The organism is Mycobacterium sp. NGS34 (genome assembly GCF_059812845.1).
The window spans coordinates 336180-391460 of sequence record NZ_JCALDM010000003.1 but is presented as its reverse complement, the minus strand read 5'-3'; the positions used below and the strand labels follow the sequence as shown (position 1 = coordinate 391460).

Genomic DNA, 55281 nt, shown 5'->3' with positions numbered 1-55281 from the left:
GGCCTCGGGCCTCCATCGCGAGGAAGCGCTTGGTCCGCTTGATGGTCAGCCGCCCGACCAGCGCGCCGAGGACACCCCGCTGGTCGAGTTCCTGGCGCACCAGGGTGCGCCCGCCGGGCAGGGCGGTGACGTAGTGGCGAGCCGTCACCTGCACGCCGGGAGAGCGGGTCACCCACGTCCAGGAGGCGCCCGGTTCGATCTCGGCGACCTTCCAGATCAGCTTCTGCAGGCCCGGTTGCTTGATCGCGAACCGCCTGCCCACGGCCAGAGTCGATCCGTCCCGCCCGGCCAGGGAGGTCACCGACGCGGTCCACTCGGGCCATCGCTCTACGTCGCTGAAGACGTCCCATACGACCTGCGGCGTCGCGTCGATCTCGATGCTGTCTTCGGTAAACATGTACCAGATGGTACATCTAAATTTGGGCTTTGCCTACGCCCCTAGGCGACGCGGGCGTTGAGGTGCTTGAGGGCCGCCTCGGCGCCGTTCCAGCCGGGGATGCCGGTCACGCCCGGGCCGGGGTGCGTGCACTGGCCGCACAGGAACAGCCCGTCGACCGGGGTGGCGAACTTGTCGGCGCCCTCGACGACGCGGCCGGTCCACAGCTGGTTGGGCTGCAGCAGGCCGTGCGAGTAGTCGCCGGCGTGCGCGCTGAAGGTGCTGCCGAAATAGCGGTTGGAGAACACCACGCGATTGGTGACGGAGTCGGCGAACCCGGGCGCGAAGTTGTCGAAGATTCGCACGCAGGTGTCGGCGTATTGCTCCTTCCAGCTACGGTTTTCGTCGGCGTCCAGCCCGGTGGGGAAGTAGGGGGTGAAGATGGTCGCGCTGTGCTTGCCGGCCGGCGCCAACGACGAGTCGACCATGCTGGGGATGTACAGGTAGGTGGGCGGCGCGTCGGGAAGCTGCCCCTTGCGGTACTGCTCCCATGCGTCGCTGATGTACTCCGGGGACGGCGCGTACGCGACGGTGGGACACCAGTGGCCGTTGTCGTGCATGTACGGCTGCAGGCGCTCGATCCATTGGGGCGCTTGGTCAATCGTGAGATGCGCCTGGATGTATCCCAGGTTGAAGTTGATCTCTTTGATCTTGCGGATGTAGTCGGGCGGAAAGTTCTGCGCGCCGGCCAGATTCACGAACGTGGTGTAGGGGTCGAGCGAGGACAGCACCACGTCGGCCGAAATCGTTGTGCCGTCCCGCAATTGGACCCCGGTGGCGCGTCCGTCGGTGACCAGGATGTCCTTGACGTGCTGTTTCATCTGCACCTCGGCGCCCAGCGATTCGGCGCGCCGGCACAGCGCCGCGCTCAGGGCGCCGATGCCCCCGCGCGGCATGATGTATTCGACGTTGCCGCCGCCAATCAGGTAGTGGTACAAGGTCGATGCGTTCGAGCCGGGGGTCCAGGGACCGCCGTCGAACGCGTCGATCGACATCGCCGCCAGCGAGCCCTGGATGCAGCGGGCCTGGTCGGGCGCCAGAAAGCGCCGGACCGTGTCCATCGTGCTGCCGTACCACATCTGGGCGAAGTCGTGGCGGTCTTCGGGCGTGGGCTGGGAGGCGATCACCTCGATGATGTCCAGCGGCGGGCCGAACGCCGAATCGACGAAATACGGTGCGAACCGGCCGATGTGGGCGAACAGGGACCCCAACGCGGTCGCGGTGTCGGCGCCGTGGTCGTCGAGCAGGTGGCGCGCCATGCGCTCGAGGTCGTTGTACATCACGAACGGGGTGTCGGCGGCGTCGCCGAACGTGCACGTCGACGTCCACTGATCCATCAGCTCGAAGCCCCACTTGGTCAGCTCGAGCCGCTCGGTCATCTCCTGGCGCCAGATCAGCACGGCCCAGGCGCCGACGCTGTGCTTGTACCCGTCGAAGAGTTCGCGGGTGGCGGCCATCCCGCCGAGGAAGTGCGCCCGTTCCAGGACAAGCACTTTCGCGCCGCCCTTCGCCAGCACGTTCGCGGCGACCAGACCGTTGTGGCCGGCCCCGATGATGATCGCGTCGTAGTCCGACATGCCGGCTCCTTCGGTGGTGATCCGTCGACAGAAGGCACAATGTCACATATGACATATTTGCGTCAATGGTGACATTTGGTGTCTGCTTATCGCGTGGAATCTCGTAGCCAGCGCACCCGCCAGGCGCTGCAACAGGCGGCGATGAAGCGCTTCGTCGCCGACGGCGTGCACCAAACCAGCGTCTCGGACATCGCCGCCGACGTCGGGGTCACCGAGCGCACCTTCTATCGGCACTTCCCGTCCAAGCACGCGGTGATCTTCGCCGACTACGACATCGGCTTCGAATGGTTCGCCCGCGCGCTGGCGTTGCGCCCACACGGCGAACCCATCACGGCGTCGGTGCGAAAAGCGGTGGACGCGTTCCCTTTTGACTTCGCGATGGTCCGCGAGGCGGCTACCATCCGGTCGCGCGACCTCGACCAGGACATCATCACCACGCACATTCGCCGGATGCGCGATCAGGTGGCCGACGAAATCGCCCGCTTCATCCACGAACGATCGGCGCCCACCGCCGACGGCGCGATGATCGCCGACATCGCCGCCCACAGCCTGGCGACCGCCGTCTTCGCGTCGCTCGAGGCCTGGATGGCCGGCGGCGGTGAGGACATCGACGAACTCAGTCGCCTCACCGACATCGCGCTGCGCACCCTCGAGGACGGGTTGACACACACCTTGCGAGAGGTCGGGTTGGACTGACGCCGCGACACGCAAACACAAGTTGTTGTGTTCCACCGCCTTGTCGGACCCCAGGGGTAGTGTTTGTGACCTAGGCATCGAAGGCAAAACCGGCTGGTGAAGAAGGGTTCTGGTGACGAACATGAAGCTGATTGACCGGACCTCGGCGATCAACTGGAACCGGGTGCAAGACGACAAGGACGCCGAGGTCTGGGAGCGGGTGACCGGAAATTTCTGGTTGCCCGAGAAGGTGCCGGTGTCCAACGACCTGCCGTCATGGGGGACGCTGACCGACAGTGAAAAGCAGCTGACGATGCGGGTGTTCACGGGGCTGACGCTGCTGGACACCGTTCAGAGCACGGTCGGCGCGGTCAGCATGATTCCGGATGCACTGACGCCGCACGAGGAGGCCGTCCTCACCAACTTCGCGTTCATGGAGTCCGTGCACGCCAAGAGCTACAGCTCGATCTTCTCCACGCTGTGCTCGACCACCGAGATCGACGACGCCTTCCGCTGGTCGGAGGAGAACGTCAACCTGCAGCGCAAAGCCCAGATCGTGATCGACTACTACCGGGGCGACGACCCGCTCAAGCGCAAGGTGGCCTCGGTGCTGCTGGAAAGCTTCCTCTTCTATTCCGGTTTCTACCTGCCGATGTACTGGTCGAGCCGGGCCAAGCTGACCAACACCGCGGACCTGATCCGGCTGATCATCCGCGACGAGGCCGTGCACGGCTACTACATCGGCTACAAGTTCCAGCGTGGCCTGGCCTTGGCCGACGACGCCAGGCGCGCCGACATCAAGGACTACACGTACGAGCTGCTCTTCGAGCTCTACGACAACGAGGTGGAATACACGCAGGACCTCTACGACGAGGTCGGGCTGACCGAGGACGTCAAAAAGTTCATCCGGTACAACGCCAACAAGGCGCTGATGAACCTCGGGTACGAGGCGATGTTCCCGCGCGACGAGACCGACGTGAACCCGGCGATCCTGTCGGCGCTGTCACCCAACGCCGACGAGAACCATGACTTCTTCTCCGGGTCGGGTTCGTCGTATGTGATCGGCAAGGCCGTCGTCACCGAGGACGAGGACTGGGACTTCTAGACAGTTCGACGTCGCCCGCTCACCGCGCCACACTGATGCCATGGACGTGACGCGACGGCGATTTCTCGCCGGGGCAAGCGCGGGCGTGCTGTCGATCGTCACGATTGGTGCCTTCGCGCAGGGTACGTCGTCGGCGTCGCCCGATACCGGCTTCGCCGTGACCCACAGCGACGCCGAGTGGCAAAGACTGCTGACCCCGGCCCAATACAACGTGTTGCGTAACGCGGGCACCGAGGCTCCGTTCACCAGCCCACTCGACGACGAACACCGTCGCGGCGTGTATGGCTGCGCGGGCTGCGGGCTGCACCTCTTCTCCTCGGACACGAAGTTCGACAGCGGCACCGGTTGGCCGAGCTTCTGGAAGGCCCTGGACAACGCCGTGCTGCAACGCCCGGACGCCAGCCTGGGCGTGACGCGCACCGAAGTGCTCTGCAGCCAATGCGGCGGCCACCTCGGCCACGTGTTCAACGACGGACCGCAGCCGACCGGCCTCCGGTACTGCATGAACGGCGTCGCCCTGACCTTCCAGGCCCTTTGAGCCGAGCGGCTCGGCGTTGCAGGCGGGCAGGATGAACAGCGTGAGCAGTGACGACCCCGTGGGTGCGGCGGACTTCCGTCGCGCGTTGGCGCTGATTCAGCACGGCGAGCGCGGCGACGAGGCGGGCATGCGCGTCATCGTCGACGATGAAGTCATCCCGGCCGGCCGGCTGCCGCAGCTGATCCGCGCCACCATCTCGATCCTGTGGCAACTGGTGGCTCAGCTGTGCGAACCGGACGAAGTAGCCGAGATCGGCGACATGCTGACCGCGGCGGCTACCGTCGACGACATCGATCTCGACCGCGACAACCGGCTCGTGGCGAGGATTGCCATGGCACAGCATGCGGAAGATCGAGGCGCCGAGGATGAGGTGCTCCGCGACGCGGACACGGCGCCCGACGGTCTGGTACGCCTCGCGCTCACCGCCGCCGGCGTGGTCTCCGCGATGCTGCCTGTGTTGCGCACCGCCGATGGCCGGAAGTTGCTCAACAACTTGGCAATGCAAGCCTCGCGCGACGAGAACGGCGGATGAGCAGGCCCGGGAGCGGCACGAGGTTCCTGCGCCAGATGTTCGGGTTGATGAACGGCGCATGAATAGTGGGTCCGGTGCGAGGCCCCGCAGGCGCGCCAACGTGAGACTTATTAGGTGACTTCAACCCACGCGAACCACAAGCACGCCAAGTTTCTCAAGTCAGTGATCCGTTGGCTGGACGTCGGCTACCCCCAGGGCGTCCCCGGGCCGGACCAGGTGGCCTTGTTCGCCCTGCTCAGGAGCACACCGCTGACCCAGGATCAGCTCGAAGAAGTGGTGCACAACGTCATCGCGAAGCACCGCGCCGAAGGCGACGGGCCGATCAGCAAGGACGAGATCTCCGAGTTCATCACCCAGACCACCCACCACGACCCCGGCCGCGAGAACATCATCCGCGTGGCCGCCACGCTGGCCGCCGCCGGCTGGCCGCTGGCCGGGATCGACGTCAGCGCGGTTATTCCCGGCGACGAGCACGGCGAAGCCGCCGAGGAGATCGCGTGCCGGCGTGACGATGTGGCGGAGGGCGTCTCCTAACCCCTACAGGGTCGAGATGTCGATGACGAAGCGGTAGCGCACGTCGCTGGCGAGCACCCGCTCGTAGGCCTCGTTGACGTAGTCGGCCTCGATGACCTCGATCTCGGGCGTCACTTCGTGCGCGGCGCAGAAGTCCAGCATCTCCTGCGTCTCGGCGATCCCGCCGATGTTGGAGCCGGACAGGCTGCGCCGCGCCAGCGCCAGCGGGAAGGCGTGCACCTGCATGGGGTGCTCGGGGATGCCGAGCTCGACCAGGGTGCCGTCGACGTCGAGCAGGCTCATGTAGTCGTCGAGCGGCAGGTTCGCCGACACGGTGTTCAGGATCAGGTCGAAGCTGCCGCGCAGCTTCTTGAAGGTGTCCGGGTCGGCCGTCGCGTAGTAGTTGCTGGCGCCCAGGCGCAGGCCGTCTTCCATCTTCTTCAGCGACTGGGACAGCACGCTGACCTCGGCGCCCATCGCGGCGCCGAGCTTGACGCCCATGTGCCCCAGGCCGCCCAGGCCGACGATCGCCAGCCGCGTGTCCGGCCCGGCCTTCCAGTGCCGCAGCGGGGAGAACAGCGTGATGCCGGCGCACAGCAGGGGCGCCGCCTTGTCCAGCGGCAGCGAGTCGGGGATGCGCAGGACGAAGTTTTCGTCGACGACGATCGCCTGGCTGTACCCGCCCTGCGTCGGCGTGCCGTCCTTGTCGGTGGAGTTGTAGGTGAAGGTCGCGCCCGGCTTGCAGTACTGCTCGAGCCCGGCCTTGCAGCTGCTGCACTGACCGCAGGAGTTCACCATGCAGCCGACGCCGACGTGGTCGCCCGCCTTGTACTTGGTGACCTCGCCGCCCACCTCGGTCACGACGCCGGCGATCTCGTGGCCGACGACCACGGGGTAATTCGGTTGGCCCCATTCGCCTTTGGCGGTGTGGATGTCCGAGTGGCAGATCCCGGCGTACTTGATGTCGATGACGACGTCGTGCGGGCCGGGGTCGCGACGTTCGATGGTGGTCTTGGTCAGTGGTTCGGTCGCCGAGGTGGCGGCGTACGCCGAAACTGTGCTCATGAATTTCCCTCTTTGCTTTCGGTGCGTCCTACAGAAGTTTAGCTAAGGTAATATTTCCGGGCCACTTGGCTAGTTGATCGGGGCGTTGAGCAGGCGCAGGTCGTCGACGATGCCACGGGCCGCGATGGGGCCCTCGCCGGTTTGCCACACCTCGTCGTTGACGACGTAGACCCGGTTGTCGTGATTGGCCGACAGCTTGCGCCATGGATTGCTGTCCAGCACGGTGGCGGCGCGATCCGCGGCGGCCGGGGTGGCGCACGACAGGTAGACGACGTCGGCGTCCGCGGCGGAGAGGTCCGGGTTTTTCGCGAGGTCGGCGTCCGTGGCGCCGATCTCGACGTAGGGCTTGTCGGTGAACCGCTGGGCGGCCGGCCGGTCCACCCCGACGGCGCCGAGCACGCTGGCGGGGAAGTTGTTGGCCCCGTACACCCGGATGGTGGTGGCGGTCAGCTGCACGATCGACGCCTGGAAGTGGGACGCGTCGTGCGCCGCGCCGATCTGGGTGGCCCGCTGCGTGAAGCCGGTGATCAGCGCGTCGGCGGCGGCGCCGCGCGCGGTGGCGGCGCCGACGCCACGCAGGTTGTCCTCCCAGGCCGCGCCCGGCGCCGCCGTGAACACGGTCGGGGCGATGGCTGCGAGCTGCGGGTACAGCTTGGGGGTCAGGCCCTGCGACCCCAGAATCAGGTCGGGATGGGCCGCGGCGATGCCGCCGAGGTCGGGATTGCTGCGCGTCCCGACGGCGGGCAGGCCGTGCACCGCACCGCCCAGATACGAGGGCTGGCCCGACGACCCGTCCGGGAGCGCGGCGGCGACCACCCGCGATTGCAGGCCGAGCGCGCACAGGGCGTCGAGCTGGTCACCGGAGAGCACCACGATGCGCCGCGCCTCCGCGGGGACGGTGACCGTGTCGGGGGTGAGGCCCGCGGCGTTGCGGGCCTGCCGGGTGGGCGGGCCGGGATCGGCCGCGGCGGCGTCGCGCGCGCACGACTCGTCGGGCTTGCGATCGTTTCCCAGCACCCCGGCCCCCGCGATCTGGGTGGTCGGCGTGACCAGCGATCGGGTCGACGCGTTGGTGCCGGAGCCGCCGGAACCGCATCCGCCGCAGGCCAGGACGGCCACGGCCAGAACGGCTGCGGCCGTGATCGATCGCCTTCCCAGCACGGGTCCGACGCTAACATCCGGCGAGTTCGGAACCTTTTACGACAGTTTGTAGGACTGCCCCTGACGGGCGGTTCTTCGGGGGCTAAGATTCGGAGTCAATACTGGGTTCGGGCCCTGTCCGACGATGTTTGGAGGAGCTGTTGACAGCCGAAGCCCCGCCGTTGGGAGAACTCGAGGCCGTCCGTCCGTACCCGGCCCGGACGGGTCCCAAAGGGAGCCTTGTCTACAAGCTGATCACCACCACCGATCACAAGATGATCGGCATCATGTACTGCGTCGCCTGCTTCATCTTCTTTTTCCTGGGCGGGTTCCTGGCGCTGCTGATGCGCACCGAGCTGGCGACGCCGGGCCTGCAGTTCTTCTCGAACGAGCAGTTCAACCAGCTGTTCACCATGCACGGCACGATCATGCTGCTGTTCTATGCCACCCCGATCGTGTTCGGCTTCGCCAACCTGGTGCTGCCCCTGCAGATCGGCGCGCCGGACGTCGCCTTCCCGCGGCTGAACGCGTTTTCGTTCTGGCTGTTCCTGTTCGGCGCTCTGATCGCGACCGCCGGGTTCATCACCCCGGGCGGCGCGGCTGACTTCGGCTGGACCGCCTACACCCCGCTGTCGGACGCGATCCATTCGCCCGGCGCCGGCGGTGACCTGTGGATCATGGGCCTCGCGGTCGCCGGCCTGGGCACCATCCTGGGCGCGGTCAACATGATCACCACGGTGGTGTGCATGCGCGCACCGGGGATGACGATGTTCCGGATGCCGATCATGACCTGGAACATCCTGGTGACGTCGATCCTGGTGCTGATCGCCTTCCCGTTGCTGACGGCGGCGCTGTTCGGACTGGCCGCCGATCGTCACCTGGGTGCGCACGTCTACGACCCGGCCAACGGCGGTGTCATCTTGTGGCAGCACCTGTTCTGGTTCTTCGGCCACCCCGAGGTTTACATCATCGCCTTGCCGTTCTTCGGCATCGTCAGCGAGATCATTCCGGTGTTCTCCCGCAAGCCGATCTTCGGCTACACCACTCTGGTGTACGCGACGCTGTCGATCGCGGCGCTGTCGGTCGCGGTGTGGGCGCACCACATGTTCGCCACCGGAGCCGTTCTGCTGCCGTTCTTTTCGTTCATGACGTATCTCATCGCGGTGCCGACGGGGATCAAGTTCTTCAACTGGGTCGGCACGATGTGGAAGGGGCAGTTGACCTTCGAGACGCCGATGCTGTTCTCGATGGGCTTCATGGTCACCTTCCTGCTGGGTGGCCTGACGGGCGTCCTGCTGGCCAGCCCGCCGCTGGACTTCCACGTCAGCGACAGCTACTTCGTGGTCGCGCACTTCCACTACGTGCTGTTCGGCACCATCGTGTTCTCCACCTTCGCCGGCATCTATTTCTGGTTCCCGAAGATGACCGGCCGGCTGCTGGACGAGCGGCTGGGCAAGTTGCACTTCTGGCTGACGTTCATCGGCTTCCACACCACGTTCCTGGTGCAGCACTGGCTGGGCGACGCGGGCATGCCACGCCGTTACGCCGACTACCTGCCCACCGACGGCTTCACGACGCTCAACGTGGTCTCGACGATCGGTGCCTTCATCCTGGGCGCGTCGATGTTCCCGTTCGTGTGGAACGTGTTCAAGAGCTGGCGCTACGGCGAGGTCGTCACCGTCGACGACCCGTGGGGCTACGGCAACTCGCTGGAGTGGGCGACCAGCTGCCCGCCGCCGCGGCACAACTTCACCGAGCTGCCCCGGATCCGTTCGGAGCGCCCGGCATTCGAGCTGCACTACCCGCACATGGTGGAACGGCTGCGCGCCGAGGCGCACGTGGGCCGGCACGCCACGGCGCTGGAGTCGCCGAAGGGATTCGGCCCACGCACCGAAGCGGATCGCTCCACTGCTGAGCAGTAGCGGCGGCAGCCGGGAGTGAACTCACCACTCAAGGTGTCGGTGCTGATCACCGTCACCGGCGTGGATCAGCCCGGCGTGACGTCGGCGCTGTTCGAGGTGTTGTCGCGGCACGGGGTCGAGCTGCTCAACGTCGAACAGGTGGTGATCCGCGGGCGCCTGACGCTCGGGGTCCTGCTGTGTTGCCCGCCCGAGGTTGCCGACGGCCCGGCGCTGCGCCATGACGTCGAATCCGCCGTCCGTGCAAAGGGTCTCGACGTCAGCATCGAACCCAGCGAAGACGTGCCGATTATCCGGGATCCCTCGACTCACACCATCTTCGTGCTCGGCCGGCCGATCACGGCCCGGGCGTTCGGGGCGGTGGCCCGCGAGGCGGCGGCGCTGGGCGTCAACATCGACCTCATTCGCGGTGTGTCCGACTATCCGGTGACCGGCCTGGAGTTGCGGGTGTCGGTGCCCGCCGGCGCCGACGGGGCGCTGCGCAACACGCTGTCGCGGGTGGCCGGTGACGAGCGCGTCGACATCGCGGTCGAGGGCTACAGCCTGGAACGGCGTGCCAAGCGGCTCATCGTCTTCGACGTCGACTCGACGCTGGTTCAGGGTGAGGTCATCGAGATGCTGGCGGCGCGGGCGGGCGCGCAGGGCGCCGTCGCCGCGATCACCGAGGCGGCGATGCGCGGCGAGCTCGACTTCGCGGAGTCGCTCGAGCAGCGGGTGGCGACCCTGAAAGGCCTGCCCGCCACGGTGATCGACGAGGTCGCCGCCCAGCTGGAGCTGATGCCCGGGGCCCGCACGACGCTGCGCACGTTGCGGCGCTTGGGTTTTCGCTGCGGTGTGGTCTCCGGCGGGTTCCGGCGGATCATCGAGCCGCTGGCGGAGGAGCTGGCGCTGGACTACGTCGCCGCCAACGAGCTGGAGATCGTCGACGGGACCCTCACCGGCCGGGTCGTCGGACCGATCATCGACCGCGCCGGTAAGGCGGAGGCGCTGCGGGAGTTCGCGGCGCGGGACGGCGTTCCGATGGAGCAGACCGTCGCCGTCGGCGACGGCGCCAACGACATCGACATGCTGGCCGCGGCCGGGCTCGGTGTTGCGTTCAACGCGAAGCCGGCGCTGCGCGAGGTGGCCGACGCGTCGCTGAGCCACCCCTACCTGGACACCGTGCTGTTCCTGCTGGGCGTGACCCGCAGCGAGATCGAGGCCGCCGACGCGGTCGACGGCCAGCTGCGCCGGGTGGAGATCCCGCCGGACTAGTGGCGATCGGGGTACGGCACGATGGGCGGGTGCCCGAGAACGGAAGTGAGGGTGGAGCCGACCAGGCTAGTGAGGCAGCCGACCCCGATCTGCTGATCGACTTCAGAAACGTGTCGCTGCAGCGCGGTGGACGCACCCTGGTCGGGCCGCTGGATTGGGCCGTGGAGCTCGACGAGCGCTGGGTGATCATCGGGCCCAACGGCGCCGGCAAGACGTCGTTGCTGCGTATCGCCGCCGCGAGCGAGCACCCGTCGTCGGGCGTGGCGTTCGTGCTCGGGGAGCGGCTGGGCCGGGTCGACGTGTCGGAGCTGCGGTCGCGCATCGGGCTCAGCTCGTCGGCGCTGGCGCAGCGGATCCCCACCGACGAAATGGTGCGCGACCTCGTCGTCTCGGCGGGTTATGCGGTGTTGGGTCGATGGCGGGAGCGCTACGAGGATGTCGACTACCGCCGGGCGATCGACATGCTGGAAAGCCTTGGCGCCGAGCACCTTGCGGACCGCACCTACGGCACGCTGTCGGAGGGGGAGCGCAAGCGGGTGCTGATCGCCCGCGCCCTGATGACCGACCCGGAGTTGCTGCTGCTCGACGAGCCCGCCGCCGGCCTGGACCTGGGCGGCCGCGAGGAGCTGGTGGCCCGGCTGGCCGACCTGGCCGCGGACCCCGACGCACCCGCGCTGGTGCTGGTCACCCACCACGTGGAGGAGGTGCCACCCGGCTTCAGCCACTGCATGCTGCTGTCGGAGGCCAAGGTGGTCGCCGCGGGCCTGCTGTCCGACGTGCTGACCGGCGAGAACCTGTCCGCGGCGTTCGGCCAGTCGATCGCCCTGGACGTCGTCGACGGGCGCTATTTCGCCCGACGAGTTCGCACCCGCGCGGCCCACCGGAGGCTCTCATGAGTGAACGCCCTGAACCCCTGCCGACGCGCCCGGCGGCCACCGTGATGCTGATCCGCGACGCACCCGGCGGCGTGAAGGTCTTTCTGATGCGCCGCCATTCCAAGATGGAGTTCGCCCCGGGCGTGATCGTGTTCCCGGGCGGCGGCGTCGACGACCGCGACCGCAACGCCAACATCGCGTGGGCCGGCCCGCCGCCCGAGTGGTGGGCGCAGCGGTTCGGCATCGAGACCGAACTGGCCGAGGCGCTGGTGTGCGCGGCGGCCCGGGAGACCTTCGAGGAGTCCGGCGTGTTGTTCGCCGGACCGGCCGACGATCCGGACAGCATCGTCAGGGACGCCTCGGTCTACGCCGACGCCCGCCGCGCGCTGGACGAGCGGACGCTGTCGTTCGCCGACTTCCTGCGGACCGAAAACCTGGTGCTGCGCTCCGACCTGCTCCGGCCGTGGGCCAACTGGGTCACCCCGGAAGCCGAGCGCACCCGCCGCTACGACACCTACTTCTTCGTGGCCTCCCTCCCCGAGGGGCAACGGGCCGACGGCCAGAACACCGAATCCGACCGTTCGGGCTGGGCGCTGCCGCGGGACGCCATCGACGACTTCGAGGCCGGCCGGAACATCCTGCTCCCGCCGACCTGGACCCAGCTGGACTCGCTGGCCGGCCGCAGCGTCGCCGACGTGCTGGCCGTCGAACGCCAGATCGTGACCGTGCAGCCGTTGCTCGAAAAGCGGGGCGACAATTGGGTCTTCGAGTTCTTCGACTCCGACCGCTACCACCGGGCGCGCGAATCGGGCGGGGCCATGGAGTGGCCGCTTTGAGGGAGTTCGTCAGCGTCGTGGTCAGCGACGGGTCGCGCGACGCCGGCCTGGCCATGCTGCTGCTGTCGCGGCCTCCCACCAACGCGATGACGCGGCAGGTCTACCGCGAGATCGTGTCCGCGGCCGACGAGCTGGGGCGTCGCGACGACGTCGCCGCCGTGATCCTGTTCGGCGGCCACGAAATCTTCTCCGCCGGCGACGACGCGCCCGAGCTCGAGACGCTGACCGCGGGCGAGGCCGATGCCGCGGACCGGGTGCGTCGTGCGGCCGTCGACGCCGTCGCGGCGATCCCCAAGCCGACCGTCGCCGCGATCACCGGGTACGCGCTGGGCGCCGGCCTCGCGCTGGCCCTGGCCGCCGACTGGCGGGTCAGCGGCGACAACGTCAAGTTCGGCGCCACCGAGATCCTTGCCGGCCGGGTCCCCGGCGGCGGGGCGATGGCCCGGCTGGCGCGCGTCACCGGCGCGAGCCGGGCCAAGGAACTGGTGTTCAGCGGGCGCTTCTTCGACGCCGAGGAGGCCCTGGAGCTGGGCCTGATCGACGAGATGGTGGCCCCCGACGACGTCTACGACGGGGCGGCGGCGTGGGCCCGCCGCTTCCTCGACGGGCCGGCCCAGGCGCTGGCCGCCGCCAAGGCCGGAATCAACGCCGTTTTCGATCGGCCACCGGGCGCCGATTAGGCTGCCCTGCATGACGACGAGTACCGAGACCCCCGGCGACGCCGTTCCCAACCCGCATGCCACCGCCGAGCAGGTGGAGGCGGCGCGGCACGACAGCAAGCTGGCCCAGGTGCTCTACCACGACTGGGAGGCGGAGAACTACGACGAGAAGTGGTCGATCTCCTACGACCAGCGCTGCGTCGAGTACGCCCGGGACTGCTTCGACGCCACCGTGCCCGACCAGGTGCTTCGGGAATTGCCCTACGATCGGGCGCTCGAATTGGGTTGCGGGACGGGCTTTTTCCTGCTCAACCTGATCCAGTCCGGGGTCGCGCGGCGCGGATCGGTGACCGACCTGTCGCCCGGCATGGTCAAGGTCGCCACCCGCAACGGCCAATCGCTGGGTCTGGACATCGACGGCCGGGTCGCCGACGCCGAGGGCATCCCGTACGAGGACAACACCTTCGACCTGGTGGTCGGCCACGCGGTGCTGCACCACATCCCCGATGTCGAGCTGTCGCTGCGCGAGGTGGTCCGGGTGCTGCGCCCGGGCGGCCGGTTCGTTTTCGCCGGGGAGCCGAGCAACGCCGGGGAGGTGTATGCGCGCGCCCTCTCGACCCTGACCTGGCGGGTCGTCACCAACGTCACCCGGCTGCCTGGCCTGGGCGGTTGGCGGCGCCCGCAGGCCGAGCTGGACGAGTCGTCGCGCGCGGCGGCGCTGGAGGCCCTGGTCGACCTGCACACCTTCGCGCCGGCAGACCTGGAGCGGATGGCGGAGGGCGCCGGCGCGATCGACGTCCGGACCGCCACCGTCGAGTTCACCGCCGCGATGCTGGGCTGGCCGCTGCGCACGTTCGAATGCGCCGTCCCGCCGGGGCGGCTGGGCTGGGGTTGGGCGAAATTCGCGTTCAACGGCTGGAAGACGCTGAGCTGGGTGGACGCCAACGTGTGGCGGCGTGTGGTGCCGAAGGGCTGGTTCTACAACGTGATGGTCACCGGGGTCAAACCCTCCTGAGCGCCGGGCTGGCCTTCGGCGCCGACGACGTCGCCTACCTGCGGTCGGAACCGGGTGCCGCGGCGCTGGCCGCCGTCGCCGAATTCGAGCTGACCGACGCGACGCGGGTCGCGGACGTCGCGGCCGCGCGCGCCCGGTTCGGGGATCGGGCGCCGGTGCTGGTGGAGACGACGCTGCTGCGCCGCCGCGCCACCGAGAAGCTGGGCGAGCTGGAGGTCTCCGGCTGGTTGTTCACCGACGAGGCGCTGCAGCAGGCCACCGCCGCTCCGGTGGCCATGCACCGGGCCGGGCGGCTCGTCGGCCGTGTCGTGCACGACGCGACCTGTTCGATCGGCACCGAGCTGGCCGCGCTGCGCCGCGCCGGTGTGCGGGCGGTGGGCAGCGACATCGACGCGGTGCGCCTGGCGATGGCGCGCCACAACCTGGGCGCGGCGGCCGGCCTGTGCCGCGCCGACGCGCTGCACCCGGTGACCCGCGACGCGGTGGTCCTCGTCGACCCGGCGCGCCGCCTCGGGGGGCGGCGGCGGTTGCGCATCGATGACTACGCGCCCGCCCTGGGCCGGGTGCTGGACACCTACCCCGACCGCGACATCGTCGTAAAGTGCGCTCCCGGAATCGATTTCGATGAACTGCGCCGCCTCGGTTTCGACGGCGAGATCGAGGTGACGTCGTATCACGGGTCGGTCCGGGAAGCGTGCCTGTGGTCGGCCGGGCTGTCGGGACCGGGGGTGCGCCGCCGGGCGAGCGTCCTCGATCGGGGGGAACAGATCACCGACGCCGAGCCGGACGAGTGCCCGGTGGCCGCGCCCGGGCGGTGGATCGTCGACCCCGACGGGGCGGTGGTGCGGGCCGGCCTGGTGCGCCACTACGGCGCCCGGCACGGGCTGTGGCAACTCGACCCCGACATCGCCTACCTCTCCGGGGATCGGCTGCCGGCGGGGGTGCGGGGCTTCGAGGTGCTCGAGCAGGTCGCGTTCGACGAGCGCCGGCTGCGGCAGGCCCTGGCGGCGCTGGGCTGCGGGGCGCTCGAGATCCTGGTCCGCGGTGTGCGCGTCGACCCCGACGCGCTGCGGCGGCGGCTGCGGCCGCGCGGCGACCGGCCGCTGTCGGTGGTCGTCACCCGCATCGGCTCCGGGGCCGCCGGTCGCGCGACGGCCTTCGTGTGCCGGGCGTCCCGATAGCGCCCGGTAGGCTGGCTGCGGTCACACCTGGTAGGCGCCCCGCCCTTAATCCGCGAGGACAGTTCACGATGCGTTACCTGATAGCGGCCGCGGCGCTGGCTGCCGCGGTCATGTTGGGCTGGCCGGCGGCCCCTCGGGCGGTGTCAGAGCCGGCGTCGTGCGCCAGCCTGGGCGGCACCGTCGAGGCCGGGCAGCTGTGCCAGGTGCGCGCCACCGGCCCCAGCTACATGCTCACCATGACGTTCCCCGCCGACTACCCCGACGAGCAGGCGTTGGCCGACTACATCACGCAGAACCGGGACGGGTTCGTCAACGTCGCGCAGGGATCCGGGACGCGCGACCAGCCCTACCAGATGGAGGCCACCACCGAGCAACACACGGCCGGCCAGCCGCCCCACAACACCCGCAGCGTGGTGCTGAAGTTCTTCCAGGACCTGGGCGGCTCCCGGCCGACCACCTGGTACAAGGCGTTCAACTACAACCTCGGGACCAAACAGCCCATCACCTTCGACAACCTGTTCGCGCCCGGCCCCCCGCCGCTGGACAGCATCTTCCCGATCGTTCAGCGCGACCTGAACCGGCAAAACCCGCTGGGCGCAGCGATATTGCCGTCGACCGGGCTCGACGCGTCGCACTATCAGAACTTCGCGATCACCGACGACCAACTGATCTTCTATTTCGCCCCGGGCGAGATGCTGCCGGCGTTCGGCGGCCCGACCCAGGCGCAGGTGCCCCGCAGCGCCATCCCGCCGCTGGCGATCTAGCCGGACTCACACCGGGCCGGCCAGCGACTCCATCGCCGCCGCGCCGATCGTCAGCCCGACCTGCAGCACACACCCGATGAGCGGGACGAAAAAGGCCGTTCGGCGCCTCATCAGCAGGAACACCGCGACCGCGATGTCGGCGACCAGGACGGCGGCGCCGCCCCAAATGCCCAGCATCATGGCGCGGTCGATCCAGGCGGGATCGCCGCACTTCACGGACCCGCACGGGTCGGTGCCCATGACGAACAGGCCGAGCAACACCACCGTCGCCGCCAGCAGGAATCCGTGGACGATCAGCAGGACGACGGTCGCGGCGACGTCCGCGGGGCGGCTGCGCGCGCTCATGCCGGCCCGAAACCGTAGACCTGGCCGTCGCTGGTGGCGGCGACCACCCGGCGATCGTTGCCGACCGACACCCCGACGGGATACCCGGTGGCCGCCGGGAGCGGGTAGCTGCCCAGCGTGTGCCCGTTGCCCGGGTCGAAGACCAGCACCGACATCCCGGGCGCGCCGTCCGCGGGTGGGCCGCCGACGACGGCGTACCCGGCGCCACCGCCGGCCAGGCTCGACGACGACAGCGGGGTGACGTCGTCGCGGCGCCAGACCGCGTCGGCGTGGTCGCCGGCGTCCTTGAACGCCGCGAGCCGCGTGTCGGGGCCGCCGCCGGACACGATCAGCCCCTGCGGGGTGACCGCGGGCGGCGTCTGCGCCAAAAAGCCGAGCGGCGCAGACCATTTCGGCTTCCCGTCGGCGGCGTGCAGGGCCCACAGCCGTTGGTCGCGGCCGTTGACGTAGACGGTCGACCCGTCGGCGGACAGCACCGGGCTGGCGATGACACCGGCGCCGACGGCGTCGCTGGTCCAGTCCCGGGTGATCAGCGGCGTCTGGCCGGGGTGGTACTTCAGCCCGATCAGCGCGGCGGTCGGAGCGCCCGGCTGCCAGACACCCACCACCGCGGTCCCGTTGACCGGTGAGAAGGCCGGCGCCGCCGCGACCGGGCAGCCCGGCCGGGCGGGCGCGCAATCGGCCAGCCCGCGCGTCGCGTCGGTGGGGTCGACGCCCTCCACCAGATCGAGCGGGCTGCCGACCACCTCGCCGCGGTGCGAGTCGAAAACCAGCACCTGCCCCAGGTGCGTGGTGACCAGCAGCTGGCCGTGCCCCAAAAACCTTGGGGTGGTGGGCATCCCGATCACCGGCTGGCGCCACCGCGTCCACTGGGTCACCGGAAACGAGAAGAACGTGCCCGGCTGGCCGACGTACAGGTTGTCGAAGCCGTCGAACAACGGGCCCGCGAAGCCGCCGCCCTGGACCAGCCGCACACACCAGCGCTGGCGGCCGTTGTCGTTGGCCTCCCACTCCATCAGCGAACACCCGGCCGGGGTCTGCGCGTTGAGCGCGAGATAGCTGCGCGCGCTCAGCGCCGCGCCGGAGCCCAGGCTGCCCTTGACCGACCGGGTCCACTGCAGCGACAGCTTGGTGGCCCCGCCGGTCGCGGTGTAGCTGCTGTTGGCGGCGTCGCCGTATTGCGCCGGCCAGCCCTGCGCGGCCGAGGAATCGACCCACGAGTCGGTGTTGCCGCAGCCGGCGAGCCCGACCGCGAGCGCGGCCGCCAGCGCGGCGCACGAGCCGCGCCGAAGCCCACGCAGGAGATGTCGGGCAAGCACCTCGGGTTTCCAGATCCTTCTACGCGGGGGCGACGGTCGAGTCCAGGTGAGAGTAACGCGCGCTCGCTCCGATAGGCTTTCCGGCCATGACGAGCATGTGGAATGCTCCGCTTCACCGCCGCTGGCGTGGATCGAACCTGCGGGACCCTCGCCAGGCGAAGTTCCTCACGCTGGCCTCGCTGAAGTGGGTGCTGGCCAACCGCGCCTACACCCCGTGGTACCTGGTGCGCTACTGGCGGCTGCTGAAGTTCAAGCTGGCCAACCCGCACATCATCACCCGCGGGATGGTGTTCCTGGGCAAGGGCGTGGAGATCCACGCGACGCCGGAACTCTCCGAGCTGGAGATCGGCCGCTGGGTGCACATCGGGGACAAGAACACCATCCGCGCGCACGAGGGCTCGCTGCGGTTCGGCGACAAGGTGGTGCTCGGCCGCGACAACGTCATCAACACCTACCTCGACATCGAGCTCGGCGATTCGGTGCTGATGGCCGACTGGTGCTACATCTGCGATTTCGACCACCGCATGGACGACATCAACCTGCCGATCAAGGATCAGGGCATCGTCAAGTCCCCGGTCCGGATCGGGCCGGACACCTGGGTCGGGGTCAAGGTGACCGTGCTGCGCGGCACGTCGATCGGGCGCGGCTGCGTGCTGGGGTCGCACGCGGTGGTGCGCGGCGTCGTGCCCGACTACTCGATCGCGGTCGGCGCGCCGGCCAAGGTGGTCAAGAACCGGCAGCTGTCCTGGGAGAGTTCGGCCGCGCAGCGCGCCGAGCTGGCCGCCGCGCTGGCCGACATCGAACGCAAGAAGGCGGCCCGCTAGTTATTCGGGCCTATTCGGGGTGGTCGTCGACCTTGTAGTCGAAGCTGACGTCGCCGGCGTCGACGCTGGTGACGGTCACGGCGATGCCGTACTTCTGCCCGCCGTCGGTGAGCTCGCAGCGCAGCGTCGCGCCCTCGACGCCCTTGAGGTTGTCCGGGCACGTCACCGAATCGGGCTTGCGGCCCACCTGCTGGGTGAGCTTGTTGCTGAGGATCTTGGCGACCTGGTTCTTGTCGACCGTCTCGACCATGTCGAACTTGACGTCGTTGCCGTTGACGCTGGTCACGGTCACGTTGACGTTGAAGGTCTGGTCCTTGACCTTCATCGTGCAGTTAAGCTGCGCCCCCACCGCGGCCGGCAGGTCGTTCGGGCAGTCCACCGATTCGGGCTTGTTGCCGGCGGCGTCGGTCAGCTTGGAGGTGATCTGGTTGGCGACGTCGCCCTTGCTCACCGCGTGCTTCGACGAGACCGAACACGAACAGGCGCCGGCGCCGGCCATCAGCCCCGCGGCAGCACCCGCAACCAACAACGTCCGAACGACCGAGCGAGCCATAGCGCCTCCCGTGGGCGAGATCGACGAGAACTGTGAGTCGGCTGATAATTGCATGCCAACCAGCTTCGGGTCCAAGGAATCGCTCAGATGCTCCGGTAGCGCCGCAGCGCCTCGGCGCGCTCGGCGCCGTGGTCGACGATCGGCGCCGGGTATCCGTGGGGCCGTTCGCCTTTCCTCAGGTGCGCGTCGTCGACCGCGCGCAATTCGGGGACCCAGCGCCGGACGTAGTCGCCCGCCGGATCGAACTTCTCGCCCTGCTTGGTGGGGTTGAAGACCCGGAAGTACGGCGCGGCATCGGTGCCCGACCCGGCGCACCACTGCCAGCCGTGCTGATTGTTGGCCATGTCGCCGTCGACGAGCTGATCCAGGAACCATTCCGCGCCCCACTGCCACGGCAGATGCAGGTCCTTGACCAGAAACGACGCGACGATCATCCGCACCCGGTTGTGCATGAAGCCGGTCTCGCGAAGCTGACGCATCCCGGCGTCGACGAAGGGAAATCCGGTCTCACCGGCCTTCCAGGCCTCGAAGCGCCGCCTGGCGTCGGGCCCCGTGTCGGTCGGGATGTCGTCGAACCGGCTGTTCCAGTTGCACCACGCGCTGGCCGGCCGGTGGTACAGCACGTCGGCGTAGAAGTCGCGAAATGCCAACTCCCGCAAAAAGGCTTGCGCCCCGGCGCCACGGCGGTCGAGGTCGGCAGCCATGGTGCGGGGATGGATGCAGCCGAACTTCAGGTGCGCCGACATCCGGCTGGTGTTCGCCAGGTCCGGCCGGTCGCGGTCGCGGCTGTAGCGCTGTAAGCCGTTGTCCGCGAATGACTTCCACGCCGTGTGCGCCGCGCCCTCACCGGCCGCCACGTCGAGCGCGGCGCCGGGGTCGGGGATCTCGCACCGCCCGATCCCCACCCGCGCCGGATCGAGCCAGCGCGCGGAGTCGGCGCTCGATTTCACCGGCGCCCGCCAGCCGACCTCGCGCCACTGGCGCAGAAACGGCGTGAACACCTGATACGGGGAGCCGTCGGCCTTCGTGACGCGGCCGGGTGACACCAGGTACGGCGACCCCGTTGCCACCAGCGGCACGGAATCCAGTGCCGCGCCCACCCGTTCGTCGCGGCGCCTTCCGTACGGCGCGAAGTCCTGCGAGACGTGCACCGACGACGCGCCGATTTCCTTGGCAATGCGCGGGATCAGCGTCTCGGGCCGCCCGCGGGCCACCAGCAGCCGACCGTCGAGGTCGTCGCGCAGCCCGCGCAGCGAGTCGCCCAGGAATTGCAGCCGGCGCGTGCCCGACGAGGCCTCCAGCCGCGGATCGAGGACGAAACAGGCGAGCACCTCCGCGCCGTTCTCGGCGGCGGCGGCCAGGGCGGGGTGGTCGCGCAACCGCAGGTCTCGGCGAAACCACAACAGCATCTGCATGATTCAGCGGTTGAGCCGCCAGACTCCGGTGGCCAGGACGGTGGCGAAGGCGCACCACAGCGCGTAGGGGGACAGCGCCAGGCCGGCCTTCGGGTCGGCCTGCGCGGCGCGGCGCGCGAGGTCGGCGCTGCTCACCGTCAGCGCCGCGGCGCCGAGCGCCGAGGCGCCGAGCTTGTGATAGCGGAAGAACAGCCAGCTCCAGCCGGCGTTCAGCGCCAGATTTACGCCGAGCGCCGCGGCGTAGCGGCGGGCCTGGTCGTCTTGTCCGGTGGCGCGGAACCGGTCGATGGCCACCGCGGACGTCGCCGCGATGTCGCCGTAGAGCGTGGTCCAGACGAGGGGGAACGCGATGCCGGGCGGCTGGTAGGGCGGCTTGCGGAGCCGGGAGTACCAGGCGGGGACGCGCTTTGGGCTGGCGATGCTTCCGGTGCCGGCGGCCACCGCGACGGCGACGGTGGTCGCGGCCAGAATCGAGGGTTTCACGCTCTGCTTCCTTCCGGTTGGGTGGGATCGGTGGGCCACCAGATGCGGTCGCCGATGAGGGCGAACAGCGCGGGTATGACCAAAGAGCGCACGACGAAAGTGTCGAGCAGGATCCCGAGGCCCACGATGATGCCCAGCTGCGTCAGGACGATCAAGGGCAGGATCCCCAGCACGCAGAAGACGGCCGCCAAGACGATGCCCGCGCTGGTGATGACGCCTCCGGTGGCCGAAACCGCGCGCACCATGCCATCACGCGCGCCGTGGCGGGCGGCCTCCTCGCGGGCGCGGGTGACCAGGAAGATGGTGTAGTCCACGCCGAGGGCCGCCAGAAAAAGGAACGCGAACAGCGGGGTGCTGTTGTCCAGCGCGGGGAATCCGAAGACATGCGCGCTGGCCCAGCCGCCGAGGCCCAGCGCGGCCAGCGCGCCGAGAATCGTTGCGGCGAGCAGGATCGGCGGTGCGGCGGCCGAGCGCAGCAGCACGTACAGGACGGTCAGGATCACCGCCAGAATCGCCGGGATCAGAACGAGCCGATCGTGCGCGGCGGCGTCGCGAACGTCGAGCGCCTGCGCGTCGGCGCCCCCGACCAGCGCGGCGGGGGCGACGGCCCTGGTCGAATCCCGCAGCGCGGCCACCGTTTTGAACGCCGCAGCGGACGACGGCGGGGCGCCGATCACGACGGACCACTTGGTGAGCCCGGTCGTCGACCGGCCCGCCTCGGTCGCCGAGACCACGCCCGGCGTGGCACCGATCGCCCGCTGCACCTGGGCCGACTGGGCGGTGGGGGCGACAACCAGCGTGGCATTGGCCGCGCCGGCCGGGAAATGCGCCGCCACAACGTCATAACCGGCCACGGAATCCGCCCGGACCCGGAACTGTTCGGTCTGCGACAGGCCGATTCGGGTCCCCAGCAAGCCGGTGGCCAGGACCGCCAGGAGCGCGATCGAGACCGCCGCCACGACGGCCGGGCGCCGGGCCACCCGTTCGGCGATCGTGTGCCAGGGACCGGATTCGACCGCGCCGGCATCACCGGCGCTCGGGATGAAGGGCCAAAACAGGCGCCGCCCGCACAGCGCCAGCACCGGCGGCAAGACCACCAGGACCGACGCCGCCGCGACTACCAGCCCGCATGCCCCCAGGGCACCCAGGCTGCGCGTGCTCGGAGTCGAGGCGAACAACAGGATCAGCAGCGCCAGCACCACGGTGGCGTTGCTCGCGACGATCACCGGTCCGGCTCGCCGCACCGCCCGGCGCAGCGCGTCGCGATGCGTGCCGTCGCGCGAAAGTTCCTGGCGGTAGCGCGAAATGAGCAGTAGCGCGTAGTTGGTGCCCGCGCCGAACACCAGCACGCTGGTGATGCCGGAGGTCGCGCCGTCGAAGCTCAGCCCGGTCAGCGACGCCACCGCCGTGCCCACCGCCGCGGCGACCCGGTCGGCGAACCCGATAACCAGCAGCGGTGCCAGCCACAGCACCGGCGAGCGGTAGGTGGCGATCAGCAGCAGCGCCACCACGGAGGCCGTCACCGCCAGCAGGGCGACGTTGGCGTCGGTGAACGCGTTGGCGATGTCCGCGCCAAAGGCCGGCCCCCCAGTGACGTGGGCCCGCAGGTCCGTGGGCAGGCCGGCGTGGGCGGCCGCGCGCAGGCCGGCGACCGCGTCATTGAGTTCCAGACCCGACAGGTCGGCGCACACGGAGACCACGCCGATGGCCGCTTTACCGTCGCCCGAGACCGTCACCGGTGCCGGGACGGCGTCGTGGTTGAGCGCGAGCATCCGGTCGCGGGCCGCTTGGGCGGCGCCGACGTCCGCCGGGTCCAGAGCCGCGCCGTCGGCGCGGCTGACCACGACGATCAGCGGAGCCCGGTCGCCGCCGGGGAACTGGCGGACCAGGGCGTCGACCTTGGCTGAATCGGAGGCCGGGGGCACCGACAGCGGCGCTCGGCCGGCCGCCGCGTTTCCGCCGATGAACACGATGAGACCAATACCCAACAGCAGCGCGCCGAATCCGGGCAGCCACGAACGCCGGCCCGTCACGGCAGCGGCGACAGCGTCCCAGCCCACGACGACAATTATTTCAGTCGCTTAACCATTAATCAAATTAACAATCTGGGTTTGGCGCGGTATGCTGCGATTCTGATGGAAGCCACCACCGACCGTGTTCGGCTCGAGGCGCTGATCGCGGCCGACGCGCGCGCCCTGACCGCCGAGTCCGACCAAATGGGTCGGGTCTTCGCCGCGGCGCATCGGTTGGGCACCAGCGACTTTCGCGCCCTGCTGCACATCCTGGTGGCCGAAACGGCCGGCGCTCCGCTGACATCGGGGGAGTTACGTCAGAAGATGGGCCTGTCCGCGGCGGCGATCACCTATCTCGTCGAGCGGATGATCAACTCCGGCCACATCCGGCGCGACACCCACGCCGAGGACCGGCGAAAGGTCATTCTGCGCTACTCGGATCCCGGGTTGGACACCGCGCGCTCGTTCTTTAACCCGCTGGGGGTGCACACCCGCGCCGCGCTCGACGAGTTGCCCGACGCGGATCTGGCCGCCGCGCATCGGGTCTTCGCGGCACTGATCAGCGCAATGCGCCACTTTCAGGGCGAATTGGGCTCGCCCCGTTGAAGGTTCGCCGGTGCCATCTCGCCAGCGGTTCGGGCGCCCACCAGTTCAGGCCGCCGAGCACGTGCATGAACGCCGGCACCAGCAGCATCCGCACCAGCGTCGCGTCCACCAGGACGGCAATGGTCAGGCCCAGCCCGAACATGCGCATGAAGGACACCCCCGCGGAGATCAGGGCCGCGAACGAGATCGACATCAGCAGCGCCGCGGCGGTGATCACCCTGCCGGTCCGGGCGATGCCGAGCGCGATGCTCTCGTCGTTGTCCGCGCGTGTTCGGCCCGAGTCGAGCCAGTACTCGCGGATCCGGGAAAGCAGGAAGACCTCGTAGTCCATCGACAGGCCGAACGCGATGCACAACATCAGCACCGGGACGTTCGCGGCCAGCGTGCCCGTCGGCGTGGTGCCCGCCGCGCCCAGGTGGCCGTCCTGGAAGATCCACACCAGGGCGCCGAACGCGGCGGTCAGCGAGACCATGTTGAGCAGTACCGCCTTGATCGGGAGCAGCACGCTGCCGGTGAGCAGGAACAGCAGCACCAGCGTCACGACCGCGATGAAACCGAACACGATCGGCAGGCGGTTCGTAATGCCGTTCACGCAATCACGATTCGTTTGTGCCATGCCGGTGAACTGCGCCGGTCGGTGTCCCGGCGGCGCGATCTCGTGCAGGCGGGCCAATTGCGCCTCCGACGCCCGGCCGTAGAGGGGGACGGTGCTGTCAACGGTCAAATAGGCGCTGCCGGCCGACATTCCGGCCGCGGCCGATGGCGGGCCCTGGGGCTGACCGGCGACGAGGGTGCCGGTCGGCGCGGAGACCGCCGCCACGTCGGCGACGAGGGACAACCGCATGGCGTAGTCGTCCAGGTCCGCGGTTGTTAGGCCGGCGGTTTCGGGGAGGACGACCTTGATCTCGGACGCCGTGCGGAAGTCGCTGCGGATCCGGTCGCCCACCGCCCGCGCCGACGATGACGTCGGCAGTACCCGGTCGTCGGGATAGCCCCACCTGACGCCGAGGAAGGGTGCGCCCAGCGCGAGCAGGACGGCGGTGACCGTCAATCCCACCGGGATCGCCTGCCGTATCACCACTTTCGCCGCGCGGTACCAGAAGCTGGCCTCCAGCGTCCGCCCCGGCGGTGCGGGGCGCCGGAAGAGCCTGCGGCCCAGGGCCCACATGTCGAGGGCGTCGAGCCGGTTTCCGAGCAACGCGATCGCGGCCGGCGCGACGACCGCCGCCGCCAACGCGGCGAACCCCACCACCGCCGTCCCGGCATAGGCGAAGGACTTGAGGAAGTACATCGGAAAGAGCGCGGTCGCGGCCAGCGCCAGGGCCACCGTGATCGCCGAGAACATCACGGTTCGGCCGGCGGTCGTCAGGGTCTTCATCAGCGCCTCGTCTGGTCCGGCGCCGGCGGCCAGTTCGTCGCGATACCGGCTGATGATCAGCAGGCTGTAGTCGACGGCCAGGGCGAATCCCAATGCCACCGTGACGTTGAGGGCGAAGATCGACACGTTGGTGATCGATGCGATCACCCGCAACACGGCGAGCGAACCCAGGATCGCGACTCCGCCGACCGCCACGGGCAATGCCGCCGCGAGCAACCCGCCGAAGACCCACACCAGCGCGACGAAACTCAGCGGTATCGCGATCACTTCCATCCGCAGCAGGTCCTTCTCGGTCTGCCGGTTGATCTGTTCGTAGACCAGCGCCGACCCTCCCGCTTGCACCGTGACGCCCTGATGGTCGTGCGCGTACCGCTCCGCCAACTCCTGGGCATGCCCGGGCGCGCTGTTCTCGTCGCCCTTGAGCGCGACGAGAATCATCGCGGTCTTTCCGTCGGCGCTGAATAGGCCGGGGGTGGCCTGCGCGCCCCAGGGTGAGATCACCTGCGCCACGAAAGGCGATTGGGAAAGCTGCCGGGCGATTTCGGTGCCGACGGCTTGTGCGGGCCCAACTCTGGCGCCGTCCGCCGAATTCACCAGCAGCACCAAATCCATGCCACCCTGATTGAACTTCTCGGCCAGCGTCGCGGCGGCGCGAGCCGATTCGGATGCCGGGTCGAGAAATCCCCCGGCGGACAGCCTGGTCGCGACGGGTATGCCGAAAACGGCTGCGGCGATCATGAACAGCGCGGTGACTGCGACGACGCGTCGTGGCGCGGCGACGGCGAGTCGGGCCATTCTCGCTAGCATGTACCGCCCTTAGGGTGATCCGCGGCTGGTGGTGTGGGCCGGCGCCCCGGTTCCGAGATTATGTTAAGATTCTTAAACATTCAAGTACTTAACTAAATGTGAGAAATCCGTTAGGCTCCCTGCTGGTGGGGTACCACCTAACGACACATGGCAGAAAGAGGTGAGGGGCGTGCTCGGGTCGATGGGAGCGGTGCTCGCCGAGGTAATCGATGCGGCCGGCACGGTGGTGGGCTACCGGCACGGCACCAAGGAGCCGGCCTACCGTGCGGAGCAGCTGACCCGGGACGTCGAGATCCGGCACTACGGCGCCAGGATCGCCGCGGAGACGACCGTCGTGGCGGACGAAGAGGCCGCCCGCTATACCGGGTTTCGCCGGCTCGCCGGTTACATCTTCGGTGGCAACGGCGTCCGGGAGAAGATCGCGATGACCGCCCCGGTGGCCCAGGAGGCGGCGGGCGACCGCAAATGGGTGATCCGTTTTTTCATGCCCGCCGAGAAGACGCTGGACTCGTTGCCCGAGCCCGACGACGGCGAAGTCAGGTTGGCGGCCGTGCCGGCGGAGACGGTTGCGGTGCACCGCTTCACCGGCAGCCGCAGTCGCCGCGCCGTCGCGGCGCACACCGATAAGTTGATGACCACGTTGCGCGAGTATGGATTCCAGGCCGTCGATAAGCCGGCGGCGTGGTTCTACGATCCGCCTTGGACCGTCCCGGCCCTGCGCCGCAACGAGATTGCCGTGCCGGTCGAGCCGGCTTGATCAACGTGCTGTCCGCCCACATCTGGCTGCTGAACCGTCGGCGCCGGGTCGACGCGTCATGACCGCGGACCGCGGCGAGATGACCACCCGCAAGCGGCGCCACATCGACGTGTGCCTCGACGGCGACGTGGGTTATCGCGGCGTGACGACCGGCTTGGAACGCTACGCCCTGCCCTACAACGCCCTGACCCAGACCAACCTCGACGACGTCGACCTGCGCGCCGAATTTCTCGGGGCGCGGTTGCGCTCGCCGATCCTGATCGGCGCCATGACCGGCGGGGCGAGGCTGTCGGGCACCATCAACCGCAACCTGGCCGCGGCGGCACAGCGGCTCGGCGTCGGAATGATGCTGGGTTCGCAGCGGGTGATGCTCGACAGCGTCCTGGGGGAGGGAGCCGCCTCCAGCTTCACCGTGCGCGACGTGGCACCGGACGTGCTGCTGCTGGGCAACATCGGCCTGTCCCAGCTGACCAAGGACGCGGTGCCCGACATCGTGCAAGCACTCGATCGGGTGGGGGCGGATGCGCTTGCGGTGCACACCAATCCGCTACAGGAGGCCGTTCAGCACGGCGGCGACACCGACTTCGCGGGATCGTTGGACCGGCTGCACGACGTGGCCGGCATGCTGGGCTATCCGGTGCTGCTGAAGGAGGTCGGTCACGGGATCGGCGCCGCCGCGGTCGGCCAATTGCTGCGCTTGTCCTCCGAGCCGCCGGTGGCAGCCATCGATGTGGCCGGCGCCGGCGGGACCTCGTGGTCGCGCGTCGAGCAACTGGTCCGCTACGGCGAAGTGCGCTACCCGGACCTCGCGGACTGGGGCATACCCACCGCGCAGGCTATCCACGAGGTGCGCGCGGCGCTGCCGGACATCCCGCTGGTCGCCTCGGGCGGCATCCGGACCGGCATGGACGCGGCCAAGGCGCTGGCGCTGGGCGCCGACGTGGTGGCCGTGGCGCGGCCGCTGTTGCCCGCGGCGATCGAGTCGGCGGACGCGGCGACGGCCTGGCTGCAGCGGTTCATCGACGAGCTGCGCATCTGCCTGCACGGGTGCGGGGCGGCCGACCTGGGTGCCCTGCGTGACGTTGGCGTGACGGCCGTTTCATAAGAGCGACGGCCCATGGCAGTGATTCTGGCTTACGGGTCGCCCGCGCTGGGCCACCTCTATCCCCTCGGCGCACTGCTGCGGGAACTGGGGCGGCGCGGCCACCGGGTTCACCTGGTCACCCTGGCCGCCGGGGTGCACGTCATGCGGGCGGTCGGCGTCGACGCCGAGCCGGTCGACCCGCGGATCGAGGCCGTCGCCGGACGGGATCGGCTGGCGCCCAACGCGTTGGGCGTCCTCGCCGAGACGATCGACGTCCTTTGCCGTCGCGCAGTGATCGAGGTCGACGACCTGCGCGGCGCACTGGCGCGGGTGCGGCCCGACGCGGTCATCGTCGACGCTAACTGCTGGGGAGCGATGTCGGTGGCGGAGGCCAGCGGTGTTCCGTGGCTGGTGTTCTCCCCGTTCACCCCTTACCTGCGGTCCCGCGCGGCGCCGCCGTTCGGTCCGGGCCTGCGCCCGCTGCCGGGAGTTCTCGGCATGGTCCGCGACGCGTCGATGCGCCCGTTCGTGAGCCACCTCTTCGATCGCCGGGTGGTGCCGCGGGTCAACGCCGTCCGCGCGGAATTGGGCGTGCCGCAAGTGAAGTCGGTGGATGGGCTGATGCGCCGCGCGCCGCTGTTGTTGGCGGTGGGCGGCGAGCCGTTCGAGTACCCGCATCCCGATTGGCGCGACGTGCACTTCATCGGTGCGTGTGAATTCGACACGGCCGCCGCGGTTGTCCCCGATTGGGTGGCCGACATCGACCGGCCCATAGTGTTGGTCAGCACCTCCTCGATCGCGCAGGCCGACGCCACGCTCGGCCGAATCGCCCTGGAGGCGTTGGCCGATGAACCGGTCCACGTCGTCGCGACGTTCCCGGCCGGCGTGCCCGACGGGCTGCCACGCACGCCCAACGCCACGGTGTGCCGTTTCGTGCCCCACGGCGCGGTCCTCGACCGTGCGATCTGTGCCGTCACCCACGGCGGGATGGGAACCACCGTGAAGGCGCTGGACCGCGGTGTCCCGGTCTGTGTGGTGCCCTTCGCGCGCGATCAGGCCGAAGTGGCGCGTCGCGTGCAGGTGGCCCGATGCGGCACCCGGCTGCCGGCCAAGAGGCTCACCGCGGTACGCCTGCGCGCCGCCATTTGCCGGGCGACGACGATGGCCGAGGGCGCCCGCCGAGTGGCCGCCGGCTTCGCCGCGACCGGCGGTGTGGCCCGTGGCGCCGACCTGATCGAGCAGCGGCTGCTGCAAGGGGTCCTACGGCGCGGCCTTTTGCCGCCGGGGTGATGGTCTGGACGGCTCGCCGGCGAGCTCGCCCTCGAACGTGGACATGGCGGTGATCATCGCCGCGAAAACCCGATGGGCGGCAACCAGGTCCTTGTCGCTCAGGTCCGCCATCGCCTTGCTGAGGTGAATCCCGAGCGGCCGGAAGAAGGAGTGCGCCAACGTCATGCCGCTTTCCTCGTAGCGCAGCAGCCACTTTCGCCTGTCCTCGGGGTCGGGCTCCCGCCGGATGTGGCCCGCCTCGATCATCCGATCGACGAGATATGTGATGGCCGCGGGCGACACGTCCATGCGCTGCCTCAGCTGGGCCAGGGTCAACGGCTTTCCCGCGGTTTCGCTGACCATGATGTGCAGCAGCGCGTGGAAATCGCTGCTGCCGACCTCGTTGGTGCGCGCGAAGTGGCGGCCGATGCGATCCGATTGCGCCGTGATCGACCGCATGTCGGCCGAGAGCTGCCGCTCCAGCTCGGCCCGCGCCGCCGGTGGATCCTGTGCGCGGCGCTTGCTCACCTACCCGCATCCTTCATCAGGCCAACCAGCGTATCGGTGCGCCCACCCAGGACCTAGCGCGACCTGCCGCGGGTCCGGATCGAACCCGGCGGTCCCGCGCCACTTCTCGATGTCGGACCCGTGGAGCTTTCCTCGCCAGGGCAATCCATGACGTCGCGGCGGCGAGAAATGCGACGGCCTGCGCGGTGCGGGTCCGGCCCGGCGGATACAGCACACCCGCGACGTAGCGGTCGACGAACCCGGTGCTCGGCAACGGCTCCATCCCGGCCCTCGCGCGCGCCCAATCTTCCAGCGACGTCAGCGGACACGGCACCGGCAGCGTCACGACCAGCACACCCCAGGCCACGCTCGCCAGATGCAGCCAGATGGTGCGCGGCCAGCGCAGCGCCAAAAATCCGCCGCAGGGCAGGTAGCACAGGTAGGCGAAGTGCGCGCCGGCGCTGACGATCACGAGGTGTCTAAAGAAGGCGAAGCGCGCTTTCTTCATCGCTGGTTCGGACTTCCGCTGGTGGCACGTGCTGCGGTAGGTCCATGTTAGCCACCGGTGCGTCGTTGGTAGCGGCGTTCGGCATAGGCCAGATCGTCGCGCCACAGCCGGGTCGCGGCATGACGCATCAGCGGCGTGATCAACGGGCCGGCGCGGCGCGCCGTCTTGAAACCGGGGCGCTGCGAAGTCGCGACGACGGCCTCGATCACGGCGACGCGAGGCCGGCCGTCGCGCCCCAAACCCATTGGCGTTGCGTGCGTTTCGACCACGCTGCCCGTGCCCTCGCCCTCGATGATGCGCATGACCACGGTGCGCGCCTCGGGGACGGTGAATTCGGCGATGACCGGCACCCCGAAGCGACCCATCCGGAAGGTCACCGAGACCAGGAAGCGGTCGTCCTCCTCGGTGGGCGTGGCGAGCACCTCCAGCCGCGTGAACGAATACGGGTGAAACCACGCACCGTGCCAGGGGTCGAGCCGGTTGGCGATGACGTCGGACGGTTCGCAGTGCCCGACCATGCGGGTGACCGCCGCCAACGTCTCAGTTGCGGGCCGCGGCGCGACCATCGGCCCGTCCGTGGGTGCCTCCGCGCCCGCCGAATCCAGGCGCACCCACGCCAGCACCCCGTCGTCGTGGCTGGGAAAGGGCTTCCAACGCAGTTCGCACGCATCGCCGTCGAGGGCCAGCCCGTGCCATCGGCAGTACAGGACGCCCCCGCGCACCAGCCCCGTCGCGAGGTCGGCGCCCAGGTGCGGGCAGGCTGCGGGGCCGACCCGCAGGCCGCCGCGCTTGTCGCGCCAGGCCACCAGGTCGATGCCGGCGACCCGCGCGCCGTAGGCGCGACCGACGCCCACCTCGCGGCTGGCCGCGAACACAAACCAGTTTCCGGTCGGCCGGCGCGCCGACCGTTCCAATGCGGCGTCGATGATGGCCGGCCGCGCGTCCCGGTAGGTCGGGCGCTGCTGGGTCCATGGCACGGGCCGTATCACGCCGACTGGCCAGTCCTTCCACCGCCGGCGCAGGCGGTCCCCGACGCTCATCGACCCCGTCCCTGGCGCTCGGCCAGCGAGCGCAGCAGCGCCGACCGTCCGCGGATGGGAACCGTGCACAGCTGGTGACCGGCAAGCCCCCACGACGCCAGCAGCCGGTTGGCCGCCGACCAGCCGGTGGTTGCCGCGCGCTCCATCAGCGCCACCGGCAGGTCGACCCGGATCCCGTCGCCGGCCAGCACCAGCCCGGGCTGCGGCGTGACCACGGTCGGGCGCAGCGCGTACGTTCCGGGGGCGAACAGCGGGCAATCGCCGCGGCGCAGTTCGCGTTCGAAACGGACACGCGCCGGGGCGGTCTCGGGATACAGCTGGTGCAGCCGCGCGATCGCGGCCTCGCCCGGGGATTCGGCACCGGCCGCATAGGAGTGCAATTCGACGACGGATCCGCCGTGCCGCCGTGCCCACGCGGCGGCCTCGCGTTCGTAGCGCTCGAGCACGCTGATGTTGTCGATCGGCTCATGGCCGGCGGTGCCGAGGAATGCGGGCCGGTTGCTTTCGACGGGCCGGTCGAGCCAGAGCCGCTGCACCACGAAGGACGGCGCGGCGCGCAGTTGGCGGATCCGGGCGCGCCACGGATCGCCGCCCAGCCGCGGCGACGCGTCAACCACCCGCTGCAGGCCGCCCACGTCGAGGGCCAGGACCACGGCGTCCGCGTCCCAGCGCTCACCCGAATCATCTTGCACGCGAAAGGGTTTCGCGCCGCCGAGGTTGACGCGGGACACGCGTGCGCCCAGGTGCATCCGAACGCCCCGCTCCCGCAGGTAGTCCGCCAGCGGATTCCACAGGCCCACATCGAAGTTCGCGGTGGCCACATCGAAGATCAGGCCCTCGCTGGAGCCCAGGAAGTAGATGTGGAACATGGTCGCCAGTTCGGCGGCCGACAGTTGCGCGGGCTCGGCGAAGAAGCTGCGGGAAAACACCTCGAACGCGAGGTGGCGCGCGGATTGGGGAAAGTTGATGCTCTTCAAGAAGGTTTCGGCGTCGATGTGGTCCAGCCGTTGGTAGATGTCGGGCACCGACACCGCCGCCAGCGGCGCGGCGGCCCGGGCGTTGATGCGCGCCAGGTCGCCCAGAGAAAACGTGGGGCTGCGCAGCGCGAACGCCAGCGCGTTCCACGGTGGGGTGCGGGGCAGCCCGCGGAACGTGTCCCGTCGGCCGGCGCCGTCGATCAGCGGGTAATCGCTGACGGGAGCGAGCATGCCCAGCTGCGGGTCGACGCGGCGCAGCAGGGCCCGCAGGTTGTAGTACTGGCGGAAGAAGGCGTGGAAACCGCGGTTCATCGCGAGTTCGGCGCCGTCGACGTGCTCGGTCCAGCCGCCCACCCGGCCGCCCAGGTAGCCCTCGCGTTCCACCACGTCCACGACAACGCCGCGTTCGGCGAGCGCGGTGGCGGCCGTCAGGCCGGCGATGCCCGCCCCGACGACGACGACGCGCGGCCGCGACGAGAGCGCGCCCGCGTCGGGCAGCCCCGGCGCGGCGGGGTGAATGTGGCGGCGGCGGTCGGTCATTGGGGCGCCTCCCCGAGGAAGGTGTGCACGACGTCGTGTTCCCAGCCGGGCATGGTGAGGCTTCGCACTTGGGTGAATCCGGCCTCGCGCACCCGTCGTCGCAGTCGCGACGCCCCGTCGAACGCGAGGACACTGCGCCACAGATGCCGGTACAGCGTGCTGTCGCGGGTGCGCCACCAGCCGGCGGGGATGATGATGCCCCAACACACCGCGTGCCAAATCGCGGTTGCGGCAACCGAATCGCGCACCGAGTATTCGTGCGCCGCCAGGACGCCGCCGGGCGCGAGGAGCGTGCGAAACTCCCGCAGTTGACGGTCCGGGTCCGCGAGATTGCGCAGCAGATAGGCGGCCAGGATGCCGTCGAACGGTCCGGTGACGCCGTGCTCGTCCAGTTCTTCGATGCGGGCATGCACGAACCGGACCGACGGTGGCCACGCCTTTGCCCGTGCGGCATCGAGCATTCCGTTGGCGGCGTCGACGGCGACGATCTCCGCCTCGGGAGCCGCCGCCAGCAGCGCGGCCGTCGACGCCCCGGTGCCGCAGCCCGCGTCGAGCAGGCGCAGTCCCCGTCCCCGTCCGGGCAGCCGCATGCGGCGCGCCGAGCGCGCCAGGTTGGCGTGGTAGTACGGGTTGGCCCCGACCAGCCGGTCGTACGCCGCGGCGCCGACGTCGAAGGCGCCGGGCACCTCGCCGCGGGGCAGGCCCGCCTTATCGACGCGCACGTTGTCGCTCCCACAACAGCAGCACGGCGGTGACCAGTGCGAAGCCGAACAGGAAGTCCTCGACGGGAATGTCGAACGGAAACCGCACGCCGCTCGTCTGCCGCTCGTTGTAGACCACGATCGGCGCGGTGCGTTTCGTCAGCCAGCCATCGACGGGAACCTGGAAGCCGAGCACGATCACCATCGACAACCAGTAGGCCGGCCGCCGGAACAGCCCCGTGTGCAACAGCGCCAGCTCCAGCGCGACCACGACCAGGACGGCCGCGACGGCCGGCACCGTGTAGCCGAGACCGGTCATCGGTGCCTGACCTGTTCGAGGATGGCGCTCACCGCGTTGTAGGTCAGCAGCCCGCACACCGGAATCACCAAGAAGAACAACACTTCCTCGATCGGCACCCCGAAGGGGATGTGGACGCCGCTGATGTACTCGCAGTTGTAAGCCCACACCTCGGCGCCGATCGCCACCGTGTCCCAGACGAGAAACACCGCCGCGACCGGAAGCACCGCGCGCGCGAGCCGGCGCGGCTGCCGGTACACACCGGTGCCCAACAGCTCCAGCGGCGCCGTGATCGCCAGGCACAGCCCGAGCACGATCAGGTACTGCCACCGGTCGCTCACGACGCGCCCCTCATCCGGACCCGCCACGCCCGCAGCAGCGCGCCGCCGGCGACCTGAAGCCGGCGCGTCGTGCCGACGGTGGCGCGTCGCGTGAACACCGAGAAATCGCTGTCCCCAATGCAATCCAGGATCTCGGAGTAGAGCGTCAAGGCGGTCGCCACGCACGGCCGGGAACGCGGCGCCAGCAGGGCGATGCCGTCGGCGGCGAAACGGTAGATCTCGCGGGTGATCTGGTGCTGGGCCTCGCACGCGGACCGGACGCGGGGATCGGTGCGGCGGTGCACGTGACACCACGTCAGTAGTTCCCGGTCCACGCCGAAGGCCGCGAGTTCGTCGGCGGGCAGGTAGATCCTGCCCCGCGCCAGGTCCTCGTCGACGTCGCGCAGGAAGTTGGTGAGCTGAAACGCGCGGCCCAGCGCCGCGGCGTACGGTGCGGCCTCGTCGGCGGGGCACACGGTCCCCAGGATCGGAAGCATCTGCAGCCCAATGACTTCAGCGGAGCCACGCATGTAGCGGTTGAGCGCCACCCGGTCGGGATAGTCGGTGACGGTGAGATCCATCCGCATGGAGTCCAGAAAGTCGGCGAACAACTCGGCCGGGATCCCGTAGCGGTGCGCGGTGTGGCCGACGGCGGCCAGGACGGGCTCGTCATGGTGCTCACCGCCGTCGAAGAACCGGTCCGAGAGCCGCTGCAGCCGGTCCGCCCGCTCGGCGACGTCCAGGTCCGGATTGAGCTCGTCGAGAATGTCGTCGGCGTGGCGGGCGAAGCCGTACAACGCATGGACGGCCGGGCGCTGGTCGGGGGCCAGCAATCGGGTCGCGAGGAAATACGTGCGGCCGTTTTCGGCGGCGATCCGCCGGCACCGCCGATACGCCGCGCGTAGGCGGTCTTCGCCGATCCCGGCGGCGTCCAGCTCGGTGCGGATCATCGGGATCCGGCTTTCAGGTCGAGCGTGCGGGTCGTCGTCCGGTCGGTCGGGCCGGTGATGCGGTCGGCCGCCAGTCGCCCGGAGATCAGGGTGGTGGGCACGCCGACGCCGGGCAGCGTCGACGACCCGGCCAGCACCGCGTTCTCGATGCCGCGCACCGTGTTGGCCGGCCGGAAGGGCCCGGTCTGGGCGAACGTGTGCGCCAGCGCGAACGGGGTGCCGGCCGCCATGCCCTGGCGGGCCCAGTCGTCCGGGGTGTCGACATGCAGCAACCGGGCGTCGTCGCACAATCCGGGCACCAGCCGGTCCTGCACGACCTCGAGAAGGGAGGCCGCGTACGCGTCGCCGGTGGCCGACCAGTCGATGTTGCGGCGCGCCAGGTTGGGGGCCGGGGCCAGCACGTAGAGCAGGTCCCGGCCGGCGGGCGCCAGGCTCGGGTCGGTGGCCGTCGGCCGGGTGACCAGCAGCGACGGGTCGGTCATGAGCCGGCCGTCGCGAATGATGTCGGTGAACGTCCGCTCCCACGCCGCGCCGAAAAGGATGGTGTGGTGGGCGGTTTGCGCGGTCGCGGCGGGGCACCCCACGTGCAGCACCACGGCCGAGGGCGCCGCGCGCAGCGGAAGCAACCGCCGTGGTTGGCGGCCGAGCAGCCGGTAGGTCTGCGGCAGCTCGGTCGTCAGCACCACCGCGTCGCAGGCGATGCGCCGATCCCGGTCGGTGTGGACCGCGGTGATCCGCTGGCCGCTGCGCTCCAGCCCGGTGACCGTCGACCCGTAGCGGAATCGCACCCCTGCGTCGGCGGCCGCTGCCGCCAGGGCGTCGGGCAGCGCCCGCACGCCACCGCGCGGAAAGAACACGCCGGCGACCGTGTCCATGTAGGCGATCACCGCGTAGACCGCCAGGGCCTGTTGCGGTGCGACGCCGGCGTACAGCGACTGGAAGGTGAAGACCCTGCGCAGCCTGGGGTCGCTGATGTGGCGCTTGACCATCGTGTCCCAGCGGCGGAAGCCGCCGAGCGCGGCCAGCCGGGCCAGCTGAGGATTCAGCAGCGACAGCGGGGAGTCGAAGTTCGCGGCGATGAAGCCGTCGAATTCCGTGCGGTACAACCGGTTCAGCCAGTCGCGTAACCGCCGGTAGCCGTCGGCCTGTTGCGGGCCGGCGAACTCGCGCACCGCGGTGGCCATCTCCTCGGCGTCGCTGTGGACGTCGATGGTGCTGCCATCGGCGAACCGCGCCCGGTAGGCCGGGTCCACCGGCAACAATTCGAGCCTGTCCGTGGAGGTTTCGCCGACGGCGGCGAAGGCCTCGTCGATGAGGTCCGGCATGGTGAGCACCGTCGGGCCGGTGTCAATGCGGTAACCGTCGACGTCGCGCCGGCCGGCTCGCCCGCCGGGCCAGGGTTGGCGCTCCACAACGGTGACTTCACGGCCCCGCCCGGCCAGGTGCAGTGCGGCGGCCAGCCCCGCGAATCCCGCGCCGACCACGACGACGTGGTCGGTTCGCCCGGGCACGGTGCGGGCGCTCATGCGGCGCGCCGCGTGCACAGGCCGGCCATGTCGACCAGCGCGGCGGTGAGGTGGTCGCCAAAGGCGGTGCAATCCAGCGCGTTTACCGCCTCATCGACGCGCTCGGCGATCAATTCTTCGATGTAGTGCACGGCGCCGGTGGCGAGTATCAGATTTCGCCAGCGGTCCAGCGCTGACTCGTCAAGCCGGTCGGTTGTCATCAGTTCCCGGAACTGCAGCCGCGTCGACGGATCGGCCAACTGGTGCGCGGCCACCACCACGCTGGTGGCCTTGCGCTCGATCAGGTCGTTGGTGGGCTTGCCGGTCGTCGCGGGGGAGCCGAAGATGCCGAGGACGTCGTCGCGCAGCTGGAACGCTTCGCCGATGGCCGAGCCGTAGGCGCCGAGCGCCGCCAGCACCCGCTCGTCGCAGCCCGCCGTCGCGGCGCCGATCTCCAGCGGCCGGCGCACGGTGTAGTTTCCCGACTTTCTCCGGGCCACCTCCAGCACGGCCTCCAGCGTGGGCAGGTCGCGCATATCCGTTGCAAGATCGTTGAATTGGCCCACCGCCAGCTCCGTGCGCATGGCGTCGTAGCGTGGCCACGCGCGCTGCAACTGGTGGTGCGTAAGGCCGCTGTCGCGCAGCATTTGTTCGGCCCAGATCAAGCAGAGGTCGCCGAGCAGGATGGCGGACGATTCACCGAACCGGCGCGAGGAGCCGGACAATCCGCGCCGGCGATGCCACGCGGCGAATTGGACGTGCGCGGCGGGGCGCCCCCGTCGCGCGGTCGACTCGTCCATCACGTCGTCCTGCAGGAGCGCAAACGCGTGCAGCAGCTCCAGGCTGGCCGAGGCCGTCAGCGCCGCATCGCTGGCCGGTGCGCCACCCAGCCAGCCCAGATACATGAACGTCGACCGCAGGCATTTACCGCCGTCGACGAACTCCATCAACATGTCGCCGGCCACGTCGAGGCCGCATGGGCCCAGCGCCTCGACGCAGCGGTCGGCGACGAATTCGACGACGCGGGAGAGCACCGCCTGCCGCAAACCGGCCCGCCAGGCCTCGAGTTGGTCGGAAGGAGGCAGGGCGGCCGGCCCGCGCAGGGTGGCTTCGGCAAGGCGCACACCCGGAAATGCGTGCACAGCTCCCACCGAAGCCTCCCTCGCAGCGTCGGTCAGCCGCCGGCTTGAACGGCTCGGATTCACGCGCGATACCCCTTTGGTGACGAAACAAAACACTTGGCGACGGCGAACATGCGTCGGGCGGGCCGCCCGGTCGATGCCCGCTAGTTTAAGTTATTGAAACATTAACTTACTGAATGATCGGCCGGTTCGCCAGTGCCCAGGCGCCATTGACCGCCCGCCGGTCGCCGGGGGGGGGTTGAGAAATACGTCTCAGGACGCCTTAAAGCCTCAGGAGGGGATGGCGGCGGCGCGCGTCGATTCGTGCCGGTATCGCCGGTCCCGGACTATTCCCGAGAGCAACTGACGCCTCGCCTTGACGAGGTCGTCGATGAGGTGGAGGGCTTCGGCCACCGATCCCACCACGGGCAAACCGTGGTCGTTGACGATGTGAAGCATCGGGCGCAGCGCGGCGCCGGCCACGACGCTGCAGTGCACCCGCGCCTGCTGATGCTCGTGATTGAGCGCCAGCAGCGCCCGGAAACCGTCGAGGCTCATGAAGTCCAGATGGCTCATGTCGAGGATCAGCGGCGTCTTCAGGCGGGAGAAGCGACGGATCGCGTGGGCGAACTGGTCGGCGTTCGATGCGTCGATCTCGCCATCGACCCGCAGGACCGTGCCCAGGCTGCGGGCATAGACAAAGAGCCGCGCGCCGTTGAAATCGGTCATGTAGCGGCAGCTGGCGGGTTGGTGGCTGTCAGCTGAATCCGTGGAGCGGTGAACAGTCATGTGCTGCGCCAATCGGCTGTGGTGAAGGGGCGACCGGGTGCTACGCACGGCGCTCCAATAAAGAAGCTGTGAACTCAACCCGCCTTACATGCTAGCGCCCACGCCGCGCCGAGGTGGCCGAATGGGACCACCAATTTCGGCGGCGACCCGCGGGGCCGGCCGTGTTTCTGCCGGCGCAGAACGGGAACCCGCCGGCGGTGAACGTTTCCGACCTCCTGGCCAAGCCCTTTCAATGGGGATCCGCTTTGCGCGGCCGCAGATTTTTCCATCCGGTCGGCGTCCTCGCGGAAGGCTCGCTGGAACGCGTTGCGCCGGCGGCCGAGGGGCTGCCGATCGCGTCGTCCGACGTTGTCGCCCGAATCTCCAAGGCCGCCGGCACGCCCGGGGCGCTGCCCGACTTCATCGGCCTGGCGATCCGCGTCGCACCCCGCCAGGTGGCAGCGAGACCGTGGGACATTTTGCTCGTCTCGGCGGGTTCGGGTGTGTTGGCGCGGGCCGTGGCGCTGCGACCGACCACGTCGTGGACCGGTCAGACGCTCACCAGCCTCATGCCGTTCTCCTACCAGGGCAGCGTCTGGTGGCTCAGGGCACGAAGCATGAGCGATATCAACGGTTTTGGGCTATCGCTGGGCGGCGTCGGGCAGGCGATCGGCGCGGGCGGCGTCGACTTTGCGATCGACCAGGCCTGCGGCAGGGCCGATTTCGCCCCGCTGGCGCGGCTGAGGTTGACCGGCGTCCGCGACCCCGAACCGGACGTGGCGTTCGATCCGGTCGCCAACACCGCGCCGGGGGTCAGCCTCTACCCGGAATGGCTTGCCGATCTACGGGCCCGCGCCTACCGGCGCAGCCGCGAGGGCAGGGACGGGGGCTAACGCCCGAGCAGGTGACGCAGGGCCGCGTCGAGGCCGGGCTGGCGAAACCGGTGCCCGGCCGCGGTGAGTTTCTCAGGAATCACGCGTTGGCTGGCGCACGCGAGTTCGCGGGCGCCCTGATCGCCCAGCAGCAGCCGGGGACCGAGCGGCGGCACCGGCAAGACCGCTGGCCGGCGCAGCACCCGGGCGAGGGTGCGGGTGTACTCGGAGTTTCGAACCGGTTGCGGCGCAACGGCATTTACCGCGCCCGACAGGTCGGTGTCCCACAGCGCGCGGTGATAGACGTCGACCAGGTCATCGATGGCGATCCACGACAGCCATTGCCGGCCGTCGCCGAGGCGCCCGCCCAGCCCCGCGCCGAACAGCGGTCGCATCAACCGCAGGGTGCCGCCACGAGGCGATTGCACGATGCCGGTGCGCACCCGGATCACCCGCACACTCCCCGCCGCCGCGGGCGCCGTCGCGTCCTCCCACTCGGCGACGACGTCGGCGAGGAAGCCGTCGCCGCGATCGCTCTCCTCGGTGAGGGATTCGTCGCCGCGGTCGTAGCCGTAATACCCGATCGCCGAAGCCGAGATGAGTGCGGCGGGTCCGGTTCGGGCCGCCAGTTCGGCCAGGCGGCGGGTCGGGCCGATCCGGCTGTCGCGGATCGCATTCCGGTGGGCATCGGTGAACCGGCCGGCGATCGATGCGCCGGCCAGATGGATCACCGCGTCGACCCCGGCGAGCAGCTCCGGGTCGGGGTCATCGGGATTCCACCGACGCTCGTCGTCGCCGGTGGCGGCCCGGCGAACCAGGGAGATGACGCGGTGCCCGCCGGTTCGCAGGAATGCCGTCATCGCCGAGCCGACCAGCCCCGACGATCCGGTGACGGCGACGGTCTTCGGCGTCAGGCCGTTTGCGGCGGCCAGTCGGTGTGCGGCCAGGTCGTCGGCCAGCTGACGGTGTCGGTAGGCGAACATGGGGCGCAACAACGACCCGGGCACCGGCGTATCCACCCGGTCGATCACCCGGGTCCGGCCGCCGCCGAGGTCCTCGAATTCGTGGGTGTGCCGCCACCGCACCGCAATTCGCGCCGGCAGCGACGCCAGCCCCGCACCGCCGATGGCGTCGACGAATCGCCGCGGCGGATCGTAGGAATCGGCTTGGTGCTCGGCCACCCATCGCAGCCCGCCGGGCAGCGCCAGCGTGGCGCGGCCGTCCTCGAGCGAGGTGGCCTCGCTGACCAGCCGCATCGGTTGCCATGGCGGCGACAGCCGGTGAAAGGCGCCCGGCCTGGCGTGCCAGGCGAAGACCTCGTCGCGCGGTGCATCGACCACGCTCGAATATTCCAGCCCCATCTTTCGACGTTAGCGGTCGGGCAGCGCGTGCTCCACGATGGGCAGCCGCGGCTGCGGCTGCCGCTCGCCGCGCTTGGCCGCCAGATAGACCTGGGCGGTCTGGATGGCCACGGTCCGCCAATCGAAGTCGGAGGTGAGCCGCTCGCGGGCCGCGCGGGCACGCCGCTGCGCGGCGTCCGGATCGTCGAGCACGGTGCGGACCGCGGCGGCCAGCGCCGGCACGTCGCGGGGCGGGAACGACACCCCGGTCTGCCCGTTGATCACGGCCTCGCCCAGGCCGCCGATGTTCGAAGTCACCAGCGGGGTGCCGGCCGCGGCGGCCTCCAGGGCCACCAGCCCGAACGGCTCGTAGTGGCTGGGCAGCACCGCGGCGTCGGCGCGGTGCAGCAGTGCCAGCAACTCGGCGTGCTCGAGGTGCCCGACGAACCGAATCGCCTTGAGCACCCGGTGTTTACGGGCCTGCTCGATCAGCCAGTCCTGCTGGGTGCCCTCCCCAGCGATGGTCAGGCTGGTGCCCGGGTGGGCGCGCCGGATCCGCGGCAGCGCGGCGATGGCGTCGTGCACGCCCTTCTCGTACTCGAGGCGCCCGAGGTAGAGCAGGTCGGCCGGGCCGGTGCGCGGCCTGCGGGGCGCGAACGGCCAGCGGGCCGCGTCAATGCCGTTGGGGATCACCGTGATCCCGGCCAGGCCCGGGCCGAAAAGCTCGGTTATCTCGTCGGCCATCGACGCCGAACACGTGATCAGCGAATCGGATTCGCGCACCAGCCACGACTCGACCGCGTGCACCTGACGGCTGATGGGCCCGCTCACCCATCCGGAATGCCGGCCGGCTTCGGTGGCGTGGATCGTGGAAACGACTGGCGCGTCGTAGAACTGGGCAAGCGCGATGGCCGGGTGGGCGACCAGCCAGTCGTGCGCGTGCACCACGTCGGGGCGCCACGACCGGTCGCTGCCGTGCTTCTTCAGCGGCAGCCCGGCGCGGATCATCGAGTGACCCATCGCCAGGGTCCAGGCCATCATGTCGTCGCTGAACGTGAATTCGTGCGGATCGTGTGCGGCCGCGATCACCCGGACGCCCTCGCTGATCTCGTCGCACGACGGGTGCGTGCTGGGATCGGTGCCCGAGGGGCGGCGCGACAGGACGACGACGTCGTGGCCGGCGGCGGCCAGCGCGGTCGAGAGGTGATGGACGTGGCGGCCCAGCCCGCCGATGACCACCGGCGGGTATTCCCACGACACCATCAGGATCTTCACGCGCCTGCGTACCTCCGCCGTGAGAGTGCGCAAAATGTCGGCTGCAACGGCGTGTCGGTGTACAGACACGCACGCTCGCGACGGGAAGCGGCGTTCACCGGGGCAGCCTACGCGCATCCAGGGCACCGAACAGGCCGTCGGCGCGGTTCCAGCCGTCGGCCAGCCGCTGCGCGGCGTCGCGCCGGCCGGACGCCAGCGCCCCGGCGATCTCGCGGGTGGCGTGTGCGTGCAGATGGGCGCGGTAGCGGGCGTAATCGGCGGCCGAGTCCTTGCTCACCATGAACGGCCAGTCGCTGGACACGGTGAGCAGTGTCTCGCGCAGGATCTGGTCCGCGACGTGGTCGCGGGGGAGCGGGCCGTCCTGCGCCAGCGCCTTGTCGACCGTGCTCAGCGCCGTGTCGACCACCTCGGTGTTGAGCTGGACCAGGTCGGCCACCTGCTCGCCCGCCCATACCTGCCAGTCCTTGCCGGAGCCCCACGAGCTGGGCGGCAGCGCGACCGGGTCGCCGACGAATCCGCCGTCGATCGCGTCGCGCAGCGTGCCGACGCGCACGCCGGCTTCGGGCAGGGCGCGCAGCACCCGCTGCAGCCACGTCGGGCCCTCGTACCACCAGTGGCCGAACAGCTCGGTGTCGAACGCGGCCACGACGTGGGCGGGGCGCCCGATGCGCTCCGATTCGCTCGTCAACCGGCCGCGCACCACGTCGACGAAGTCGGCGACGTGGGCGTCGACCGCGCGGTCGGCGCGCTCGGGATCGTAGGGCGCCTTGCCCTCCGAGGACACGTTGCGCCCGGTCACGCGGGCCGGCTTGAGGCCGGTCAGGTGGTCGTAGGTGTGGAAGTCGCGGTAGGCGGCGTGGCCGGGGTAGCCGGATTTCGGCGACCACACCCGGTAGCTGACCTGCAGGTCGCGCCCGAACGCGACCACGTCGGTGTCGCCGACGGGCCGGCCCAGGGCGGTGTCGCCGTGCAGCGACGGGCCGTCGACCATGAAGTGCGTGACGCCGGCGCCGGCGTAGTCGTGTTCCATGCCGGGGGCATAGGCACATTCGGGCGCCCAGATCCCGGTCGGGCGGTGGGCCAGCCGCTGCTGCGCGTCGGCCAGGCCCTCGCGCAGCGCGAACTCGCGCAGCCGCGGGTTGAGCAGCGGCTGGAAGGGGTGGGCCAGCGGGCCGCCGAGCAACTCCACCGTTCCCGCGTCGATCAGGGCGCGCAGCAGCGGGCTGCCGCCGTGCCGCCAGAGGGTGGCGTAGTCCTCAAGGGCCCTGTGCGCCTCGGCCTCCTCACGAATTCCGAAGGCCCGCAACGCTTCCGGCGTGCAGGACTGGTACTCCGCCGACTTCGAACCGCGCGCCGAGCGCACGCTGGCCGCTGCCGAGGTTGCTTCAGTCGCCCGCAGCCGCCAGTTGGCCAGCCAGTGCTGCATGCCGTCGAGGCAGTACGGGTCGTCGAGCTGGGCGTTGACCACCGGGGTGACGCCCAGCGTGACGAGGCGGTGCCGATCCTCGTCGGCCAGGGTGCGCAGCGCCCGCAGCAGCGGCAGGTATGAAGCCGCCCAGGACTGATACAGCCATTCCTCGCCGACCGGCCAGCGGCCGTGGTGGGCCAGCCACGGCAGGTGAGTGTGCAGCACCAGGGTGAACATGCCGGGAACGTGCGGGGTGCTCACGGCCGCACCGCGATCGCGATCAGGTCCAGGCTTTCATCTATGTCACGGTCGCCTACGTCGTCCAGGTCGAAGTCGTCGCACGTGACCGCGGCGACGTCGGCGGCCAGTTCGGGGGACCACGGCGCATCCGCGACCGCCCGCGCGATCTGCGCGTCGATGATCGACCCACCGTGGCGGGCATCCATCTCGCGCAGGCGCGGGCCGTGAAACAGCCCGGAGACGGCCACGTCGGAAAAGCCCGCGTCGACCAGCAGCTCGGTCAGCTCGTCGGCGTTGAGCTCGCGGGTGTGGAACGGGTTGACCGGGGTGTCCCGCCCGGGTGAGAAGGTGATCCGGTTCGGGGTGGACACCATCAGCAGCCCCGAGGGCCGCAGCACCCGGGCGCACTCGGCGACGAATTGTGGCTGATCCCACAGGTGCTCGATGACTTGGAAGTTCACCACAACGTCCATCGACGCGTCGGGCAGCGGCAGCTGCGCGAGGTTGGCCTGCATGACCTCGACCCGGGGGTAGCGGTTGCGGACGTGGGCCACCGCGGCCGCGTCGTAGTCCACCGCGACGACGCGGCGCGCTACGCCCGCGATCAAGTCGGCGCCGTAACCCTCGCCGCAGCCGGCCTCGAGCACCTCGCGGCCCGCGCAGCGCGGCGCAAGCCGCTGGTAAACGACCTGATGGCGGCGAAACCAGTAGTTCTCGATGTCCAGGTCCGGGATGGTGCGCTCGCCCGTCAGCGTCAACACCGCGTCGGCCCCCGGCGGGGCCGACGGCTGCGGGCCGGGCACGTCCGAGGGGACCTCGGGCAGGAATGCGCTCATTGAATAGGCAGGCTAACGCGAAGTGTCCGATTCGCGAACCGCGAACGGGGCACCCCTGCGGGGAGGGGCAGACAGGGCGAAAGAACCTGCACTACGACCCGCTATGGTGTGAGGGCAGACGGCACAAAGTTACCCGCTAGTAACACGGGAGTGCAGTCTTAAAGTGCGTGACCGAGGTCCGCAGTCGACCGCTGCGCGACCCCTTCGAGGAGGACGAACCAGACTCATGACGAACATCGTGGTCCTGATCAAGCAGGTCCCAGACACCTGGTCGGAGCGCAAGCTGAAAGACGGTGACTGGACGCTCGACCGCGAGGCTGCCGACGCGGTCCTCGACGAGATCAACGAGCGCGCCGTGGAAGAGGCGCTGCAGATCCGCGAGAAGGAGGCCGCCGACGGCGTCGACGGTTCGGTGACCGTGCTGACCGCCGGCCCCGAGCGGGCCACCGAGGCGATCCGCAAGGCCCTGTCGATGGGCGCCGACAAGGCCGTCCACCTCAAGGACGACGGCATGCACGGCTCGGACGTGATCCAGACCGCGTGGGCCCTGGCGCGCGCGCTGGGCACCATCGAGGGCACCGAGCTGGTCATCGCCGGCAACGAGGCCACCGACGGCGTCGGCGGTGCGGTGCCGGCCATCATCGCCGAATACCTGGGCCTGCCGCAGCTGACCCACCTGCGCAAGCTGTCCCTCGACGGCGGCAAGGTCACCGGCGAGCGCGAGACCGACGACGGCGTGTTCACGCTCGAAGCCACCCTGCCCGCGGTGGTCAGCGTCACCGAGAAGATCAACGAACCGCGCTTCCCGTCGTTCAAGGGCATCATGGCCGCCAAGAAGAAAGAGGTCACGGTGCTGACCCTGGCCGAGATCGGGGTCGAGGCCGACGAGGTCGGGCTGGCCAACGCCGGCTCCACCGTGCTGTCGTCGACGCCGAAGCCGCCCAAGACCGCGGGCGAGAAGGTCACCGACGAAGGCGAGGGCGGAAACCAGATCTCGCAGTACCTGGTCGCCCAGAAGATCATCTAGCCCTGATCCCAGACGAAGAGAAGAGCGAAATAACCCATGGCTGAAGTACTGGTGTTGGTCGAGCACGCCGAAGGCGCGCTGAAGAAGGTCACCTCCGAACTGATCACCGCCGCCCGGGCGCTGGGCGAGCCGTCCGCCGTCGTCGTCGGCGCCCCCGGCACGGCCGCGCCGCTGGTCGACGGGCTGAACGAGGCCGGCGCCGCCAAGGTCTACGTCGCCGAGTCCGACGACGCGGAGTCCTACCTGATCACCCCGGTCGTCGACGTCCTGGCATCGGTGGTCGAGTCCGCCTCGCCGGCCGCCGTGCTGCTGGCCGCCAGCGCCGACGGCAAGGAGATCGCGGGCCGGCTCGCGGCGCGGATCGGCTCGGGCCTGCTGGTCGACGTGGTCGAGGTCAAAGAGGGCAACAAGGGCATCCACTCCATCTTCGGTGGCGCGTTCACCGTCGAGGCGCAGGCCAACGGCGACACCCCGGTGATCACGGTCCGCGCCGGTGCCGTCGACGCCGAGCCGGCCGCCGGCGCCGGTGAGCAGGTCAACGTCGAGGTCCCGGCCGCCGCCGAGAACGCCACCAAGGTCACCGCCCGCGAGCCCGCGGTCGCCGGTGACCGCCCGGAGCTGACCGAGGCCACCATCGTGGTCTCCGGTGGCCGCGGCGTGGGCAGCGCGGAGAACTTCAGCGTGGTCGAGGCGCTGGCCGACTCGCTGGGTGCCGCCGTCGGTGCGTCGCGCGCCGCGGTCGACTCCGGCTACTACCCGGGCCAGTTCCAGGTGGGCCAGACCGGCAAGACGGTGTCGCCGCAGCTCTACATCGCGCTGGGCATCTCCGGGGCGATCCAGCACCGGGCGGGCATGCAGACCTCGAAGACCATCGTCGCGGTCAACAAGGACGAAGAGGCACCCATCTTCGAGATCGCCGACTACGGCGTGGTCGGCGACCTGTTCAAGGTCGCCCCGCAGCTGACCGACGCGATCAAGGCCCGCAAGGGCTGATTTTCGCGCGGGTCCGGCCTCCACCGGCCCGAGTACCGAAGCGCGGCAAGCGTTCTCGCAAAGCCTGCCGTCGCTTCGGTTGCGGTTCCCCGAAATTCGCCGCCGTCCTCAGCACCGGCGGTCCGGCGTCCGTTAACCGCGCGGTCAATTAGCGCGAATTTTCGCGATATTTCGTCATCTGGCGTGCACCGACACGTCACAGCGTCGATGCCGATTAGCTCATCGGTTGCGCCACGTTGTTCCCATGAGCATTGCTTCTGTCCTGATCGCCAGCGACAAGCCGGAGGGCGCGGCGACGGGCTCGGCCGGGCCGCACTATTCGTTGTTGCTCTCCACCGACCCCAGCTTGATCGAGGCGGCGCAGCGGCTGCGGTACGACGTATTCACCAGCACACCCGGGTTCGCCCTGCCGACCGCCGGCACGCAGCGCCTCGACGTCGACCGGTTCGACGAATTCTGCGACCACCTACTGGTCCGCGACGACGACACCGGCGAGCTGGTGGGTTGCTACCGGATGCTGGCGCCGGCCGGCGCGATCGCGGCCGGGGGGCTTTATACCGCAACGGAATTCGACGTTCGCGCCTTCGATGCGCTGCGGCCGTCATTGGTCGAGATGGGGCGCGCGGTGGTCCGCGACGGTCACCGCAACGGGGGCGTCGTCCTGCTGATGTGGGCGGGCATCCTGGCCTACCTCGACCGCTACGACTACGACTATGTGACCGGCTGCGTGTCGGTGCCCATCGGCGACGAATCCGACGGGGACACGCCGGGCAGCCAGCTGCGCGGCGTGCGCGACTTCATCCTCAACCGCCACGCCGCCCCGCCGCAGTACCGGGTGCGCCCCCACCGCCCCGTCCGGGTGGCCGGGCGGTCCCTCGACGACATCCCCGCGCCGGCGCGGCCCACGGTCCCGCCGCTGATGCGCGGCTACCTGCGGCTGGGCGCCCAGGTCTGCGGCGAGCCGGCGCACGACCCGGACTTCGGTGTGGGCGACTTCTGCGTGCTGCTGGACAAACGGCGCGCCGATACCCGATATCTCAAGAGGCTGCGGTCCGTCTCGGCCGCTTCGGAAATGGTGGGCGGCGCACAGTGAACGCCCCCGGCGCCCACGCCTGGCTGCCACGCGCGACGTGCGACAACAGCTGCGTGCGGGTCGGTCCCGCCTCGACACGGTGGCGGGTGGTGCTGCGGGTGACGCTTCGCGTCCTGCTGGCGCTGCTGTTGGTGCCGGCGGTGCCGCTGGCGCTGGTGCCGCTGCCCGGGCAGGTGCGCGTGCAACGGTTCTACTGCCGGGTGGTGCTGCGCTGCTTCGGCGTGCGGATCAGCGTGTCGGGCAGCCCGATCCGGAACCTGCGTGGCGTCCTGGTGGTCAGTCCCCACATGTCGTGGCTGGACGTGTTCGCCATCGGTTCGGTGTTGCCCGGGTCGTTCGTGGCCCGCGCCGACATGTTCGGCGCCCTCTCGGTGCGCCTGCTCAAGATCATTCCCATCGAGCGGGCCAACCTGCGGCGGCTGCCCTGGGTTGTCGAGACCGTCGCGCACCGGCTACGTGCGGGTCAGACCGTGGTGGCGTTCCCGGAGGGCACCACCTGGTGCGGGCTGGCCTGCGGGTCCTTCTATCCGGCGATGTTCCAGGCCGCGGTCGACGCCGGCCGCCCGGTACAGCCACTGAGGTTGACCTACCACAACGCCGACGGCGGCGTTTCGACCGCACCGGCCTTCGTCGGCGACGACACCCTGTGGCGGTCGATGTGCAGGTTGCTGGCCGTGCGCCGCACCGTGGCGCACGTTCACGTGGAATCCCTGCAGCTGCCGGGCACCGACCGGCGGGCGCTGGCCCGCCGTTGCGAGTCCGCGGTGGGCGTGGGGGTGCCGCAGCGCCGGGGCCGGCGCCACGTGCTGGTGGGTTAGCTAACCGGACCTGCAGGTATCGTGGGGCCCGTCATGGTTTACCTCGACCACGCCGCCACCACCCCGATGCACCCCGCCGCCATCGAGGCGATGACGGCCGCGCTCGGCACGGTCGGTAACGCGTCCTCGCTGCACACCAGCGGGCGTGCGGCGCGGCGGCGCATCGAGGAATCCCGTGAGCTGATCGCCGAAAAGCTGGGCGCGCGCCCGTCGGAGGTCATCTTCACCGCGGGCGGCACCGAGAGCGACAACCTCGCCGTCAAGGGCATCTATTGGGCCCGCCGCGGGGCCGAACCGTCGCGCCGGCGCATCGTCGCCAGTGAGGTCGAACACCACGCCGTGCTGGACTCGGTGAACTGGCTCGTCGAACACGAAGGCGCCGAGGTTACCTGGCTGCCCACCGCCGCCGACGGCTCGGTGTCGGCGGCGGCGCTGCGCGAGGCGCTGCAAAGCCATGACGACGTCGCGCTGGTCTCGGTGATGTGGGCCAACAACGAGGTGGGCACCGTGATGCCGGTCGCCGAACTCGCCGCTGTCGCCGCCGAATTCGGCGTCCCGCTGCACAGCGACGCCGTTCAGGCGGTGGGGCAGCTGCCGGTCGACTTCGCGGCCAGCGGGCTGTCGGCGATGAGTGTGACCGCGCACAAGTTCGGCGGTCCGCCCGCCGTGGGCGCGCTGCTGCTGCGCCGCGACGTCGCCTGCGTGCCGCTGTCCCACGGCGGCGGCCAGGAGCGCGACATCCGTTCGGGCACACCGGATGTCGCCGGCGCCGTCGGAATGGCAGCGGCGGCCCGGATCGCGGTGGACGCGCTCGAGCCCAACAGCGCGCGCCTGCGGGTGTTGCGCGATCGGCTGGTCGAGGGCGTCCTGGCCGGCATCGACGACGTCAGCCTCAACGGCGCCCGCGACCCGCGGCTGCCCGGCAACGCGCACTTCACCTTTCGCGGCTGCGAGGGCGATGCGCTGTTGATGCTGCTGGACGCCAACGGCATCGAGTGCTCGACCGGCTCGGCCTGCACCGCCGGTGTGGCGCAACCGTCGCACGTGCTGGTCGCGATGGGCGCCGACCCGGCCAGTGCCCGCGGGTCGCTGCGACTCTCGTTGGGGCACACCAGCGTTGACGCCGACGTCGATGCCGTGCTGCGGGTGCTGCCCGCCGCGGTGGATCGCGCCCGGCGGGCCGCGCTGGCGGCCGCGGGGGCGCTGTAAGTGAAGGTCCTCGCTGCGATGAGCGGCGGCGTCGATTCGTCCGTCGCCGCCGCACGCATGGTCGACGCCGGGCACGACGTCGTCGGGGTGCACCTGGCGCTGTCGTCGGCGCCGGGCACGTTGCGCACCGGCTCGCGGGGCTGCTGTTCGAAAGAGGACGCCGCCGACGCGCGCCGCGTCGCCGACGTGCTCGGAATCCCTTTCTACGTATGGGATTTCGCGGAGCGGTTCAAGGCGGACGTGATCGACGACTTCGTCGAGTCCTACGCCCGCGGCGAAACTCCGAACCCCTGCGTGCGGTGCAACCAGCGGATCAAGTTCTCGGCGCTGTCGGCGAAAGCCGTTGCGCTGGGCTTCGACACGGTGGCCACCGGCCACTACGCCCGGCTGTCCGGTGGGCGGTTGCGCCGCGCCGTCGACCGGGACAAGGACCAGTCCTACGTGCTGGCGGTGCTGACCGCCGGGCAGTTGCGGCACGCGGCGTTCCCCATCGGGGACACCGCCAAGCCCGACATCCGGGCCGAGGCGGCCCGTCGGGGCCTGGCCGTCGCTGACAAGCCGGACAGCCACGACATCTGCTTCATCCCGTCCGGCGACACCCGGGCCTTCTTGGGGGCGCGCATCGGGGTGCGCCGCGGCGCCGTCGTCACCACCGACGGCGCCGTGCTGGCCACCCACGACGGGGTGCACGGGTTCACCATCGGGCAACGCAAGGGGCTGGGCATCGCCGGCCCGGGACCGACCGGCCGTCCGCGCTACGTGACGTCGATCGACGCCGAGACGGGGACGGTCGAGGTGGGGGAGTCGGCCGACCTCGACGTGCACGGCCTGGTGGGGCGGTCCCCGGTCTTCACCGCCGGAGCCCCGCCGCAGGGTCCCGTCGAGTGCGCGGTGCAGGTGCGGGCGCACGGCGAGACGGTGGGCGCGGTGGCCGAACTGGTCGGCGACGAGCTCGTCGTTCGGCTGCGCAACCCGCTGCGCGGCGTCGCGCCCGGGCAGACGCTGGTGCTGTACCGCCCGGACCCCGACGGCGACGAGGTGCTCGGCAGCGCCACCATCGCCGCCACCTCCCGCTGAGCGCGCCAAGAATTCCTTGAGGATCCGCCAAGGGCGGTTTCCGATCCTTTCCCTGACAGCAGGAAAGGAGCCGACATGACCACCCAGCAAGCCGCGGCGCGTGAGGTGCCGACCGTTCAGACCAACGCCTGGGCCATCGCGGCCTTCGTGCTCAGCCTGATGGGCATGTACGGCAGCCCGCTGCTGAGCACCATCTTCGCCGTCGTCGCGCTGCAGCAGGTCAGGCGCCGCGGGGAGAATGGCTTCGGCCTGGCGATCGCGGCCCTGGCGGTGTCGGCGGCCATGACGGCCCTCCACGTGGCGATGTGGGTCAAGTACGGCCACCCCAACTTCGAGCTGCTGGCCACGGCGCACTGGTGATCTAGCCCGGAATGTTGGCGGCGATGTTCGTCATCACGATGTCGGACACGGACTGCGCGAAGCCGCAGAAGGTGACTTCCACCATGGCCACCTTCAGCACGCGGTAGTCGCGTCCGCACCCGCCGGGCCCCAGGTGCAGCGAGTTCGCGTTGGCGTTCCACTCGCCGACCAGTGACTGGCCCGCCGAGCCGTGTGCGCAGCCGCCCACGGCGCCCACCAGCGCACTGAACGCCCGCCGGGCGGTGTCGACGTCCTGGTAGGCGGCGGCGCCCTCGGAGATCAGGGCCCCGTCGGGCGGGTCCTGGAAGGTCGTCTTGTGAAACTCCTCGATGTCGGGGCCAAACGTCGCCGTCTCGGCGTAGAGGAACCGGCATTCGGCCGGCGTGGCCTCGGCGAGGGCGTCGATGTCCACCGGGCGGTTGCCGTCCATCGACGGGATGATCGTGAGGTGCTCACCGGCGCCGGTGATGGCCCGCATCCGGGACTGGTCCAGCAGGATGGTGTCGACGTTGACGCCCTGAACGCCCTTGGCGGCGGGCCCGAATCCCGCGAGGGGGGTGCCGCCGACGACCCGGGTGCACGCCGCCGTCAGCAACACCGCGCCAATCAACAGCAGCGGCCTTGTCCGTGCCAGTCGCGCCCTGTGCCCCACCGTTTTGCACCCTTCTCGGCATGAACCTACCCCGCCCGGAACACCCCTGGCGACCGGAGCCGATCGCGGCGTCGAATACGGTTGGCCGGTGAGTGTTTTCGCGCATCCGTTCGCGAGGGCCAGCGGCGTCGGATCGTGGCCCGGCACCGCGCCGCGCGCGGCCGCCGAGGTGGTGGTCGGCGAGTTGGCCGACGCGCTGGCCCACCTCGTCGAGCTGCCCGCCCGGGGCGTGGGCGCCGACCTGTTCGGCCGGGCCGGCGCGCTGCTGGTCGACGTGGCCATCGACACGGTGCCGCGCGGCTACCGCATCACGGCCCGGCCCGGCGCCGTGACCCGCCGCGCCGTCAGCCTCCTCGACGAGGACATGGACGCGCTGGAGGAGGCCTGGGAGACGGCGGGGCTGCGCGGCGCCGGGCGGGTGGTCAAAGTGCAGGCCCCCGGGCCGATCACGCTGGCCGCCGGGCTCGAGCTCGCCAACGGCCACCGGGCCATCACCGACCCCGGCGCCGTGCGCGACCTGGCGGCGTCGCTGGCGGAAGGCGTTGCGGCGCATCGCGCTTCGCTCGCCCGCCGCCTCGATACACCGGTGGTCGTGCAGTTCGACGAGCCGTCGCTGCCGGCGGCGTTGGGTGGGCAGCTGAGCGGGGTGACGTCGCTGAGCCCGGTCGCCGCGCTCGACGAGGCGGTCGCCCTGGGACTGCTCGACACGTGCGCCGCGACCGTCGGCGCCGACGTGCTGGTCCACAGCTGCGCTTCGGGTTTGCCGTGGGATCTCTTGGGGCGCAGCGCGATTGGTGGGGTGTCTGTAGACGCTGCCACGCTGCGCGCCGAGGACCTCGACGGCATCGCGGCCTTCGTCGAATCGGGTCGCACCGTCGCGCTGGGAGTGGTCCCCGCGACCGCGCCGCCCAAGCGGCCATCGGCCGAAGAGGTGGCGACCGCCGTCGTCGCGGTGACCGATCGGCTCGGATTCGGCCGCTCGGCGTTGCGCGAGCGCATCGGCGTGACCCCGGCGTGTGGCCTGGCGAGCGCCACGCCGGCGTGGGCGCGGACCGCGATCGAGCTCGCCCGCAAGGCCGCCGAGGCGTTCGCCGAGGACCCGGACGCCATTCAATAGGCAACCAAACGGTTGCGTTTTGTCGGGCGATGTGGTGAAGTGAAAGGCAACCAGGAGGTTGCGTATGAGTACCGATCGCATTCAGAAACAAGTCGTGTTGCGCGCTCCGCTGGACCGGGTGTGGCGGGCCATCACCGACGCCGAGCAGTTCGGCCACTGGTTCGGCGTGCGCTTCGACGGGCCGTTCGTCGCGGGACGGCCGGTCAGCGCGACCATCACGCCGACCACCGTCGACGACGAGGTCGCCAAGCGCCAGGAGCCGCACGCCGGCGCGCAAAGCACCTGGCAGATCGTCGCGATCGAGCCCAAGCGGCGGTTCGCCTACCGCTGGCAGCCGTGCGCAGGCGAGCCGGATGTCGACGATGGGCCGACCACGCTGGTCGAGTTCACGCTCGCCGAGACGCCCGACGGCGTGCTGCTCACCATCACCGAGTCCGGCTTCGACGCCATCCCCGCGGCGCGTCGCGCGTCCTCGTTCGAGGCCAACTCGGAGGGCTGGGCCATGCAGACCGACCTCGTGCGCCGGTATCTGGAGGGCACCCGGGTATGAGCGCCGTCGGCGCGCCGCTGTTCGACGCGCTGGGGGACGCGAATCGGCTCCGCATCATCGTGCGGCTCTGCGACGTCGGACCGTGCTCGACATCGCAAGTCACCCAAGCAATTCCGGTCACCCGGCAGGCGGCCAGCAAGCACCTGGCGCTGCTGGAGTCCGCGGGACTGGTCACCAGCGCGCGCCGCGGGCGCGAGCGCGTCTGGACGGTGCGGACCGAACCACTGGCCGAAGCCAGCGACTTCCTCGACCAGCTGTCGCGGCGCTGGGACGCGGCGGTGGAGCGGTTGCGGGCATTCGTGGAAGACGAGTGAGCTTGTCGCCGAGATTGCCACCATGGCTGCGCTGCGAAGACTCAGCGCAACCACCACGGCAATCTCGGCGCACGAGCCAGCCCGTCGGCCCCCTTCGATAACCTGCGATGGTGACTTCAGCAGAGGCTGACCCCGTCTCGCCCGACGTTCGGCGGCAGTGGCGGGAACTGGCCGACGAGGTGCGCGAACACCAGTTCCGTTACTACGTGCGCGACGCGCCGATCATCTCCGACGCGGAGTTCGACCAGCTCCTGAAGCGCCTCGAAGCGCTCGAGGAGCAGCATCCCGAGCTGCGCACGCCCGATTCGCCGACCCAGCTGGTCGGCGGGGCCGGCTTCGCCACCGATTTCACCGAGGCCGAACATCTCGAGCGAATGTTGTCCCTGGACAACGTTTTCAGCGCCGAGGAATTCGAGCTGTGGGCCGCCCGCGTGCGCGCTGAGGTCGGCCCGGACGTCGGGGACGTGCCCTTCCTGTGCGAGCTCAAGATTGACGGCGTCGCGCTGTCGCTCGTATATCGCGACGGACGGCTGGTCCGGGCGGCGACGCGGGGCGACGGCCGCACCGGCGAGGACGTCACGCTGAACGCCCGAACCATCGACGACGTCCCCGAACGGCTGACGGCCGCCGCGGGCCACCCCGTACCGAAGGTCCTCGAGGTGCGCGGCGAGGTGTTCTTCCGGCTCGCCGACTTCGAGGCGCTCAACGCCGCGCTGGTGGAGGACGGCAAGACGCCCTTCGCCAACCCCCGCAACAGCGCCGCGGGATCCCTTCGCCAGAAGGACCCCGCCGTCACCGCGCGCCGCAGGCTGCGGATGATCTGCCATGGGGTGGGGCACACCGAGGGCTTCCGGCCGGCCACCCTGCACGACGCCTACCTGGCGCTGGGCGCGTGGGGTCTGCCCGTCTCCGAGCACACCACCCGGGTGGAAAACGTGACCGGCGCGCTCGACCGCATCACCTACTGGGGTGAGCACCGCCACGACGTGGATCACGAAATCGACGGCGTGGTGGTCAAAGTCGACGATGTGGCGCTGCAGCGCCGGCTGGGCTCGACCTCGCGGGCGCCGCGCTGGGCGATCGCGTACAAATACCCGCCCCAGGAGGTGCAGACCGAGCTCCTGGACATCCGCGTCAACGTCGGGCGGACCGGGCGCGTCACGCCGTTCGCGTTCATGACACCGGTCAAGGTGGCCGGCTCGACGGTGGGGTTGGCCACCCTGCACAACGCCGCCGAGGTCAAACGCAAGGGCGTGTTGATCGGCGACACCGTGGTGATCCGCAAGGCCGGCGACGTCATCCCCGAGGTGCTCGGCCCGATCGTCGACCTGCGCGACGGCTCGGAACGCGAATTCGTCATGCCCACAACGTGTCCCGAATGCGGAACCCCGCTCGCCCCCGCCAAGGAGGGCGACGCCGACATCCGCTGCCCCAACGCCCGGTCGTGCCCGGCGCAGTTGCGGGAGCGCGTGTTTCACGTCGCCGGCCGCGGCGCGTTCGACATCGAGGCGCTGGGTTACGAGGCCGCTATCGCGCTGCTGCAGGCCGGGGTGATCTCCGACGAGGGAGACCTGTTCTCGATCACCGAGGACGACCTGTTGCGCACCGAGCTGTTCACCACCAAGAGCGGCGCGGTGTCGGCCAACGGCAAGCGGCTGCTGGCCAACCTCGACAAGGCCAAGTCACAGCCGCTGTGGCGGGTGCTGGTGGCGTTGTCGATCCGGCACGTGGGCCCGACGGCCGCCCGCGCGCTGGCCACGGCATTCGGCGACCTGCAGGCGATCGAGGACGCGTCCACCGAGCAGCTGGCCGCGGTCGAGGGCGTCGGCCCGACGATCGCCGCCGCGGTCACCGAATGGTTCACCGTGGACTGGCACCGCGCGATCGTCGACAAGTGGCGGGTGGCCGGGGTGCGGATGGCCGACGAAC

General features: G+C 70.1%; 56 protein-coding genes and 1 pseudogene (2 of these 57 running past the window's edge). 30 read left to right on the top strand and 27 right to left on the bottom strand.

The annotated features are described in order from the left end of the window. On the bottom strand, positions 1-397 hold the 5' portion of the coding sequence (locus tag AC5Y7V_RS10780; RefSeq protein ID WP_499880012.1) for an SRPBCC family protein. The gene continues 50 nt to the left of window position 1, outside the view; only the first 397 of its 447 coding nucleotides appear in the window; it begins with the start codon at positions 395-397; its stop codon lies beyond the left edge, outside the window. A gap of 41 nt (positions 398-438) precedes the next feature. Next, a complete protein-coding gene (locus AC5Y7V_RS10775; protein ID WP_499880011.1) occupies positions 439-2013 on the bottom strand; it encodes a phytoene desaturase family protein in 1575 nt (524 codons plus the stop codon). Between the two features lie 93 nt (positions 2014-2106). On the opposite strand from AC5Y7V_RS10775, the gene AC5Y7V_RS10770 reads away from it, so the two are divergent. From AC5Y7V_RS10770 to AC5Y7V_RS10750, 5 genes are all read left to right on the top strand, one after another. Next, complete coding sequence (locus AC5Y7V_RS10770) at positions 2107-2709, top strand: TetR/AcrR family transcriptional regulator (protein WP_499880010.1); 603 nt, start codon at positions 2107-2109, stop codon at positions 2707-2709. Between the two features lie 109 nt (positions 2710-2818). Continuing rightward, on the top strand, positions 2819-3793 hold the full coding sequence (gene nrdF, locus AC5Y7V_RS10765; RefSeq protein WP_499880182.1) for a class 1b ribonucleoside-diphosphate reductase subunit beta: 975 nt from the start codon (positions 2819-2821) through the stop codon (positions 3791-3793). A gap of 40 nt (positions 3794-3833) precedes the next feature. Then, positions 3834-4331, top strand: a complete 498-nt coding sequence (gene msrB, locus AC5Y7V_RS10760; RefSeq protein ID WP_499880009.1) for a peptide-methionine (R)-S-oxide reductase MsrB — start codon at positions 3834-3836, stop codon at positions 4329-4331. 40 nt (positions 4332-4371) lie between these two features. Beyond that, a complete protein-coding gene (locus AC5Y7V_RS10755; RefSeq protein ID WP_499880008.1) occupies positions 4372-4863 on the top strand; it encodes a hypothetical protein in 492 nt (163 codons plus the stop codon). Between the two features lie 114 nt (positions 4864-4977). Then, positions 4978-5397, top strand: a complete 420-nt coding sequence (locus AC5Y7V_RS10750) for a DUF3349 domain-containing protein (RefSeq protein ID WP_499880007.1) — start codon at positions 4978-4980, stop codon at positions 5395-5397. A 3-nt stretch (positions 5398-5400) separates the two neighbouring features. Here the strand turns inward: AC5Y7V_RS10750 and AC5Y7V_RS10745 are convergent, their stop codons facing one another. Further along, complete coding sequence (locus tag AC5Y7V_RS10745) at positions 5401-6441, bottom strand: NAD(P)-dependent alcohol dehydrogenase (protein ID WP_499880006.1); 1041 nt, start codon at positions 6439-6441, stop codon at positions 5401-5403. Between the two features lie 69 nt (positions 6442-6510). After that, complete coding sequence (locus AC5Y7V_RS10740) at positions 6511-7599, bottom strand: iron-siderophore ABC transporter substrate-binding protein (protein WP_499880181.1); 1089 nt, start codon at positions 7597-7599, stop codon at positions 6511-6513. A 143-nt stretch (positions 7600-7742) separates the two neighbouring features. On the opposite strand from AC5Y7V_RS10740, the gene ctaD reads away from it, so the two are divergent. The 8 genes and pseudogenes from ctaD (at position 7743) to AC5Y7V_RS10700 (ending at position 16084) form a co-directional block, all read left to right on the top strand. Next, positions 7743-9503, top strand: a complete 1761-nt coding sequence (gene ctaD / locus AC5Y7V_RS10735; protein WP_499880005.1) for an aa3-type cytochrome oxidase subunit I — start codon at positions 7743-7745, stop codon at positions 9501-9503. Positions 9504-9518: 15 nt separating this feature from the next. Further along, positions 9519-10754 (top strand): phosphoserine phosphatase SerB, encoded by a 1236-nt coding sequence (gene serB, locus AC5Y7V_RS10730; RefSeq protein WP_499880004.1) that lies wholly within the window; start codon positions 9519-9521, stop codon positions 10752-10754. Between the two features lie 5 nt (positions 10755-10759). Beyond that, complete coding sequence (locus tag AC5Y7V_RS10725) at positions 10760-11650, top strand: ABC transporter ATP-binding protein (RefSeq protein ID WP_499880180.1); 891 nt, start codon at positions 10760-10762, stop codon at positions 11648-11650. Further along, positions 11647-12465 carry an NUDIX hydrolase gene (locus tag AC5Y7V_RS10720; protein WP_499880003.1) on the top strand — a complete coding sequence of 273 codons (819 nt, stop codon included), beginning with the start codon at positions 11647-11649 and terminating at the stop codon, positions 12463-12465. Before AC5Y7V_RS10725 ends, AC5Y7V_RS10720 begins: the two co-directional genes overlap by 4 nt. Continuing rightward, positions 12462-13133: pseudogene (locus tag AC5Y7V_RS10715) on the top strand (enoyl-CoA hydratase); the annotation flags it as partial. The gene AC5Y7V_RS10720 and the pseudogene AC5Y7V_RS10715, both read left to right, overlap by 4 nt. 22 nt (positions 13134-13155) lie before the next feature. Further along, positions 13156-14139 carry a methyltransferase domain-containing protein gene (locus AC5Y7V_RS10710; protein ID WP_499880002.1) on the top strand — a complete coding sequence of 328 codons (984 nt, stop codon included), beginning with the start codon at positions 13156-13158 and terminating at the stop codon, positions 14137-14139. Continuing rightward, positions 14097-15320 (top strand): class I SAM-dependent methyltransferase, encoded by a 1224-nt coding sequence (locus AC5Y7V_RS10705; protein ID WP_499880179.1) that lies wholly within the window; start codon positions 14097-14099, stop codon positions 15318-15320. Before AC5Y7V_RS10710 ends, AC5Y7V_RS10705 begins: the two co-directional genes overlap by 43 nt. Before the next feature lie 68 nt (positions 15321-15388). Then, positions 15389-16084 carry an esterase gene (locus tag AC5Y7V_RS10700; RefSeq protein ID WP_499880001.1) on the top strand — a complete coding sequence of 232 codons (696 nt, stop codon included), beginning with the start codon at positions 15389-15391 and terminating at the stop codon, positions 16082-16084. A 6-nt stretch (positions 16085-16090) separates the two neighbouring features. Here AC5Y7V_RS10700 and AC5Y7V_RS10695 read toward each other — a convergent pair whose 3' ends face one another. Together AC5Y7V_RS10695 and AC5Y7V_RS10690 are read right to left on the bottom strand one after the other, a co-directional pair. Continuing rightward, entirely contained in the window at positions 16091-16429 is a 339-nt protein-coding gene (locus AC5Y7V_RS10695) for a hypothetical protein (RefSeq protein WP_499880000.1), read from the bottom strand. Then, positions 16426-17748 carry an outer membrane protein assembly factor BamB family protein gene (locus AC5Y7V_RS10690; protein ID WP_499879999.1) on the bottom strand — a complete coding sequence of 441 codons (1323 nt, stop codon included), beginning with the start codon at positions 17746-17748 and terminating at the stop codon, positions 16426-16428. The genes AC5Y7V_RS10695 and AC5Y7V_RS10690 overlap by 4 nt, the downstream gene beginning before the upstream one ends. Positions 17749-17834: 86 nt before the next feature. On the opposite strand from AC5Y7V_RS10690, the gene AC5Y7V_RS10685 reads away from it, so the two are divergent. Continuing rightward, positions 17835-18572: an acyltransferase gene (locus tag AC5Y7V_RS10685; protein ID WP_499879998.1), complete on the top strand. Its 738-nt coding sequence runs from the start codon at positions 17835-17837 to the stop codon at positions 18570-18572. A 10-nt stretch (positions 18573-18582) separates the two neighbouring features. Here AC5Y7V_RS10685 and AC5Y7V_RS10680 read toward each other — a convergent pair whose 3' ends face one another. The 4 genes from AC5Y7V_RS10680 to AC5Y7V_RS10665 all read right to left on the bottom strand — a co-directional run bounded on the left by AC5Y7V_RS10680 (position 18583) and on the right by AC5Y7V_RS10665 (position 23083). Continuing rightward, a complete protein-coding gene (locus AC5Y7V_RS10680; RefSeq protein ID WP_499879997.1) occupies positions 18583-19125 on the bottom strand; it encodes an anti-apoptotic protein in 543 nt (180 codons plus the stop codon). An 83-nt stretch (positions 19126-19208) separates the two neighbouring features. After that, positions 19209-20540 (bottom strand): cryptochrome/photolyase family protein, encoded by a 1332-nt coding sequence (locus AC5Y7V_RS10675; protein ID WP_499879996.1) that lies wholly within the window; start codon positions 20538-20540, stop codon positions 19209-19211. A 3-nt stretch (positions 20541-20543) separates the two neighbouring features. After that, entirely contained in the window at positions 20544-21023 is a 480-nt protein-coding gene (locus AC5Y7V_RS10670; protein ID WP_499879995.1) for a TspO/MBR family protein, read from the bottom strand. Then, positions 21020-23083 carry an MMPL family transporter gene (locus AC5Y7V_RS10665; RefSeq protein WP_499879994.1) on the bottom strand — a complete coding sequence of 688 codons (2064 nt, stop codon included), beginning with the start codon at positions 23081-23083 and terminating at the stop codon, positions 21020-21022. Before AC5Y7V_RS10665 ends, AC5Y7V_RS10670 begins: the two co-directional genes overlap by 4 nt. A gap of 75 nt (positions 23084-23158) precedes the next feature. Between AC5Y7V_RS10665 and AC5Y7V_RS10660 the strand changes: the two genes are divergently transcribed. Further along, complete coding sequence (locus AC5Y7V_RS10660) at positions 23159-23641, top strand: MarR family winged helix-turn-helix transcriptional regulator (protein WP_499879993.1); 483 nt, start codon at positions 23159-23161, stop codon at positions 23639-23641. Here the strand turns inward: AC5Y7V_RS10660 and AC5Y7V_RS10655 are convergent. Further along, the gene (locus tag AC5Y7V_RS10655; RefSeq protein ID WP_499879992.1) at positions 23595-25826 is read right to left on the bottom strand and encodes an MMPL family transporter; all 2232 of its coding nucleotides are present in this window, start codon (positions 25824-25826) and stop codon (positions 23595-23597) included. The two genes, AC5Y7V_RS10660 and AC5Y7V_RS10655, sit on opposite strands and share 47 nt — an antisense overlap. 181 nt (positions 25827-26007) lie before the next feature. Here AC5Y7V_RS10655 and AC5Y7V_RS10650 point away from each other — a divergent pair, with 181 nt between their 5' ends. The 3 genes from AC5Y7V_RS10650 to AC5Y7V_RS10640 are packed head-to-tail and all read left to right on the top strand — an operon-like array spanning position 26008 to position 28957. Further along, complete coding sequence (locus tag AC5Y7V_RS10650) at positions 26008-26583, top strand: SOUL family heme-binding protein (RefSeq protein WP_499880178.1); 576 nt, start codon at positions 26008-26010, stop codon at positions 26581-26583. Positions 26584-26641: 58 nt separating this feature from the next. Beyond that, on the top strand, positions 26642-27688 hold the full coding sequence (fni, locus tag AC5Y7V_RS10645; protein WP_499879991.1) for a type 2 isopentenyl-diphosphate Delta-isomerase: 1047 nt from the start codon (positions 26642-26644) through the stop codon (positions 27686-27688). A gap of 12 nt (positions 27689-27700) precedes the next feature. Continuing rightward, positions 27701-28957, top strand: coding sequence for a glycosyltransferase (locus tag AC5Y7V_RS10640; RefSeq protein ID WP_499879990.1), 1257 nt, complete (start codon positions 27701-27703; stop codon positions 28955-28957). Here the strand turns inward: AC5Y7V_RS10640 and AC5Y7V_RS10635 are convergent. The 11 genes from AC5Y7V_RS10635 to AC5Y7V_RS10585 all read right to left on the bottom strand — a co-directional run bounded on the left by AC5Y7V_RS10635 (position 28928) and on the right by AC5Y7V_RS10585 (position 38132). Beyond that, positions 28928-29464: a MarR family winged helix-turn-helix transcriptional regulator gene (locus AC5Y7V_RS10635; protein ID WP_499879989.1), complete on the bottom strand. Its 537-nt coding sequence runs from the start codon at positions 29462-29464 to the stop codon at positions 28928-28930. The two genes, AC5Y7V_RS10640 and AC5Y7V_RS10635, sit on opposite strands and share 30 nt — an antisense overlap. A 16-nt stretch (positions 29465-29480) precedes the next feature. Beyond that, positions 29481-29951: a DUF2784 domain-containing protein gene (locus AC5Y7V_RS10630; protein ID WP_499879988.1), complete on the bottom strand. Its 471-nt coding sequence runs from the start codon at positions 29949-29951 to the stop codon at positions 29481-29483. A gap of 47 nt (positions 29952-29998) precedes the next feature. Next, entirely contained in the window at positions 29999-30991 is a 993-nt protein-coding gene (locus AC5Y7V_RS10625; RefSeq protein ID WP_499879987.1) for a DUF5914 domain-containing protein, read from the bottom strand. Then, a complete protein-coding gene (locus AC5Y7V_RS10620) occupies positions 30988-32508 on the bottom strand; it encodes an FAD-dependent oxidoreductase (protein WP_499879986.1) in 1521 nt (506 codons plus the stop codon). Before AC5Y7V_RS10620 ends, AC5Y7V_RS10625 begins: the two co-directional genes overlap by 4 nt. After that, positions 32505-33230, bottom strand: a complete 726-nt coding sequence (locus tag AC5Y7V_RS10615) for a class I SAM-dependent methyltransferase (protein WP_499879985.1) — start codon at positions 33228-33230, stop codon at positions 32505-32507. Before AC5Y7V_RS10615 ends, AC5Y7V_RS10620 begins: the two co-directional genes overlap by 4 nt. Further along, positions 33217-33528, bottom strand: coding sequence for a lycopene cyclase domain-containing protein (locus AC5Y7V_RS10610; protein ID WP_499879984.1), 312 nt, complete (start codon positions 33526-33528; stop codon positions 33217-33219). The genes AC5Y7V_RS10615 and AC5Y7V_RS10610 overlap by 14 nt, the downstream gene beginning before the upstream one ends. Then, the gene (locus tag AC5Y7V_RS10605; protein ID WP_499879983.1) at positions 33525-33848 is read right to left on the bottom strand and encodes a lycopene cyclase domain-containing protein; all 324 of its coding nucleotides are present in this window, start codon (positions 33846-33848) and stop codon (positions 33525-33527) included. The genes AC5Y7V_RS10610 and AC5Y7V_RS10605 overlap by 4 nt, the downstream gene beginning before the upstream one ends. After that, positions 33845-34777 carry a phytoene/squalene synthase family protein gene (locus AC5Y7V_RS10600; protein ID WP_499879982.1) on the bottom strand — a complete coding sequence of 311 codons (933 nt, stop codon included), beginning with the start codon at positions 34775-34777 and terminating at the stop codon, positions 33845-33847. Before AC5Y7V_RS10600 ends, AC5Y7V_RS10605 begins: the two co-directional genes overlap by 4 nt. Beyond that, positions 34774-36303, bottom strand: a complete 1530-nt coding sequence (gene crtI / locus AC5Y7V_RS10595) for a phytoene desaturase family protein (RefSeq protein WP_499879981.1) — start codon at positions 36301-36303, stop codon at positions 34774-34776. The genes AC5Y7V_RS10600 and crtI overlap by 4 nt, the downstream gene beginning before the upstream one ends. Then, entirely contained in the window at positions 36300-37385 is a 1086-nt protein-coding gene (locus AC5Y7V_RS10590) for a polyprenyl synthetase family protein (protein WP_499880177.1), read from the bottom strand. The genes crtI and AC5Y7V_RS10590 overlap by 4 nt, the downstream gene beginning before the upstream one ends. Positions 37386-37694: 309 nt before the next feature. Then, on the bottom strand, positions 37695-38132 hold the full coding sequence (locus AC5Y7V_RS10585) for an STAS domain-containing protein (protein WP_499879980.1): 438 nt from the start codon (positions 38130-38132) through the stop codon (positions 37695-37697). Between the two features lie 257 nt (positions 38133-38389). Here AC5Y7V_RS10585 and AC5Y7V_RS10580 point away from each other — a divergent pair, with 257 nt between their 5' ends. Next, on the top strand, positions 38390-39064 hold the full coding sequence (locus AC5Y7V_RS10580) for a phosphodiesterase (protein WP_499880176.1): 675 nt from the start codon (positions 38390-38392) through the stop codon (positions 39062-39064). Here AC5Y7V_RS10580 and AC5Y7V_RS10575 read toward each other — a convergent pair. The 4 genes from AC5Y7V_RS10575 to AC5Y7V_RS10560 form a co-directional block, all read right to left on the bottom strand. Beyond that, the gene (locus AC5Y7V_RS10575) at positions 39061-40404 is read right to left on the bottom strand and encodes a TIGR01777 family oxidoreductase (protein WP_499879979.1); all 1344 of its coding nucleotides are present in this window, start codon (positions 40402-40404) and stop codon (positions 39061-39063) included. The two genes, AC5Y7V_RS10580 and AC5Y7V_RS10575, sit on opposite strands and share 4 nt — an antisense overlap. 9 nt (positions 40405-40413) lie before the next feature. Continuing rightward, positions 40414-41658: a glycosyltransferase family 4 protein gene (locus AC5Y7V_RS10570; protein WP_499879978.1), complete on the bottom strand. Its 1245-nt coding sequence runs from the start codon at positions 41656-41658 to the stop codon at positions 40414-40416. Between the two features lie 94 nt (positions 41659-41752). Next, on the bottom strand, positions 41753-43303 hold the full coding sequence (locus AC5Y7V_RS10565; RefSeq protein WP_499880175.1) for a 1,4-alpha-glucan branching protein domain-containing protein: 1551 nt from the start codon (positions 43301-43303) through the stop codon (positions 41753-41755). 20 nt (positions 43304-43323) lie between these two features. After that, the gene (locus AC5Y7V_RS10560) at positions 43324-44142 is read right to left on the bottom strand and encodes a class I SAM-dependent methyltransferase (RefSeq protein WP_499879977.1); all 819 of its coding nucleotides are present in this window, start codon (positions 44140-44142) and stop codon (positions 43324-43326) included. Between the two features lie 226 nt (positions 44143-44368). On the opposite strand from AC5Y7V_RS10560, the gene AC5Y7V_RS10555 reads away from it, so the two are divergent. The 7 genes from AC5Y7V_RS10555 to AC5Y7V_RS10525 all read left to right on the top strand — a co-directional run bounded on the left by AC5Y7V_RS10555 (position 44369) and on the right by AC5Y7V_RS10525 (position 50719). Further along, positions 44369-45169: an electron transfer flavoprotein subunit beta/FixA family protein gene (locus AC5Y7V_RS10555; protein WP_499879976.1), complete on the top strand. Its 801-nt coding sequence runs from the start codon at positions 44369-44371 to the stop codon at positions 45167-45169. Between the two features lie 36 nt (positions 45170-45205). Further along, positions 45206-46162 (top strand): electron transfer flavoprotein subunit alpha/FixB family protein, encoded by a 957-nt coding sequence (locus AC5Y7V_RS10550; protein WP_499879975.1) that lies wholly within the window; start codon positions 45206-45208, stop codon positions 46160-46162. 244 nt (positions 46163-46406) lie between these two features. Beyond that, positions 46407-47255, top strand: a complete 849-nt coding sequence (locus AC5Y7V_RS10545; RefSeq protein WP_499879974.1) for a GNAT family N-acetyltransferase — start codon at positions 46407-46409, stop codon at positions 47253-47255. Then, complete coding sequence (locus tag AC5Y7V_RS10540) at positions 47252-48073, top strand: lysophospholipid acyltransferase family protein (RefSeq protein ID WP_499879973.1); 822 nt, start codon at positions 47252-47254, stop codon at positions 48071-48073. Before AC5Y7V_RS10545 ends, AC5Y7V_RS10540 begins: the two co-directional genes overlap by 4 nt. Positions 48074-48106: 33 nt before the next feature. Continuing rightward, positions 48107-49282 (top strand): cysteine desulfurase family protein, encoded by a 1176-nt coding sequence (locus AC5Y7V_RS10535; RefSeq protein ID WP_499879972.1) that lies wholly within the window; start codon positions 48107-48109, stop codon positions 49280-49282. Beyond that, positions 49283-50359 (top strand): tRNA 2-thiouridine(34) synthase MnmA, encoded by a 1077-nt coding sequence (mnmA, locus tag AC5Y7V_RS10530; RefSeq protein WP_499879971.1) that lies wholly within the window; start codon positions 49283-49285, stop codon positions 50357-50359. It begins immediately after the preceding gene. A 75-nt stretch (positions 50360-50434) separates the two neighbouring features. Beyond that, positions 50435-50719, top strand: coding sequence for a DUF4190 domain-containing protein (locus tag AC5Y7V_RS10525; protein WP_499879970.1), 285 nt, complete (start codon positions 50435-50437; stop codon positions 50717-50719). A 1-nt stretch (position 50720) separates the two neighbouring features. On the opposite strand, the gene AC5Y7V_RS10520 is transcribed toward AC5Y7V_RS10525, so the two are convergent. After that, on the bottom strand, positions 50721-51353 hold the full coding sequence (locus AC5Y7V_RS10520; RefSeq protein WP_499880174.1) for a sensor domain-containing protein: 633 nt from the start codon (positions 51351-51353) through the stop codon (positions 50721-50723). Between the two features lie 106 nt (positions 51354-51459). Here AC5Y7V_RS10520 and AC5Y7V_RS10515 point away from each other — a divergent pair, with 106 nt between their 5' ends. From AC5Y7V_RS10515 to ligA, 4 genes are all read left to right on the top strand, one after another. After that, on the top strand, positions 51460-52488 hold the full coding sequence (locus tag AC5Y7V_RS10515; protein ID WP_499879969.1) for a uroporphyrinogen decarboxylase/cobalamine-independent methonine synthase family protein: 1029 nt from the start codon (positions 51460-51462) through the stop codon (positions 52486-52488). Positions 52489-52552: 64 nt separating this feature from the next. Beyond that, on the top strand, positions 52553-53038 hold the full coding sequence (locus tag AC5Y7V_RS10510; protein WP_499879968.1) for an SRPBCC family protein: 486 nt from the start codon (positions 52553-52555) through the stop codon (positions 53036-53038). Continuing rightward, positions 53035-53352 (top strand): ArsR/SmtB family transcription factor, encoded by a 318-nt coding sequence (locus AC5Y7V_RS10505; protein ID WP_499879967.1) that lies wholly within the window; start codon positions 53035-53037, stop codon positions 53350-53352. The genes AC5Y7V_RS10510 and AC5Y7V_RS10505 overlap by 4 nt, the downstream gene beginning before the upstream one ends. A gap of 110 nt (positions 53353-53462) precedes the next feature. Continuing rightward, positions 53463-55281, top strand: partial view of an NAD-dependent DNA ligase LigA gene (gene ligA / locus AC5Y7V_RS10500; protein ID WP_499879966.1) — the 5' portion only. 269 nt of this gene lie beyond the right edge of the window; 1819 of the gene's 2088 nt are visible here — the first part of the coding sequence; the start codon lies at positions 53463-53465; its stop codon lies off the right edge, out of view.

What these genes read in the sequence shown, in the direction of transcription:
- AC5Y7V_RS10510 (WP_499879968.1), top strand. Translation starts at nt 52,553, where the DNA reads ATGAGTACCGATCGCATTCAGAAACAAGTCGTGTTGCGCGCTCCGCTG.
- AC5Y7V_RS10685 (WP_499879998.1), top strand. Translation starts at nt 17,835, where the DNA reads ATGACGAGCATGTGGAATGCTCCGCTTCACCGCCGCTGGCGTGGATCG.
- AC5Y7V_RS10640 (WP_499879990.1), top strand. Translation starts at nt 27,701, where the DNA reads ATGGCAGTGATTCTGGCTTACGGGTCGCCCGCGCTGGGCCACCTCTAT.
- AC5Y7V_RS10555 (WP_499879976.1), top strand. Translation starts at nt 44,369, where the DNA reads ATGACGAACATCGTGGTCCTGATCAAGCAGGTCCCAGACACCTGGTCG.
- AC5Y7V_RS10745 (WP_499880006.1), bottom strand. Translation starts at nt 6,441, where the DNA reads ATGAGCACAGTTTCGGCGTACGCCGCCACCTCGGCGACCGAACCACTG.
- AC5Y7V_RS10575 (WP_499879979.1), bottom strand. Translation starts at nt 40,404, where the DNA reads ATGGGGCTGGAATATTCGAGCGTGGTCGATGCACCGCGCGACGAGGTC.
- msrB (WP_499880009.1), top strand. Translation starts at nt 3,834, where the DNA reads ATGGACGTGACGCGACGGCGATTTCTCGCCGGGGCAAGCGCGGGCGTG.
- AC5Y7V_RS10700 (WP_499880001.1), top strand. Translation starts at nt 15,389, where the DNA reads ATGCGTTACCTGATAGCGGCCGCGGCGCTGGCTGCCGCGGTCATGTTG.
- AC5Y7V_RS10655 (WP_499879992.1), bottom strand. Translation starts at nt 25,826, where the DNA reads ATGCTAGCGAGAATGGCCCGACTCGCCGTCGCCGCGCCACGACGCGTC.
- AC5Y7V_RS10535 (WP_499879972.1), top strand. Translation starts at nt 48,107, where the DNA reads ATGGTTTACCTCGACCACGCCGCCACCACCCCGATGCACCCCGCCGCC.
- AC5Y7V_RS10775 (WP_499880011.1), bottom strand. Translation starts at nt 2,013, where the DNA reads ATGTCGGACTACGACGCGATCATCATCGGGGCCGGCCACAACGGTCTG.
- AC5Y7V_RS10720 (WP_499880003.1), top strand. Translation starts at nt 11,647, where the DNA reads ATGAGTGAACGCCCTGAACCCCTGCCGACGCGCCCGGCGGCCACCGTG.
- AC5Y7V_RS10505 (WP_499879967.1), top strand. Translation starts at nt 53,035, where the DNA reads ATGAGCGCCGTCGGCGCGCCGCTGTTCGACGCGCTGGGGGACGCGAAT.
- AC5Y7V_RS10565 (WP_499880175.1), bottom strand. Translation starts at nt 43,303, where the DNA reads ATGTTCACCCTGGTGCTGCACACTCACCTGCCGTGGCTGGCCCACCAC.
- AC5Y7V_RS10560 (WP_499879977.1), bottom strand. Translation starts at nt 44,142, where the DNA reads ATGAGCGCATTCCTGCCCGAGGTCCCCTCGGACGTGCCCGGCCCGCAG.
- AC5Y7V_RS10625 (WP_499879987.1), bottom strand. Translation starts at nt 30,991, where the DNA reads ATGAGCGTCGGGGACCGCCTGCGCCGGCGGTGGAAGGACTGGCCAGTC.
- AC5Y7V_RS10525 (WP_499879970.1), top strand. Translation starts at nt 50,435, where the DNA reads ATGACCACCCAGCAAGCCGCGGCGCGTGAGGTGCCGACCGTTCAGACC.
- AC5Y7V_RS10620 (WP_499879986.1), bottom strand. Translation starts at nt 32,508, where the DNA reads ATGACCGACCGCCGCCGCCACATTCACCCCGCCGCGCCGGGGCTGCCC.
- AC5Y7V_RS10600 (WP_499879982.1), bottom strand. Translation starts at nt 34,777, where the DNA reads ATGATCCGCACCGAGCTGGACGCCGCCGGGATCGGCGAAGACCGCCTA.
- AC5Y7V_RS10660 (WP_499879993.1), top strand. Translation starts at nt 23,159, where the DNA reads ATGGAAGCCACCACCGACCGTGTTCGGCTCGAGGCGCTGATCGCGGCC.
- AC5Y7V_RS10675 (WP_499879996.1), bottom strand. Translation starts at nt 20,540, where the DNA reads ATGCAGATGCTGTTGTGGTTTCGCCGAGACCTGCGGTTGCGCGACCAC.
- AC5Y7V_RS10710 (WP_499880002.1), top strand. Translation starts at nt 13,156, where the DNA reads ATGACGACGAGTACCGAGACCCCCGGCGACGCCGTTCCCAACCCGCAT.
- AC5Y7V_RS10610 (WP_499879984.1), bottom strand. Translation starts at nt 33,528, where the DNA reads ATGACCGGTCTCGGCTACACGGTGCCGGCCGTCGCGGCCGTCCTGGTC.
- AC5Y7V_RS10545 (WP_499879974.1), top strand. Translation starts at nt 46,407, where the DNA reads ATGAGCATTGCTTCTGTCCTGATCGCCAGCGACAAGCCGGAGGGCGCG.
- AC5Y7V_RS10650 (WP_499880178.1), top strand. Translation starts at nt 26,008, where the DNA reads ATGGGAGCGGTGCTCGCCGAGGTAATCGATGCGGCCGGCACGGTGGTG.
- crtI (WP_499879981.1), bottom strand. Translation starts at nt 36,303, where the DNA reads ATGAGCGCCCGCACCGTGCCCGGGCGAACCGACCACGTCGTCGTGGTC.
- AC5Y7V_RS10680 (WP_499879997.1), bottom strand. Translation starts at nt 19,125, where the DNA reads ATGGCTCGCTCGGTCGTTCGGACGTTGTTGGTTGCGGGTGCTGCCGCG.
- AC5Y7V_RS10585 (WP_499879980.1), bottom strand. Translation starts at nt 38,132, where the DNA reads ATGACCGATTTCAACGGCGCGCGGCTCTTTGTCTATGCCCGCAGCCTG.
- fni (WP_499879991.1), top strand. Translation starts at nt 26,642, where the DNA reads ATGACCGCGGACCGCGGCGAGATGACCACCCGCAAGCGGCGCCACATC.
- AC5Y7V_RS10630 (WP_499879988.1), bottom strand. Translation starts at nt 29,951, where the DNA reads ATGAAGAAAGCGCGCTTCGCCTTCTTTAGACACCTCGTGATCGTCAGC.
- AC5Y7V_RS10550 (WP_499879975.1), top strand. Translation starts at nt 45,206, where the DNA reads ATGGCTGAAGTACTGGTGTTGGTCGAGCACGCCGAAGGCGCGCTGAAG.
- AC5Y7V_RS10695 (WP_499880000.1), bottom strand. Translation starts at nt 16,429, where the DNA reads ATGAGCGCGCGCAGCCGCCCCGCGGACGTCGCCGCGACCGTCGTCCTG.